The sequence below is a fragment of the uncultured Ruminococcus sp. genome (assembly GCF_934476685.1).
GTDB lineage: Bacteria > Bacillota > Clostridia > Oscillospirales > Ruminococcaceae > Hominimerdicola.
The window spans coordinates 1-44,759 of the sequence record NZ_CAKSNX010000012.1 but is presented as its reverse complement, the minus strand read 5'-3'; the positions used below and the strand labels follow the sequence as shown (position 1 = coordinate 44,759).

Sequence of the window (44,759 nt, the reverse complement as noted above, 5' to 3'; positions counted from 1 at the left end):
GTTTAGTCACTTACATTATACCATGAGTTTCTCTTTGAGTCTTCTTTTTTGTGTCATTTTATTTTACAACTTGCCGCCTTGATGTTTAAGTGTCTGTTATCAGTCAATACTTGATACGAGGTGAGCGACGATGTTTATAGTTTTTTTCAGAGCGGTGATACTTTATTTTATCATAATTTTTTCTGTCCGTCTTATGGGCAAGCGACAGATAGGGGAGCTGCAGCCGTCGGAGCTTGTGGTGACGATACTTATGTCGAATATTGCCACCCTGCCTGTGGAGGATATAAGCATACCTATGATAATGGGGGTAGTGCCGATCTTCACGCTGGTGTGTCTTGACGTTATCGTGTCGCACCTGTCGATGAAATACCGTCCGCTGAGAAAAGCCATAAGCGGTTCGCCTAAGATAGTCATTTCCGACGGCAGGATAGATCAGCAGGCGATGCGTGATCTGAGATTTTCCGCAGACGATCTTATGGAATCCCTACGCAGTGTGCAGATATTCGATATAAACGAAGTCCAGTTTGCTGTGGTCGAAACAACGGGCAAGATGTCCGTACTCCAGAAAAAGAGATTTCAGCCTCTTAACAGCGGTGATTTTGCCAACGGACTAGAGCCGCAGGACAAAAAACTTGACGGCTCGGATCCCCCTGTACTTGTAATAAATGACGGAAAGATCTCGCCTGCCGCAATAAAATTTCTTGGCTTTGACAAAGAATGGCTTGGAAAAATACTTTCAAAGGAAAAGCTTTCGGCGCAGGATATTTTCATAATGTCAGCCGACAGCAGCGGCAGCTATACTATAATCAAAAGTGATAAGACACAAAACAGCAAAAATGGCAAGAAAACCAAAGAGGGCAGCGTGAGATAAAATGAAAAATATGAAAAGACTATGGGTGTGTATTTTCCTTATAGCGGCAATAATATCTGCCTCCTGCGGCTCGCTGGCGGTGCTGAATGCACATAATGAAAAGCTTTTTGCTGCTGCTCAGAAAGTCGAGGACGCTTACAATAACGGCGGAGATACAATGGCTGAGGTGGAAAAGCTTTCAGCCTGCTGGGGAGAATATTATGTATCAGTATCCTATGTTGCAAATACTGACACGCTCAACAGCATATCATCGGGCGTTTTCAGATTAAGATATCTTCTCGAAAATGATTCGGACGAATTTCTGTCGGAACTTCATAGTATCTGCGGTCAGATAAGAATGCTCTACAACAGCCAGTTTCCGCATCTATATTCAGTATTATAATAAAAATCAGTCCTTTTCGGGGACTGATTTTTTTTATAACAAACTTGCGTAATATCGGCTCAGCTTTGCTGCACTCTGACGTATAACGTCCTCGGCACGCTGCTTTATGTCTTCGTTTTCAAACAGACCTTTTTCAGCAAGCTCCGCCGCCTTTTTTGCATACTCAACAGAACGCTGGCTGTCATTTATATTTTCTGATCCTGCGATCTTTGCGGCAAGCTCAAGGTAAGATTTCGCTTTCAGCGCACATATCTCATCATCAAATTCGGGGATATCCGTCTTTATGACTTCCTCATAGCTGCCGTCCGAATAAAGCTTTTTGAGCTGCTGATATTTTTCTGTGGGAGTGCTTTCGGAACTGCCCTGAAAATCCTGCGTTTCTATCTGAATATCAAGTACCTTACATAGATATTCCAGCGTCTTGACCGACGGCATAGCTGCGCCGCTTTCGATCTGACTTAGCATATTCCTTGTTATGTAATCGCCCACAACTTCGCTCTGGGTCATTTTTTTTGCCAGCCTTGCCTGCTTTATGATCTTACCCAGATTTTGTGTATCCATATCGTTCCCTCCTTCTGCTTTTCTTACGTTTTTACACTTGTAAATAATATTTACTTACATAGTAGCACATTTTTTCTCAAATTGCAATAGCATAAAGACAAGTTCAATGAAATTTAACATTTTGCTTTTCGGTCATTTTATTATTGTAAGATATCTTCACGAAAAGCGGAGAAAACCGCACTGAGAGCGTAAAAGCAGCAGTCTGCGGTACTTTTTGTGCATATTTTATGAAATAAAACAATAAAATATGATGAAAAAGCTATTGACAGAGTGAAAAATATAGTATATAATTAGGTAAATGATATTTACGGAGAGCAAAACGTAAACCTATCATACATAAATTTATATTCGGAGGTGTAGAATAATGATCGAAAGCTTTAATGCATGGTGGGAAGGACTTGACAGCCTGCTGAGAGTGCTTTACTGTATAGCGATACCGTCAACGCTGCTGCTGGTGATACAGACGCTGCTTTCTATGTTCGGTATGCATGACGGAGGTATGGGGCATGATTTCAGCGATACTTCCGGTCTTGACCTCGATGTAGATACTAATGTGGATATTGATATCCCCGATGGCGGAGATATGGATCTTCATCACAGCATTGACGGCGGCGACCCGTCGGACTTTGCGTCAATGCATCTGTTCACCCTGCAAACGGTGGTCACATTCCTTACTGTGTTCAGCTGGTCGTCTATCGCACTGCTGAGTGCAGAAGTCCCCACAGCTCTGGCAGTGGTTATAGGAGCAGCGCTTGGAGTTTGCACAATGGTGCTGGTGGCAAAGATAGTTCAGCTTTCAATGCGTCTTACTGAGAACGGAACGATGAATCTTAAAAACGCTATCGGTGAAACCGCAACTGTGTATATCCCTTGTCCGCCTAAAAATCAGGGAATGGGTAAGGTGACAGTTACTATTCAGGGACAGCTTATGGAGTTCGGCGCATTCAACAATGGCGATGAAATGCTTAAAACAGGAACACAGGTCACTGTGATCGACGTAAGGGGCGACGATCTTATTGTTGAAAAAGAATAAAGACAGCAGCAATAAAAATATAAAAGGAAAAGACAAAACGGCTAAATAATCAATATGTGTTACAGGGAAGTTATTGACAGATCAGATGCGATCTGTTAAAATATATACATAAAAATAAAGAAAAAAAGGAGAATCAGTATGAGCGGTTATGAAACAATTATTATCGTGTGTGTGATAATAGCAGTTCTTTTTGCGGCGATCATGGCTATCCTGTCAAGATACAGGAAGTGTCCGTCGGATAAGGTGCTTGTTATCTACGGTAAGGTAGGAACGGACAAGAATGGTCAGGCGAGAAGTGCAAGGTGTATCCACGGTGGTGCTGCATTTATCGTGCCTATCATTCAGTCATATGAGTATATGGATCTTACTCCTATCTCTATCAACGTTGACCTGAAGAATGCACTTTCAAAGCAGAACATCCGTATCGACGTACCTTCAAGATTTACAGTAGGTATCTCAACAGAGCCGGGTGTTATGCAGAATGCGGCTGAAAGACTTCTCGGTCTTAAGCTTATGGAGATACAGGAGCTTGCAAAGGATATTATTTTCGGTCAGCTCCGTCTTATCATCGCAACAATGGATATCGAAGAGATAAACTCCGACAGAGATAAATTTCTTCTTGCGGTATCAAACAACGTTGAGATCGAGCTGAAAAAGATCGGTCTTAAACTCATCAACGTAAATGTAACGGATATCACCGATGAGTCCGGATATCTGGAGGCTCTCGGTAAGGAAGCTGCTGCAAAGGCTATAAACGACGCTAAGAAATCGGTTGCCGAAAAGCACAGAGATGGTGAGATCGGTCAGGCTAACGCACAGAAGGATCAGCGTATTCAGGTCGCTGCCGCAAATGCGTCTGCTATCGACGGTGAAAACCAGGCTAAGATCGAAGTTGCACAGTCAGAAGCTCTCAGACGTGAGCGTGAGGCTGAGGCTCTCAGACAGGCTACTGCTGCCGAAGCAGTTCAGGCTGCAAAGGCTAAGCAGGAAGCTTACATAGCTCAGCAGTCTGCCGAGCATACAAGAGCCGAGCTGGAAAAGGCTACTCAGACAGCCGACGTTATCGTAAAGGCTCAGATCTCAAAGCAGCAGGCTGAGATCGAGGCTGAGGCACAGGCTGAAGTCGTAAGACGTAAGGCAAAGGGTGAGGCTGACGCTATCTACGCTAAAATGGAGGCTGAGGCTAAGGGTAATCAGGAGATACTCACAAAGCAGGCTGAAGGTATGAAACAGCTTGTTGCCGCAGCAGGCGGTGACGCAAACGCAGCCGTAAGACTTATCGTTGCGGATAAGCTTGAACAGCTGGTAGCAATTCAGGTCGAGGCTATAAAGAACATCAAGATAGACAAGATAACAGTATGGGATTCCGGCGCAAATTCAGAGGGAAAAGGCTCAACAGCAAACTTCCTCAGCGGATTGATGCAGTCAGTTCCTCCGCTGAACGATCTTTTCAATCAGGCTGGTATGACGCTGCCTGACTTCCTTGGAAAGGATATAGAGGACGCTCTCAAAAAGTCACAGGAAGAGGCAGTTAAAAGAGCAGCAGAAGATGCAGATAATGCAGATAATGCAGATAAAACAGAAACTGTTGATCCGTCAGATGTTGAGATAATCGAAAAGTAAAATCAACATATCAATAAAAACAACCGCACAATGGCTTTAAAGGTCATTGTGCGGTTTGTGTTATATGCGTTTTATTTGTTTTACAGATCGGTAAATTCAACGGCTTTCCCTGCTGCAAGGGAACTTTTCATATCAATGAACCGCTGATTTTTGCTGCCACGGAATTTCAGTTCAAGACTGCGCTGTTCCTCGATAAAACGTCCGTCAACAAGATAATCGACAACGTTCATAAGCTCTTTGCAGCCGTCTATTTTTTCGGCATTTTCAAGAAGATATTCAAAAGTATAGCCTGTATAGCTTATTATATTCAGCCTGCCGCTGTCGATAGCCTTTATCTTTCTGCCGAGATCAGCTAAAGGAACACACTGCGAGAAAGGCTCTCCGCCGCTGAATGTAACACCGTCAAGGAGCGGATCTTTTTTTATCTCTTCAAGAATATCATCTGTGTCGGCAGTAAAGCCGCCGCTGTAATCGTGGGTATGTGGATTGTGGCAGCCTTTGCAGCCGTGAGGACAGCCCTGTGTAAAAACAGTATATCTGAATCCGGGACCGTCAACGATAGATTCACCGACCGTTCCCGCAATACGGATCTTCATGGTCTGTTATTCTCCTGCCTTTTCGGTGCTTTCGCTATTTTGTGCAGCACTTTCTACCTTTATTCTCGGTATCCTTTCGTGGGCGGAAGCTTTGTGTTCAGCCTCTGTTCTGCCGCATTTCGGGCATCTGTCACCGATGATTCCTGTGTATCCGCATTCGGGATCTCTGTCAACAGGGTGGTTTATCGAGCCGTAGCCTATGCCGACTTCCTTCATATATCTGACTACCTTTTCAAAGGCGGAAAGATTGTTCAGCGGATCACCGTCAAGCTCAACATAGCTTATATGACCTGCGTTGGTGAGGGCATGATAAGGCGCTTCTATCTGGAGCTTTTCAAATGCACTGATAGGATAATATACAGGAACGTGGAATGAGTTCGTGTAGTAATCTCTGTCAGTAACTCCCGGAATATTTCCGTAGCGCTCTCTGTCCATTTTAACGAAACGTCCAGAAAGTCCCTCGGCAGGCGTTGCGAGCAGCGACCAGTTAAGTCCTGTTTTTTCGGTTTCATCGTCCATGCGCTTTCTCATATGGGAGATAATTTCAAGACCAAGCTTTCTCGATTCCTCAGATTCGCCGTGGTGCTTGCCTGTAAGTATCTTAAGGCACTCAGCAAGTCCGATAAAGCCGATAGAAAGAGTTCCGTGTTTAAGCACTTCGCCTACTGTGTCATCATATGACAGCTTTTCGGAGTCGAGCCATACTCCCTGTCCCATAAGGAAAGGATAGTTCTTGACCTTTTTGGCAGCCTGAATTTTAAATCTGTGCATAAGCTGAGCGATGCAAAGGTCGATCATAGAATCAAGCTGTCTGTAAAATTCATCAATGTCATAGTGCGATTTTATTCCCAGTCTTGGAAGATTTATAGTGGTAAAGCTGAGGTTTCCTCTGCCTGTAACTATCTCTCTTGTTGGGTCGTATGCATTGCCGATAACTCTTGTGCGGCAGCCCATATACGCTATCTCAGTATCAGGGTCGCCCTCTTTGTAATACTGGAGATTGTAAGGTGCGTCAATGAATGAGAAATTCGGGAAAAGACGCTTTGCTGAAACACGGCAGGCAAGCTTGAAAAGATCGTAGTTCGGATCTGACGGATTAAAGTTCACGCCCTCCTTGACCTTGAAAATGTGTATAGGGAAAATAGGTGTTTCGCCATTGCCAAGACCAGCCTCTTCCGCAAGGAGAATGTTCTTTATGACCATTCTGCCCTCGATAGAGGTGTCTGTTCCGTAGTTTATGGAGCTGAACGGCGTCTGTGCGCCCGCTCTTGAATTCATTGTGTTGAGGTTATGTATAAAAGCCTCCATTGCCTGATAGGTCGCCTTGTCGGTTTCTCTGACGGAGGTCTTGTATGCAAAGTTCTGTATCTTCTTTACTACCTTTGCGTCAGCGTATGAACTGAGCAGGGAAGCTTCCTCATCCTGATAGCCGTTGTCATTTGAAAGCGTAGGCACAAAACCTCTCTTTTCAAGGAAATCTGCACAGCGCTTAGCAATATCGGGGTTTTCAGGAACGTCTGCCAGCAGTGCAAGTCCTCTGCGGATATTGTCACGATATCTGTGACGGAAAGTTTTCTTTACGCCCTCAGCCATATCAAAATCAAACTTAGGTATAGACTGTCCGCCATGCTGATCGTTCTGATTGGACTGTATAGCTATGCAGGCAAGTGCAGCGTAGCTGATTATATCGTTAGGAGTTCTGAGATAGCCGTGACCTGTGGAAAATCCGTCCTTGAAAAGCTTTGTGAGGTCGATCTGTGTACAGGTGGTAGTAAGGGTATAAAAATCCATATCGTGGATATGTATATCACCGTTTTCATGTGCCTGTGCGTGTTCTGGTTCAAGAACATACATCTCGTAAAATTCCTTTGCGCCCACCGAGCCGTATTTGAGCATAGTACCCATGGCTGTGTCGCCGTCGATATTTGCATTTTCACGTTTCAGATCGCTGTCGCTTGCGGATTTAAAGGTAAGGTCCTCGTATACCTTCATAAGCCTTGTATCCATTTCTCTCGCCCTTGTTCTTTCCGAGCGGTAAAGGATATATGACTTTGCAGTAGCCGCATGACCCTCTTCGATAAGCACCTTTTCAACGCAGTCCTGTATCTGCTCAACAGTAGGTGTGGTAACGTTCTGCGCCATGAGCATATCAACGACCTTGCCCGAAAGCTCCAGAGCGGTCTCATAATCACTTCCGCCCACAGCTTCGGCAGCCTTATAAATTGCACTGGCTATCTTTTCTATATTGAAAGTAACCGTTCTGCCGTCTCTCTTTTTGATTTTTACGATCATATTCTGACAATCCTTTCTAAGCACAGCGTAAAGGCAATATCGCACGATCATTGCACGGTATTGCCCTTTCCCGAAACAGTCTTATAGTTTTTTATAAAAACATCTAAATTTAGTATATAATATAAACCAACTAAAGTCAAGGGAGTATCCGACGAAAAGCTATCCAATTATTTGTATAGCTTGCACAATAGACAAAAACCGCACATACAGCAGCCGTTAAAGCTGCCATATGTGCGGTAAAAACTCTATTTTGATATAAGTCAGGCTGGCTTTGAAAGCGCCTTTTTCATCATTATGTGCGGGCAGTATTCGTCCTTGTATTCATCACCGAATGCAGTATAACCAAGCTTTTCATAAAAGCCTTTTACTCTGCATTGTGCGGAGAGCATACATTCACCAAATCCATTTTCAGCGGCATATTTTTCAAGCTCACTGATTATTATGCTGCCTATGGACTTTCCTCTGTAAGCTTTCAGCACAGCTATCCTGCCGAGAAAAGCAGCGCCGTCTTTTTCATAAAGTCTGCCAGCTGCGATAGGATAACCGCCGTCATATACCACGCAGTGTACAGCGGCTGCGTCGATATCATCAAACTCATTTTCAAAGCCCTGCTCGTGGATAAATACATTCTCTCTTATGATCTTTGCATCGGAATTGTTTTCAAGTCCCTTTGCGATCTTTATTGTGTAATTGCCCATAAATTTTACCCCTTATGTCTGTATATTGAAGTGTGGTTAAAGCACCTTTGAAAGGAATTCTTTCAGTCTTGGATTTTTCGGTTCTGTAAAGAATTTATCAGGAGAGTTCTGCTCCATTACATAGCCGTCCGCCATGAACAGCACTCTCGAAGCTACCTCTCTTGCAAAACCCATTTCGTGCGTAACGACTACCATGGTCATTCCGTCGTTTGCAAGCTGTTTCATAAGTTCAAGGACTTCGCCTACCATTTCAGGGTCAAGGGCGGAAGTCGGTTCATCGAAGAGCATTACCTCAGGGTTCATAGCCAGCGCTCTGGCAATGGCGATCCTCTGCTTCTGACCGCCTGAAAGTCTTGACGGATATTCGTCCGCTTTGTCGGGGAGTCCAACTCTTTCAAGCAGCTCCATAGCCTTTGCGTCAGCCTGTTCCTTAGTCATAAGTCCAAGCTTTACAGGGGCAAGGGTTATGTTGTTCTTTATTGTAAGGTGTGGGAAAAGGTTGAAGTGCTGAAAAACCATTCCCATACGCTGTCTGAGATGATTTATCTCATGGTCGCTGCATTTGGTTATATCCATTCCCTCAAAGAAAATGCTGCCGTCAGTTGGAGTTTCCAGCAGGTTAAGGCATCTCAGAAAGGTGGATTTTCCAGAACCCGACGGTCCGATGATAACTACCTTTTCGCCTTTTTCGATATGTTCGTCTATACCTTTGAGTACCTCGACCTCGCCGAAGGATTTTGTCAGTCCCTTAACGTCTATCACTTTGCGACAGCCTCCTTTCAAGCTTTCCTACAAGATGGGTAAGTATCATTACCATTGCAAGGTAGATTATTGCAACGGAGATAAGCGGCATAAATGCAGAGAAAGTCTGCGAACGTATGATATCTCCGCCCTTTGTAAGATCCTGTATAGCGATATATCCCGCAACTGATGTTTCTTTCAGCAGGACGATACATTCATTTGCCAGCGCAGGGAGAATGTTTTTGAAAGCCTGCGGAAGAATAATATAGATCATGGTTTTTGAATAGTTGAAGCCAAGGCTTCTGCCTGCCTCAAACTGTCCGTTGTCGATAGACATTATACCCGATCTGACTATCTCGGCAACATATGCGCCGGAGTTTATACCGAAAGCTATGACAGCAACAAAGGTCTTGCTTATCGGTACGCTTGCAAAAATAACAAAGTAGATTATAAGCAGCTGTACTACAACAGGCGTTCCTCTTATGACCGTAAGGTATATCCTGCACAGCACGTTGAGAAATTTCAGCTTGCCTGTTTTATCGTGAGTCGATCTGACGATAGCAATGAGAAAGCCAAGCACCATTCCAAGCACAACTGCAAGCGCAGTTATCAGCAGAGTAGTGCCAAGACCGTCCACAAGATAGTGCCAGCGGTCGCTGTCTAAAAAGTTCTGCTTAAAGCTGTCCACAAATCCCAATTTAACACTTCCTAACATAATTAAAATTGATAACCGACAGCATTCTGACGGAAACAGTATGGTATAGCTGCCGATTATCAATCGTTTGGTTTTTATTTACTTCTTACAATGATGACCTGATGGCTTGTGGCATAAGAATCTGAGAAGAGAACGTTCTTCTTTCTGTCCTCAGTTGCAGTCATGCCGGCAACACCAACGTCAGCCTTGCCTGACTGTACAGCAGCGATGATAGAGTCGAAAGCCATATCGTCGATCTGGAGTTCATATCCGAGCTTGTCGCATACAGCGTTCATCATGTCAACGTCAAAGCCTACGATCTTGTCGTTCTCCTTGCTCTCATAAGGAGGGAACTCAGCGTTTGTTGCCATTACAAGCTTGCCCTTGCTTCTGTCAACATCTTCAGGAGATGTGTACTCGAACTTTGTATCGCCCTCGTAGTTGTTCTTTATCTTGTCGAGTGTGCCGTCATCTTTGAGTTCTTTAAGTGCGCCGTTGATCTCAGCCTGAAGATCTGTGTTGTCCAGCTTCATTGCGATAGCGTATTCCTCATCAGCGAAAGCCTCATCAAGGATCTCGATATCGTCATTCTTTTCAACAAAAGCCTTAGCAGGTTCTGAGTCGATTATAACAGCGTCGATCTTGCCCTGCTTGAGTGACTGGATAGCGTCTGCACCCTTTGTGTACTTTTCAACAGATGCGTCCTCGATATCACCTGCGAGAGTGTCGCCTGTTGTACCGAGCTGAACACCAATGGTCTTGCCCTTAAGGTCGTCAACAGAGTGAACAGTATTAGCGGGAACGCCGCAGCTTGTGAGCATAACTGCCGCCATAGCGAACGCAGCGATGCCTGACATGATTTTCTTCATAATATTTTCGTCCTTTCATTTTAACATTGAAAATCTTTAAATCTACATTTTACTACATATTATATCATAGTATTTATCAATAATCAACAGTTACTATAAAATTTAATATTTCAGAAAAGTAAAGGCTTTCTGAACAATGCAGAAGTCTTATGCTTCCTTTTTAAAATATACGTCATACCATACGAGGAAAGAGAAAACTGTCCATATCTTTCTGGAGTAATCATACTTTCCGGCTCTGTGATCGTCCAGCAGAGCAACAAGAGCGTCTGTGTTGAAATACTGCTGAGCCTCAGGAGAAGTGAACTTATCCTTGACGATATTATAATATTTATCCTCTTTGAGCCATACTCTTATCGGAACAGGGAATCCAAGCTTTTTCTTGTTTGCTGTCTGCGGAGGGCAGGCTTTAAGAGCGGCGATTCTCATTGCGTACTTTGTGCTGTCCGCTGTAACTCTGTGCTTTGCAGGTATCTTTTCAGCAAGCTCCATTACCTTCCTGTCAAGGAAAGGTACTCTCAGTTCGAGTGAGTGAGCCATTGACATCTTATCAGCTTTAAGCAGGATATCTCCCGTCATCCAGAGGTGGAGGTCGATGTACTGCATCTGAGTTACCTGATCCTGATCTCTTACCTTATCATAGAAAGGCTTTGTTATCTGCATAGCGTCAGGAGCGTTTGTCTTTATCTTAAGCAGCTGCTTTCTTTCCTTTTCGGAGAAGATATAAGCGTTTCCGATAAATCTCTCGTCCAGATCCTTTGAACCTCTGATGAGGTAGTTTATGCCGTGCTTGTGCGGCAGATGTTCGGCAACTGCGCCGACAGCCTTTCTTATAGGACGTGGTATCTTAAAATAGCTTGCCATATCGGCAGGATTGTGGTAGATGTTGTATCCGCCGAAGATCTCGTCTGCGCCCTCTCCCGAAAGAACAGCCTTTACCTGCTGTGAGGCAAGCTGGCATACGAAGAACAGAGCGATAGCGGCAGGGTCTGCAAGAGGTTCGTCCATGTGATACTGTATCTTTGAAAGGTTATCCCAGTATTCCTCGGGTGTAATGACCTTTGAGAAATTATCCTTGTGGATATACTTTGAAAATTCCTTTGCGTAGCCTATCTCGTTGTACTTTTCGTCCTCGCCGAAGCCTACTGTAAATGTCTTGTCAACATCAGCCACAGCGGCAACATAGCTTGAATCAACTCCGCTCGAAAGGAATGAGCCTACTTCAACGTCAGCGAACTTGTGTACTTCCACAGAGTTCTTGAACGTATCGGATATCCTGTTCACCCATTCTTCAAGCTCAGGACCGTTATCTGCGTTGAACTTTATCTCCCAGTATCTTCTTACGTCAAGCTTGCCGTTCTTGTAAGTAAAGCAGTGAGCGGCAGGAAGCTTGTAAACGCCCTTGAAGAATGTTTCAGCTGTCGGAGAATACTGGAAAGTAAGGTATGTTTCCAGCACGTCTGTGTTAAGCTCCTTCTTGAAGTGAGGGTGATCGAGAAAGCTCTTTATCTCAGAACCCCACATAAGTGTTTCACCCATCTGAGCGTAGTACAGCGGCTTGATGCCGAAGAAATCTCTTGCGCCGAAGATCTCGTTCTTGTTCTTGTCGAAAATGATGAACGCAAACATTCCTCTCAGCTTGTTGAGCATATCCTCGCCCCACTGCTCATAGCCGTGGATAAGCACCTCGGAGTCTGTCTGAGTGTAAAAGCTGTGACCTGCGGCAATAAGCTCTTCCCTCAGATCCTTGTAGTTATATATCTCACCGTTGAAAGTGAGAACCATAGATCTATCCTCATTGAAAATCGGCTGACTTCCCACATCGGAAAGGTCAATGATCGACAGTCTGCGGAAGCCCATAGCGATCTGCTCATCGACATATTTTCCGTCGGAGTCAGGACCTCTGTGCTTTATTCTGTCCATCATTTTGCCCAGCACGATGGAAGCGTCGTTGATTTTATTTGTAAAACCTACAAATCCACACATATCGTAACCTCGTTTCAAAAATATTATCAAAATTGTCATTAAAAAATTTTATACCTTTTAATTATACAACAATTTGATCTCCATTGCAATAGTAAAATCATAAAATTCTGCGAACAAAACAGTGCTTTTTTCAATAAAACCGAAAATAAGTTTAAAAAGCACTTGAAAAAGCTCAGCTTATAATGTATAATTATTATGATTTATGTTCGGAAAGGAATGGTCATGGTCAATGACTGAAAATATTGAAAAAATCACTGAAAATAAAGAGCGTGCGGAAAATACGCAGGCAAAAGGCTCAAAGAGCAGGAAAGGCAAAAACCGAAAAGAAAAGAAAAAGCGTTTCCGCCTTGATATCGCCCTTATCATAGCTTTTTTTATCCTGCTTGCGTCTTTCAGTGCCTATATGATAAACACAACTCTTGAAGATGTTCTGACGGAGGAATACGGCGCACCGATAGTCACTCATGATTATACATATGAAAGCAGCAACAGCTGATATTACAAAAGAGGTTTCTGTACCATTGTGCAGAAGCCTCTTTGCTTTTTATTTATTATTTGCTGAAAAGACCTGAAAGGAAACCTTTCTTTTTCTCCTTGGTGTATTCCTCCGAGTTTACGGAAAGCACCTTGTAACCTGTGTCGCCTATGATCTTTTCAAGCTTTTCCTTTGGGATATCGTCATCGCTTATGATGATCGTTTCGCCCTTTGAGTGGGACGATGTTACCTTTTTTACGTTGAACTCACGTCTTACAGCGTCATTTATATGGCTTTCACACATTGGACAAGCCATACCGTCGATACCTAGTGTGATCTTTTTCATTTTAATTCCTCCTGACAAGAAAACATACAGGTTAGCTTTTCCTAACCTGTGAACATTATACACCCGCTGAGAACGCTTGTCAATAGTTCAAGATGTATATTTCTATAACTTTTTGTATCGTATCTGCATATACTGTTAAAGCAGCACATCATAAATAAAGTACAAAGGCAGCACCTTATAAAAAGCACTGCCTGTAAGATCAGATCAAAGATCAACATGATTATACATTATTCCGCCGTCAGTCACATCTATCCATGCATAACAGGCGGGCTTTCCGTCACGGGGACATCCTGCGCTGCCGGGGTTGAGGATAAGTATGCCGTCACGGTATTCTGCATATCTGCAATGTGTATGACCGAACAGCGCTATCTTGCAGCCTCGGTCTGCTGCCTCAAAAAACAATCTGTCAACGGAAAATTTAACGTGCCATTTATGACCATGAGTGTAAAATATCCTGTTCCCGTCGGGGAGAGTGCATACGTCGCTTTCGGGAGCTTGTGAACACATATCGCAGTTTCCTGCAACGCTGAGTATCCTGCTGTCGATATACTGTTTTTTCAGCGCTTTAAGCTCGCTTTCGCCGTCGCCGAGAAAAATGAACAGGTCGGCGTCGCCGTTTCGCTTGAATATTTTATGCATTGCGGAATAGTTTCCGTGTGTGTCTGAAAAAACTACGATACGCATGATAGTGACCTCCCGAATAAAGAGCCGTTGAACAGTTTGACCATTTGCTAACAGAATAATTATGCAGAATAATTATTCTTAGTATAACATAATTATTTAGTGATTACAATTACAAAAAACGAAGAAAAGGAGAATTTTTTATGAGCAGAATCAATAATATGAATAATAATGGCGGTAATTTTGGTAAAAATAATCCGAATAAATTAAGTGATCTTCCCGAACAGAACCTCCAGCCATTGCTGAACGTTGCCGCAAAAAAGCTTGGCACATCTCCGGAAGAACTGCGTTCACAGCTGCAGAACGGCACTTTTGACAAGGCGCTGTCATCTATGCCGAAAAATGAGGCGGCAATGCTTACGCAGGCGCTTTCAAACAAGCAGACCTGTGAAAAGATACTGTCCTCTCCGCAGGCGCAGGCTATATACCGCAAGCTTACGGGCAAATAGACAAATAAAGTAGTAAGAAAAAGAATTTGCAAGGAGGATAAAAATGGACGATCTGATGAATAAGCTGCAGGACGTTCTGAATGATGAGGAGAGTATGAAGCAGATAAAAGAGCTTGCGGATATGATAGTCTCGCAAGCTCCCTCGGCGGAGGAAAATTCCCCTGTTTCCGTTCCTGCACAGACAGGGGGTATAGGCGGTGTTCCGCAGAATACAGGCGGTATGCCCGATATTTCCGCTCTGCTGCGTGGCCTTGGTATGGGCGGCGGTGCAGCACCCTCAGCAGCCGCACCTGCTCAGCAGCCAGCCCCTAACATCGACATTTCAAAAATAATGCAGATAGGGCAGGTCATAAGTCAGGCAAACAAGTCGGATAAAAACGTTGATCTACTCCTTGCTCTGCGCCCTTTGCTGAAAGAAGAAAATCAGAATAAGATAGATAAGCTTATAAAAATATTCAGACTGCTCGCCGTTTATCCTGTTCTGAAAGAAAGCGGTCTGCTGGGAGGTGACTTGTTTGGCTTACTCGGATAATCAGTTCAGCGTAATGCAGGAGGAGGCTGTCCGCCGTGTTCGTGAAATGCAGAAAAGGTCACGCTCTATGGTAGGGGAGTCGGAGGAAACTTTAAATCCTGAACAGACCGCTGAGGAAAAAGCTGTCCAAAATACCGCCGCAGCACTGAATAATTCAGGCATAGGAAAGGGTGGAGCAGGCGGCATACTCAGCAGTTTGCTCGGCACGACAGGGGCAAAGAACGGCGAACTTTTCAATATAGGTTCGGTAAAGATCGACGAGGAAAAAGCACTTATCGGTCTGCTTATATACATATTATACAAGCAGGGGGCAGATGTAAAGCTGCTGCTGGGACTTGGATATCTTCTTATTTAGCTTGTAAAGTCTATTCAGCCTGTGCATTATTCTGCACGGCAAGGTTGAGCGTCACGCATAGATCGGCAAGAGGACATTCACCGCAGCGTTCTCCTCTCGCTTTGCAGTATTCTCTTCCGAACAGCACGAGCCTGTGACAGAAGTCAGAGGATCTTTCCGGCGGAAGTATTTTAAGCAGGTCTTTTTCAACCTTTGCAGGCTCTTTATTTTTTGTCAGACCAAGCCGTCCGCATATGCGTATGCAGTGGGTATCGGTCACAACGGCAGGCTTATGGAAAACGTCGCCCATAATAAGGTTCGCTGTTTTTCTGCCTATTCCCGAAAGCTTTGTAAGCTCTTCAATGCTGTCGGGTATGATACCATTATAACTGTCCCTTATCTGTCGGCACATTGTGACGATGGAGAGGGCTTTTGTTTTGTAAAGACCGCATGGCTTTATTATTCTTTCTACATCACTCACGTCCGCATCGGCAAAATCATCTATTGAGCGGTATTTTTCAAAAAGCTCTTTTGTGACGATATTGACCCTTGCGTCTGTACACTGCGCAGACAGCCTGCCTGCTATCATAAGCTCGTGAGACTGAGAATATTCCAATGAGCATACCGCATCTGGATAGACCTGCTCCAGCCTTTCAATGATAAGCATTGCCTGTTCTTTCAAAGTCATTGAGTAAAATTCCTTTCTTTTATTTCTTATCGTAAGTTTGACTGTTGTATACATTGTACACTTTTTTGCAGGATTAGTCAATCGAAATTTCATTTTCAATATTTACCGTGCAGTATATTGCAACATAATTCGGCAAAATCAGCGGCTTAAAGTGTGACGCTGAATGTAAAATCGTTGCAAATAAAATCCTGAATGTGTAAAATTTTTGATTTTAAATGGTGCAGTAATTGAATTTATTTTCAAATTTAGTGGCAGATTTCAAAAAAACTATGTGATTTTTATATAATTTCAATAAAATTTTGAAATTTTCGCAACTGGGACTTGCAAAATCGTGAATAGTATGCTATAATGTATCTCGTAAACGTAAGCGGGTGTTCAAATACCGCTGATACGGTTGTCTATAATTTTAATTTAGATGGGAGTTTTTACAATGACTTTGAAAAATGAATACCTTCAGAAGGTATACGAGCAGGTTGAGAAGAGAAATCCCGGCGAAAAGGAATTCCTCCAGGCAGTATATGAGGTTCTCGAGAGCCTTATCCCTGTTGTAGAGAAGAGACCTGACATCGTTGAAGCAGGAATCATCGACAGGATCGTTGAGCCTGAAAGACAGATCATTTTCCGTGTTCCTTGGGTTGATGACAAGGGCAACGTACAGGTAAATAGAGGCTTCAGAGTACAGTTCAACTCTGCTATCGGACCATACAAGGGCGGTCTTAGACTTCACCCATCAGTATGCGCTTCAGTAATCAAGTTCCTCGGTTTTGAGCAGATCTTCAAGAACAGCCTTACAGGTCTTCCTATCGGCGGCGGTAAGGGTGGTTCAGACTTCGATCCTAAGGGCAAGTCTGACGCTGAAGTTATGAGATTCTGCCAGAGCTTTATGACAGAGCTTTGCAAGCACATCGGTGCTGACACAGACGTTCCTGCCGGCGATATCGGTACAGGCGCAAGAGAGATCGGCTATATGTACGGTCAGTATAAGAGGATCAGAAACGAGTTCACAGGTGTTCTTACAGGTAAGGGACTTTCTTACGGCGGATCACTTGCAAGAACAGAAGCAACAGGCTATGGTCTTTGCTACTATACAGCTGAGATGATCAAGTGCATGAAGAATGAAACATTTGAAGGCAAGACAGTTGTTATCTCAGGTTCAGGAAACGTTGCTATCTACGCTACTCAGAAGGCTACTGAGCTCGGCGGTAAGGTAGTAGCTCTCTCAGATTCAAACGGATATGTTTACGATCCTAAGGGAATCAACCTTGACGTTGTTAAGCAGATCAAGGAAGTTGAGAGAGGAAGAATCAAGGAGTACGTTGACAGAGTTGAGGGTGCAGAGTATCACGAGGGCTGCTCAGGTATCTGGACAATCAAGTGCGATATCGCTCTTCCTTGCGCTACACAGAATGAGATCAACGAAGAGTCAGCTAAGGCACTCGTTGCTAACGGCGTATTCGCAGTAGCTGAGGGCGCTAATATGCCTTCAACACCTGAGGCAATCGCAGTATTCCAGAACGCAGGCGTTCTCTTTGGACCTGCAAAGGCAGCAAATGCCGGCGGTGTTGCTACATCAGCTCTTGAAATGTCACAGAACAGCGAAAGACTTTCATGGACATTCGAGGAAGTTGACGGCAAGCTGAAGAACATCATGGTAAACATCTTCCACAACTCATACAATGCAGCTAAGGAGTATGGTCTTGAAGGCAACCTCGTAGCAGGTGCTAACATCGCAGGCTTCCTTAAGGTAGCAGACGCTATGAAGTGGCAGGGCGTTGCATACTAATCAAAAGTCATATGTAAAATTTTTAGCGGCAGCTGGTTTCGTACAGCTGCCGCTTTTTGTGTGCTGTTATTGCTTATATACTTGACATTACATTTTAAATATAGTATAATCTGCATAGTATATATATTTAGTTACATAATCAGCAAGGAGTGGTAAAATGAATCTGACGCATTTAAGATATATGGTAGAAGTCGAAAGGCTTGGATCAATAACAAAAGCCGCCGCCGCACTTTATATGGGACAGCCTAATCTTTCCAAAGCTATAAAGGAAATGGAGCGTGAGGTCGGTGTGCCTATATTCAAGCGTTCCGCAAAGGGCGTTGTCCCGACGGAAAAGGGTACTGCGTTTTTGCAGTACGCAAAGGCTATCCTTGTGCAGATGGATAAAATGGAAAGCCTTTATAAGGACAATACGGAAAGCGAGATAAGCTTTTCACTCCTGCTGCCCAGAGCAAGCTATATCACCCATGCGTTCACAGAATTTCTTAACAGGATAGAACGCACATCTCTTATGGATATAAAGATAAAGGAAACAAACTCTATGGACGCAATAAATTCCATAGTCGAGTGCGAATATGATCTTGGTATAATCCGATATCCGATAGCGTATGAAAGCTTTTTTATGCCGCTTATGGAGGAGAAAAATCTTCAGATACATAATGTCTGGGAGTATGACTATGTGCTTATAACCAGCGAGAAAGGTCCGCTTGCTAACGAGCCTGTTATAAATGAAAATGTGCTTGATAAGTATATAGAGGTCATGCACAGTGACAACATAGTTCCGAACATCTCTGCGGCATATCAGAAGAAAAATGCAGAAATAACGGGTCATAAAAAGCATATCTATGTTTATGAAAGAGGAAGTCAGTTCGATATACTTTCTTCATGTCCCGACTCATTTATGTGGGTTTCACCTATCCCGAAAACACTGCTCAAGCGTTACGGACTTGTTCAGCGCAAAGTCCCTGAGCTTAAAAAGACCAACAAGGACGTTCTTGTCTGTCCCAACAATTACAGGCTCAGCAGTATAGATCAGATATTTATAAATGAACTTGAAAAGGTCAGACGTGACCTTACGGTATAACCAAATAAAAATAACAAAACAAAAAATATCCGTCAGATCAATTACGATCTGACGGATATTTGCATATCAAACTTTATTTCTTAGCGTCTTTAACGTTCTTCTTGTCAACAAAAGTACCTGTGCTTACGTCAAAAGCCTTGCTTGACTTCTTGTTCATTATCACAACGATAACAATTACTGCAACCGCAATGCCTGCCACAGCAGCACCGATGATGATGAGCGGATTTGTCTTGCTTTCTGCTTTCTTTTCAGTCTCGATGTATGTCTTTGTCTTGCAGTTCGTTACTGTGATGCCTGTGCAGGTGATCTTTGCTCTGTCGGTAGAACCTACGATAACGTTGTATACCTGACTGAAATCATTTGTGCCGTAAGCCTCAGCAATGGAGTTGTAATCGTAGGTAGCTGATGTATCATCAAACTCCACAGGAGCAACCTTTGCCCATACAGCACCTTCCTGAGCCTTAGGGGAAGTTGTGTTGTCCCAGCTCTGGAAAACAAGTTCAGCATTGTATTTGTTGCCTGCTTTTTCGTTTATGTCTTCGCTTGTGTATGTAACGATGATCTTTGAATCCTCTGTCATCTTTGTTGCGTCAAAAGTTGACTGCTCGATAGTAATGGACTGTCCCCAATTTTCGCTTGGCTGTGCGGAAGAACAATCTATCTTGATATCCTCTGTCTGAGCCTCTTCCTCTGCGTATGCTGTAAAAGCACCTGTTATAACTGTTGAACAGGCGATAAAAGCTGATAAAACTGCCGATAAAAGTTTTTTCATTCTAAAATCCCTCTCTTTTAGATCTTATGCACAAAAAAATGTTCATAATTTGTGCATTTCAACTTATAATATAAGCATTATAACATAATTAAAAATAAAAATCAATAACAATAATGCACAAAATAGCGTAAAGCCTTAATTGGTTTTTAACCGCTTTACATTATTTGTGAATAAAATAAAAAATCACAGAAGAGGAAAATCTCTTCTGTGAAATGTTCATATTTTAATGATTATGTTCTTTTTGTTGCGTTACTTCTTTACGTTCTTCTTGTCAACAAAAGTACCTGTGCTTACATCGAAAGCCTTGCTTGACTTCTTGTTCATTATCACAACGATGATGATGACTGCGATAGCGATACCGGCGATTATGCCCACAATAAGTGCAATAGGACTTGAACTTGCGGAAGTTGTGGTCGATGCCGCAGACTCAGCAGGTGCCGCAGCCTGTGTTGTGGTCGTTACAGCCTCGGTAGGTGTTTCCTCTTCAGCCTGAGATACCTCGGCTGCTGCTGTTGTGGTGGTAGTTTCAGGTGCTTTGTCGTTGCAGTCTGTGATAGTAAGACCTGTACATTTGATAGTTATTTCAGAAGGAGCGATAACGTGCAGATAATCTACCTTGCTGAAATCCTTTGATGTGTATGCCTTGACGATGTCCTGATAATAGAAGATAGCGCTGTTCTGATCGTATGACGTAGGCGTTACCTCTGCCCATACACCGCCCTTATCGTCCGCAAGAGCGTTGTCAGGATCGGAATAACTCTGGAGTGCAAGACCAACAGGGGATTTTGTGACGTTCTCTGCGTCCTTGCTGTCCTTGTACTCAAAGGTTACAATAAACTGAGTTTTCTCTGTTATTCTGCTGATATCGAAATCTTCTTTCGGGATAGAAAGGCTCTGTCCCCATGAATATGTTTCCTTTGCTTTCTTGCAGTCGATCTTTACATCAGATGTCTTGTCGGAAGCAGATGCCTGAATAGCTCCCGAAACAGCAACTGCTGCGCAAAGAAAAAGTGAAGCAAATAATTTTTCGATTCTTTTTAGTCTTTTCGTGCTTTTCATTCTTTCACAACTCCTAATACGATTTGCTTTTCTTAATTTACTATTTATAACAATTATTTTATCAACAAGGAAAATTATATCATATACATATGATTTTTTCAATTAATATTCTGTAAAGCTATTTTCAACATTAATCATTATTAAGCCTATAAAGTTCAGAATTTCGGGGGTATGCAAAGATTTGAATTTGACTTGAATGGGATATTATGATATAATGATACAGATGATTTTTCGTATACTATATTAAAGGAGGATATGTTCAGTAAAATGAGGATAATGTCAGTGGATTATGGTGACGCAAGAACGGGCATAGCAGTTTCGGATAATTCTGAGTTCCTTGCAACGCCTGTGGGTACGATAAAGGAATACAATGCGCAGAAGCTTGCGGAAAAGATAAGGGATATTGCTGTCGAGCGCAGAGCGGATGAGATAATCGTCGGTCTGCCTGTGAATATGAATGGCACAGAGGGCGTAAGAGCGGAAAAATGCAGAGAGTTTGCCGTTATGATAGAGGAACTTGTGGATTGCCCGGTAAGAATGTGGGACGAACGTTCAACGACAGTTACAGCACATCAGATACTTAATGAGGTAAATGTAAGAGGAAAAAACAGAAAAGCAGTAGTCGATACAGTTGCGGCGACTGTTATCCTTGAAAGCTATCTCGATTACAGAAGAAAGCACAAGTCGGATAAGGATAAAGATAAATAAAAAACAAAGCACACAGCAGATCTGTGTGCTTTTTATATGTCCGTCTTATCAGTTTTCAATATCGGTGTAAACTACCCAGCTTATGCTGTCGGGCTGAACGTCAGAGAGATATTCTCCCGGAACTGTGCAGGTGAACTGCCATTTTGCAACGGTGGAATTTCTTTCAGCAGGAACATTCTTTTTAAGGTAAATACACAGCTTTCCGTTGTTCTGCACTGCGTCTATGAATTCATAGCTTATATCCTCCGAACCTGCCATATCCGCATAGAGGAATATAACGTGGGTGTTGAAACCGCCGTCGCTGTCATATTCGGAGAGCGTTTTCTTTATGCTGTCTAAACCAAGCTGCTGATCGTATTTATCATAGTAGCTTTCAAAATCACTGTATGAAGAAAAAGTTTTCTGATAGGGAAGTGTAATGTTTGCGTCTGACTTTATGCTGTATATATCAAACTCGGCAGGCGTGGAAACATATTCGCCGCTTTCCTTTACAGGTCGGCGGTAAATAAGGTAGTCACATATATAATAGTTCAGCGTATCATCGCTTTCGCTGCACCATATCTGAACAGGTGAGATCGTGCGTGATTTTTCGGAAACAACTCCGTCCGAACAGCTCTTTATTTCAAAAACAGCCTTATATTCTCCGCCCTCGCAGGCGGCAGTTATTTTCGTAACGCTGTCAGCACTGCATACTGTAAGCTCAGTTTTTTCGCTCTGACTTATGTGGTATGAAAAGCTGTCAAAACGCTGCTCATTATATGCTCTTGTGTCGCCGATAAAAAGTCCGCCGTTTGCATATGCATATTCCTGCGTTATCTCTTCTCCCGTCCAGATATCAAAAAGGTCTGAACCGCCGTCCTCAGCGTCCGCAACTATCTGTGCGGGTTCGGGAACGTCGTTCTGGGTGTTGCTGTCAGAAGAATATGAATCACATGATGTCAGCAGGATAAATGCTGCGCAGACTGCTGATACAGTATATTTCGCCGCTTTGATACACATTCACCCCCACTATTTTAACATACAGATTATTATAACATATTTATGAGGATTTGTTAATATGTAATTTATTCAAATATATAGTTCCCGATTTGTTTATTAATGCTAAAAACACCCCTGCTATGGGGAGAAATACCGCTTGACAGTCACTCTTAAATGAATTATAATATATATTAAACAGCAGTATTACAGCGGATAAGGAAGAATGATGCTGTACTGCGTCAATAAAACGAAACGGAGGAAAGCCTGTTTTGCAGGGAAAATATCCTGCATACAGACACTTTAATGAATAATATGGAAGATCAAACTCCAAGAAAAAGACCGAGGATAGACCTTTCGGGAGCGGCGGCTATAATCGTTGTGGGGATATTTGTTGTGTGCATAATATTCCTTTTTGCCACAAAGCTTTTTTCAGCCAACTCTGCAAAAGCTCCTGCGGGGCTTGATACGGCTACCATAAATACGGATATAACACAGCCGAAAGCTGACGATTCGCAGACTCCTGCGGTGACAACTGTTCCCGACAGCGGCACAGACAGCATTTCTGACAGCTCATCTAAGACGGATACAACGACTTCAGAAGCTGATGAAGCGCTTGGTACAATGTATATCACCGAATATGCTTATCTGCATACCGCTCCGTCAAATGATGCAGAGAACATAGTTTGTATGTCACCGGGAATAGAGGTAACTGTGCTTAACTATGAGGATAACGGCTATGTAAAGATAACTTTCCAGAACATAGACGGCCCTCTCACAGGATATATTTATAAGGATTACCTTTCCGAAACACAGACTGTTGTGCCTGCATGGCAGCAGTAATATATAACGGGAGCTGGTTTCTTTGCCTAAATACAGTACATATATAATAACAAAAAGCGGAGAACGGCTCGATTTTATCCTCGACTGTGCTCAGCGGAAAAAATATGCCCTTGCTATCAGCGAGGGTAAGCTTACTGTGAGAGCGCCAAAGAATTATTCCACCGCTCAGATAATGGATTTTCTTGATGAGAATATCCAGTGGATAAAAGCGAACCTTGCAAGATCGGCTGAAAAAAGCGGACTGCCGCAGACTTTCAGCGACGGCGAAAAGATACGGCTGCTGGGGGAAGAACTTGTTATAACCTATGTGCGCTCCGACAGATTTTTCCCTGCAAGGAAAGATGACGGCAGGCTGCTGGTGGCAGTATGTGAGAACAGCGATAATAACTATGTCAGAAAGCAGGTCATGGACTATATCATAGAGCTTGCCCAGAATGAGGTAAGGGAGAGCATGGACAGGCTTACTGCGGAAATGCAGCTTTACCCTAAAAAAGTTACTCTGAAAGATCTAAAAGCAAGCTGGGGGCGGTGCAGCTCTGACGGCAGGATATCTATAAATTATAAGGTCATAACCTTTCCGAAAGCCTATGTTGACTATGTTTGCATACACGAGCTTTCGCATCTTGTGCATATGGATCACAGCAGCCAGTTCTGGACGCTTGTGGGAAGGTACTGTCCCGATTGGAAAAATATTCGCCAGAATATGAAATAGGTACTTGACATGGAGTGTACTCCATAGTTTATAATGTGAACGTAAGATGATCTGAAAGGAGGGCGAAAAGCTATGACCATATCTGAGGCGGCAAATAAGTACGGTCTGTCACCGGACACTCTGAGGTACTATGAAAGGATAGGACTTATCCCTCCTGTACCGAGAACTGCCAGCGGACTGAGAAATTATGATGAAGAATCCTGTGGTTGGATAAACTTTATCAAGTGCATGAGGGGAGCAGGTCTTCAGATCGAGGCTCTTATTGAGTATGTTGAGCTTTATCAGCAGGGCGACAGCACTATTGAGGCGAGAAAAAATATTCTTACCGAGCAGAGAAAGATCCTGCTGGAGAAACGTGCTGAGATAGACAAGACCATAGAGCGTCTTAACTATAAGATAGAGCATTACGGTGCGATCGGCTGTAAGGTGGGCGTGAAAAAAGAGTCTGAAAAGTCAGACGAAGAAAATCAATAGGATCAATAGCAAAAGGCGGTCACAATGTTGCTGTGACCGCCTTTATTTTATATGTATATATGTATATATTAGTATTTTACCTGTTCTACTGTGTAACCGTCCTTTTCAAGAAGGTCGATTATTCCGCCCTCGCCCACATAGTGTGCTGCGCCGACAACGTAGAATACGTTCTTTCCGTCGCTGAGAAGTTCCTTTACGGCATTCTCCATTGTAACGTTTCTGTCTGTTATCATTGTCTTGTAGTATTCATCGGAAAGCTTCTGATCCTTTTCAGAAAGTTCCTCTGTGTCCTCTTCGTCAGTGTTGAGTTCAACTATCTTGTCCACATCACCCGTTCTCCATGCCTCGTGGAGTTCGTCAAGTGACTTTACCTGAGTATCCTTTGTTTCACCCTTGAGTAAACGGAAGGTAAGGTCATATATATCCTCTGAATAATTCATAAGCAGATCCATCTGGAAGTCAACGGATTCTACTTCATATATTTCCTTGTTATTATCATGTGCAAGTTCAAGGAAGTGTGCGTCTATGCCCAAATCAGCTTTGAGATCTGAGAAAAGGATAGGGAGCGAATCTGTAACGTTTGCCACTGCCCAAGGCTTGTATGTGTCATACATAGCCACGTTCATACCGTAAGTTTGAAGATAATCTGAAAGTGCATTGTATCCCTCTTCCGAGATGTGATCTTTGAGGGTATCACCGTTGTCAAAGGTCATTTCTTTAAGAAGAGCCGCCTGAAACGTAAGGTTGTTTGTTGTGGTGGTGTCGCACTCAACAGCAAGGATATCTGCGCTGTCGAAAGCGTCTGTTATCTTTGCAGGAAGAGGATAGTCGCTGTCGCTGAGGGCGTGCATTGAGCCGAGCATTGTTATCTGTGCGCCGTTGTCAGCGGTAACTATCCACATTGCAGGGGTTATGTCTGATGGTTCTGTGTTCTGATCTGCCGCAGAAGAGTCTGACGTGCTGTCAGAGCTTTCAGTCTGTGCCGCAGAACTTTCGGCTGCGCTTTCCTCAGCTGCGGAGGAAGAACTCTGCACCTCAGAAGTTACAGCAGTATCTGATGACGAGTCGGCGGAGTCTGTGCAGCCTGTCATCATAACAGCGCATACTGCTGCGGCGCATACGGCACTTAAAAATTTTGTGCTTGTTGTCTTTTTCATTTGTTTCTTTCCTTTCATATGTACATAACGGCAGTGCAAAACGCAAATAGCTGCGGTGTACTGCCTTAAAAGTATATCATATCCCATTGTCATTTTCAAGTGTTTGGTGACTTGTGCATTATTTTTTGTATAAATTACATAAATGCAACTTAATTAAAACATATATATAATTTCAACTTTTCCTCCTGCGCAAGCGGCTTGCTGCGTGGGTGAAAATATGTCAAATGCCACAAAAAACGGTGGGCGGAATTATAGATACTGTTAGTTTTAGCGTTGAAATATTGAAAATGTGAAATAAATATGTTATAATATTTTTTATTGAAAGTTTTTCCGAAAAAAGCATTTTTGGAGGTATTAGAATGAAAAAAATTATAGCGGGGATATTGGCTGTCGTGCTGACCTGTTCGGCTGCGGCCATCCCAATGGGAAACGGTGAGTCACCAGCAAAGGGGATCACAGCGTCTGCTGACGCATACTATAATGCAGTTACGCTGACGCAGGATATGACTATAAACGGAGATGCAGTCTTTGAATCGGATCTTAATCTTAACGGTCATACCCTTACAGTAACAGGCGATATGTTCATCACCGGCAGCACATTCAAGCTCAACGGCGGTACGCTCAACGTAAAGGGAAGTCTGTATTTTCAGAAGGTCCTTACTTCACAGCTTACAGATCTTTCTGTAACTACTGTTGTAACAATGACCAATGCCGCAGATCGGATCAACGTTGACGGAGATTTTATGTGGGACGTTGAAAAGACTACCGCATATAACAGCAGCTCAAAGTTTACCGCAGGCGTTATCACAGTAAAGGGCAACTTTACCGATGAGGCAAATTCCAGCGTTTCGTGTATCAGAGCGTCAGGAACACATAAAGTCGTTTTCGCAGGAAACGGCAGACAGGAGCTTAACCTTACGGGCTGGAGCTATCTGAATATAATCGACACACAGAATAATCAGGGACAGTATATCGCAGCAACAGGCAACTTCCATTTCAAGGGACTTGCCAGAGATATGACTATAAATTCAGAGGACGCTACCATAAAGGGCGTTTACTGCACAGGCAAGAATCTCACTATAAACGGTGATGTAAAGCAGGAAGGCTTTATCGAGCTTGCAGGCGGAAAGCTCACTATAAATGGTACGCTCAAAAGTTATAACGGCAAGATAAATCCTGCCGGCGGAACATTGGAGGTAAAGAACGATCTTTATCTCAGATATGATTACGTTTCAAACGGCATAACAAAGTACACAGATTCGTCAACATGGTTCTCCATGACAAATGCAAACGATAAAGTTATCGTAGGCGGAAACTATCTCCACAGAGGTTCAAGCTCCTTTGTAAGCAAGCTTACGTCGGGTACATTCAGCGTGGGCGGCAATTTTACGGATATATCTTCTACCTCAGGCGGAAGCTTTGTTTCATCATCGGCTTTCAAGCTGCTCCTCAACGGATCGGGTTCACAGAAGATAACCACAAATGCCTATACAACGATAAGTCAGCTTGAGATCCAGAACCCTTACAGCAGGGAGATAGGATTCAAGGGCGGAATGAAGGTAACAAAGCTTGCAAGCGACGCAGTATTTGCCCCTGAAAGCCTTACAATAAATCAGCTGGCTGTAAACGGACATGATGTGACATTCAACGGCGACGTAAAACAGGCTGTAAATATCGACCTTGCAGGAAAGAGCATGACAGTAAAGGGTGATCTTGTTGCGTCAAAGGGAACGATGACGCTTAACGGCGGTAAGCTTTCTGTCAGCGGTGATTACAGACTTCAGAACGAGAGCAGTACAACTGCATCTACCGCAAGCTCTGCCATAGCTATGAAAAATTCTGCTGATGTGCTTAATATCGGCGGAGATCTGCTGCTGAACACTTCAGCTTCAAGCACTATGACAGCAGGTACGCTTTATCTCGCAGGCAATATGACAGATATGAGTACAAATGGAGTTTTCAAGGCTTCATCATCACATAAAACCGTGCTTAACGGCAGCGGCGCTCAGAGCATAGATCTGCCAAAGGGTACGTTTGCAACTCTCCAGCTTACAAAGGCAAGATCAAATTATACTTTTACAAAAGATCCTTGCTGGGTAACTCTCATTACAGTTGAACCTGTTGTAAAATCTATCTCTCAGTGTACAGTATCGCTTTCGCAGACCTCATATACATATGACGGAGCGGCAAAGCAGCCGACTATTACAGTTAAGGACGGCAGCACTACCCTTACAGCAGGCAAGGATTATACTGTATCTTACAGTTCAAACGTTAATGCAGGTACAGCGACAGTGACCATAAACGGCACAGGAAACTATAACGGCAGCGTAAGCAAAACGTTCACCATTTCACAGAAGAATATTTCTCTCTGCACAGCAGAGCTTTCACAGACCTCATATACATATGACGGAACAGCAAAGCAGCCTACCGTTACAGTAAAGAACGGCAGCACAGTTCTTAAAGCAGGCACAGATTATACTGTATCTTACAGCTCAAATGTGAACGCAGGAACAGCTGTGGTAACTATAACAGGTAAGGGCAATTTCAGCGGCAGCGTTCAGAGAAACTTCACCGTTGCACCGCAGGATATGTCTAAATGCACAGTTGTGGTATCAACACCGAGCAACTATTTCAGAGGCACAAGAATAAAGCCGCTTGTTACGGTCAAGATAGGTAATACAGTGGTAGATCCTTCAAACTACACTCTCAGCTATACAGATAACCTTATGGTAGGAACTGCAAAGGTGACTGTAAAGGGAAGAAACAACTATACAGGCTCAACAGTACAGACTTATGAGATAGTACAGCGTTCTATCGGCAACTGCGATATAACTCTTTCTCCGTCAAGCGCAGACTTCACAGGCGAGAGAATAAAGCCGGAAGTATCGGTAGTATGCAACGGCGCAGTGCTTTATAACGGAAACTATACAGTTTCATATTCAAACAACCTTTCCGCAGGTACGGCTACCGTTACCCTTACAGGAAAGAAGAATCTCAAAGGCACAGTGACAAAAACATTCAAGATAAATCAGCGTTCTGTAAATAACTGCCACATCGTTCTGACGGCTGATCCGTCTAATGCAAATAAGCCGACAGTTGCAGTAATGGCAGGCGACAACGCAGTTTATAAGGGAAACTATACAGTAAAGTATACCGTAGTTTCAAATAACCTTGTGAACGTTACAGTTACAGGCACAGGAAATCTTAAGGACAGCTGTACAGTAGCTTACTATCATTAAAGCTTTGCAATGTATGAAAAATAAAGGAAATAGACTGCTGCAAAACGCTGCGGCAGCCTGTTTTTTTATGTTCTGAGGATAACCATAAAAAAACACTTGCAGTATAGGGCAAATCATGTTATAATATAAAAATATATATCAAATAAAAATTTTCGGAGGTAAAAATATGGAGAATAAAAGCGGATTTTCCAGCAGGCTCGGTTTTGTGCTTGCCGCCGCAGGCTCAGCAGTAGGATTGGGCAACCTGTGGAGGTTCCCTTATCTTGCGGCAAAATACGGCGGAGGTATTTTCCTGCTTGTGTATCTTATACTGGCGGTAACGTTCGGCTTTACTCTTATGCTGACAGAAATAACTATTGGCAGAAAAACAGGAAAAAGCTGCGTTGACGCTTTCGGTATGCTCAACAAGAAGTTTTCGTTTATAGGCTATCTCGCTGCGCTTGTGCCTATAATCATTTTCCCTTACTACTGTGTTATCGGCGGCTGGGTAACAAAATTCCTTACCCTTTTCGCAACAGGCGGAGGAAAAAGCGCCGCTGCCGATGAATACTTCGGCGGCTTTATCGGACAGACAGGTCAGCCGCTGGTCTTTCTGGGAATATTTATGGCTGTAACTACCGTCATCATTCTTGCGGGAGTTCAGAACGGGATCGAAAAGGTCAGCAAGGTGCTTATGCCTATGCTGGCGGTAATGACCGTGGGCATAGCAGTTTATGCGCTGACTATCCCAGGAGCAATGGACGGATTTGTTTATTACCTTAAACCGAATTTCAGTATGTTTTCTATAAAAACTGTTGTAGCGGCTATGGGACAGCTTTTCTATTCCATGTCACTTGCAATGGGTATCATGATAACATACGGCTCATATATGAGCAAGGAAAACGACCTTGAAGGCTCTGTAAGACAGATAGAGATATTCGATACCTGTATCGCATTTATGGCAGGCATTATGATTATCCCGCCGATATTTGCTTTCTCAAACGGCGATACATCAATGCTCCAGCAGGGTCCGACGCTTATGTTCGTTATCCTTCCTAAGGTCTTTGCGTCAATGCCGGGCGGACAGATAGTAGGCGCAGTGTTCTTTGTACTTGTGTTCCTTGCAGCTCTGACATCTTCCGTTTCGCTTATGGAAACTGTACTTTCTGTAATTCAGGATAAGTTCCATATAAAGCGTACCATAGGCTGCATACTCATTCTTATAATATCGTTCCTTATCGCAATACCGTCTGCACTCGGTTATGGCGAACTCAGCAGCGTTCAGATACTGGGCAGAAGCTTCCTTGATTTCTTTGACTTTATAAGCAACAATATCCTTATGCCGATAGTGGGACTTTTCACCTGCATATTTGTTGGATATATCGTAAAGCCTGCCTGCATCGAGGAGGAGATAAATATCTCAGGAAAGTTCAAGAGCAAAAAGCTCTACACCGTTATGATGAAGTATGTTGCACCTGTATTTATGGTCATCATTCTTGTTTCTTCACTTGTGGGATACGTTTAATATTTCGGAAAATAACAAATAATAAAACATCGGAAGGTTCAGTTCTGACCTTCCGATGTTTTTGTCTGTCTGAGTTTATTTTCTTTTATTATCCTGTGCGCTTCCAAAAGCATGACCGCAGCAAGAATAATGAATGCTCCGAGAGTGCCGCCGCACAGGTCTATTATCACGTCTGAGAATTTTCCTGTCCTGTCGCTGATAAAAGTCTGATGAAACTCGTCTGTGCAGGCGTAGAGAAAAACAAAGCTTATCGAAAAAAGAAAACGCAGTGACTTGTATCTGACGGGGAAAAATGCCGCAAAGGCAAGCGCCCCAAGCAGAGTGTATATTGAAAAATGTGCAGCTTTCCGCACAAGCACAGTAAGCATATCCTGTATCGCCATTGCTCTGGCAGGTTCAAGCAGGTCTATGTCTGGGAAAAATATCCTGCATATAAGGTCTACTATCCTGCTGCTCTGATAGGTCGAATCCTCACCGTTGTTTGATGAAAACCAGAATATCACAGCGCATACCGCCGCAAGCAGGGTATATCGTATGATTATCTTTCCTGCGCTTAATTTTTTCATTTTGTGTTCTCCTTAATGTAGTCTAGTATCTCTTTCTTTTCGTTTGATATTATCTCTTCTGTCACACCGCTGAGGGCGAGGTCAAGCGCTTCGCCGACAGCCTTTCCGCTGTATCCCTCTTCTATAAGATCTTTGCCGCTTATGGCAAGGTCTTTTATCTTTAAACAGCAGTTTTCCGCCATTATCTCATCGGCAACTTCTTTAAGCCTGTCAAGCTCGGCAAGCTTTTCTTTACGCATATAATCTGACTGAGCAAGGGTGTCCGCACGTCTGACCTTGAGCCAGTCGCAGAAAAAATCATAGCTGTATTTTGAAAGCATTCTGCGGACAGGTCTGCGTTCGGCTGGTATGCGGTTATCATGTTCCCATATAAGATCAAAAACACGCTTTTTTGTGGCTGTGGAGCTTTTCAGCCTTGTGAGTATATCTCTTGCAGCATATGCGCTGGCAAACTGGTGCTTTTTGAAATGATCTGTGCCGTTCTCGTCTGTACGCTTCATCTGAGGCTTTGCGATATCGTGCAGCAGCATAACAAGCCTTAGCTCTTCATCTGGCTCGATGTTTGAAACGCTGTGGCAAATGTGACCATAAACGTCATATATGTGGTGAGGGCAATGCTGCTCGCAGCCGAAATCGGGTATAAATTCAGGAATGATAACTGCAATAAGATCCTTGTATTCAAGAAGTATCTCTGTTGCATTTACTCCGCAGATAAGCTTTTTAAGTTCGACAAAAATGCGTTCTGCCGATATCTTTTCAAGCAGAAAAGCTTTTTTGCGCATTGCCTCAGCCGTCTTAGAGTCAATGTCAAAACCAAGAACAGAGGCAAATCTCAACCCTCTGATTATGCGCAGAGCGTCCTCTTCAAATCTTTTTTCAGCGTCCCCGACGCATCTTATTATCTTGTTTTCAAGATCTTCTCTGCCGCCGAAAAGGTCGGTCAGTCCCTCACTCTGATTATAGCACATTGCATTGACCGTAAAATCTCTGCGCTTCAGATCTTCCGAAAGTTCTCTTTCAAACTTAACGCTGACAGGTCGGCGGTGGTCGGAATATTCTCCGTCGCTGCGGAAAGTCGTTATCTCGACAGGCTCGCCCTCAGACATTACAGTGAGCGTTCCGTGCTTTAGACCTGTTTCTATGGTGTGATGATCTGAAAAGATCTCCTGCATTTTTTGCGGCAGACAGTCTGTGCAAACGTCAAAATCGTGGGGCGTTTTGCCGAGCAGGCTGTCTCTTACGCAGCCGCCGACTATGTAAGCCTTGTAACCATTCTCTTCAAGACGGCTTATGACCGCTGCGGCGTAGGAGGGGATATCTATTGTGATATTTTTTTTGCTTTTTTCGTTCATTTGTTATGTCAGTTCCTTCTTTTCAGCTGCAAATTTTCTGTATCGTTAATAAATATGCTGCGGACGGATAAAATAAGCGTATGAAAAAATTATCGAATGTTTTATCCATTAATAACTGTTGTAAATATGCAGTATGGCTGCTCATATTATCGGGTGTTTTCTGCGGACTTATTCAAGGACTGTGGAATATGCCCTTTGCCGCCCTTTTTGCATACTCGCCTTTGGTGTGTATGCTTGCCGTCAGCAGCGGAAAGCGTGAATTTGTCAAAAGAGCCTTTACATTTTTTCTGCCGTACTATGCAGTACAACTCTGCTTTCTCGTTACGGTTTACAATATTTCACCACTTAACACTGTGCTGAGCATTATCCTGCTTGTTTTAGCTGTGATATGCCTTATGCTGTGGGAAACCGCCCTTATGATTTTCCCACTTTGCTTCTTTTGGTGGGTGAAAAGCGGCAAGGTATGGGATATCATTATCATTTCTCTGCTCATATCGGGCGGCGAGTGGCTGCAGGAGCATATTTTTGTCCTTGCTTTCCCTTGGTCGGGGGTATGGCTCTCCGTTACGGATTCTCCGCTGCTTATGCAGAGCGCAAACCTCTTTGGAGCGAGATTTACAAGCTTTCTTATCCTTGCATTGAACGGCTCTCTGCTGTGGACTTTGTTTAAAGATGACCGCATAAGATCTGCCGCCGTACTTTCCTGCATAGCCATATTTATTTTCGGCTACGGATATTACTCCATAGGATATTCAAAAAAGCTTTCGGCAGATGGCAAAGAGATCAATGCCGTATGCGCACAGGACAACTGCGAGGGGGCATATAAGACCTCGCTTTCACCGAAAGACGCTGCCGCCGCATACGAAAAGATACTTGAAAAAGCGGAAATATCTGAGGCAGGCATAATACTCCTGCCCGAAACCGCCGTTCCTGATGATTACAGCGGTACGGCAGACACTTTTGAATATCTGCTGAAACTTTCCGAAAACAAAGACCTCACCATTGTTACAGGGGCATTTCTTATGTCGGAAAATAATGAATATAATGCCGCCGTTGCACTAAGAGGAGGAAAAGCTCTCTCCGCCTACTGCAAACAGGTGCTTGTGCCTTTCGGTGAAAGAGATCCCTTTGCTTTCCTCACAGATGAACCTACCCTCTGCCCATGCAGGGACGAAAGGCTGACTTCACCTTTGAACGCTGACGGAATGAAAATAGGCTGTGCGATATGCATAGAATCAATATTCCCAGCTATTTTAAAAGAGCAGACCGACAGCGGAGCAGAGATACTCTGCGTATCTACAAATGACAGCTGGTTCGGACGTTCTTTCGCAAGGGAACAGCATTACCGCCACAGCATAATGAGAGCCGTGGAAAACCGCAGGTGGCTGCTGAGAGCAGGAAACTGCGGTATCTCAGCCATTATCTCCCCATGGGGAGAACAGACCAACGTCCTCAGAGAAAATACCAAAGGTACAGTTTCGGGCAAAGCAATGCTCATAGAAAAGACTTCACTCTATTCAAAAACAGGTGATATTTTCGTTACCATGCCCGCCGCTGTGATATTAGCTGCCATAATAAGAAGATTCGGTGTCAGAACTCCAGCATAAAAAGTCTTGCAGTGTACTGCTTTTTCAGCTTTACTGTAACTGCTCCTGCCTCTTTGCTGTAACTGAAACTGTCCTCGCTGAATGACGGGTAAATGCAGGATATCTTTGCGTCCTTTCCCTTTAAAAATTCAACAGGCAGCACGCAGGTATCCTTTGAGCTTTCTCTTCTCCATACCGCAAGATAAGCCTTGTTTTGGCATTTCAGACCGAGGGATACCCATTCGTCCGAGAATTTTGAAAGTCCAAGACTCCAGAACGGCAGAGCAGTTTTTATATCATTCCTTATCTTCTTGTAAACTGAGATAGCCTCTTTTACAAGCGCCTTGCGTTCGGGTTCGATATAGCCGAGATGTCCGCTCTGATGTATTCTCAACAGCATTGCATTGACCATGTTGAAAACTACTTCTTCCTTGTCGCCCGATGTCATAGGATAAGACCATATAGCCGACTGTTCAGGGCAGAGGGCAGACGGGGAGTTTGCCGCAATGGTGCAGTATTTTCTGTAATCGTCCTGATCCGAGGTGGACTGGATAGAATATCTTGAAAGCATCGCATAGTCCATTCTTAGTCCGCCGCTGGAGCAGTTTTCTATGATAAGTTCGGGGTGCCTTGCAAAAACTCCGTCGAGCCATGCGATATATGCTCTCTCGTGACCGAGCAGGCCGTCGCCGAAGCTGTCGGCATTATGCTCTGTGCCGATACCGGGTTCAATATTGTAATCCATTTTTATATAACCCACGCCGTAGTCATTCACAAGCCTGTCTATGACCTTGTCGCAATGCTCCCTTACGGCAGGGTTTCTGAAATCAAGCTGATATCTGCTTCTGTCGAAAACTCTCTTGCCGTGGCGGGTAAAGAACCAGTCGTCAGGCAGCTTGTCTGCAATAGGGCATTTTATACCCATTACTTCGATCTCAAGCCATACTCCTGGGATAAGACCTTTTTTGCGTATGTAGTCTGTGACCTCACGCAGACCGTTCGGAAAACGCTTGCGGCTTTCCTCCCATTCGCCTACCCAGTCCCACCAGAAACCGTCAGCATACCAGCCTGCGTCTATGCAGAAATACTCACAGCCAGCCTCTGCGGCAGCGTCGATAAGCGGAAATTCCTTTTCAGCAGTAGGATCGCCCCAAAGGCAGTTCATATAATCGTTGAATATTACCGCAAGTCTTTTGTTGTCATGATTTTTTCTGCGGATAAGTCGTCTGTACTTTGTAAGTTCTCCTGCGGCTTCGTCAAATCCGCCCTTTACAGCGCATACTGCACATGGAACAGATGTAAAGCTTTCGCTCGGTTTAAGCTCCTTGCTCCAATGTGATTCTATCTCTGACGGACCAGACAGCTGGAGATAGAGATGTCCCTCCTGATCGGAGATCTCCCAATGCCATGAACCGTTGTTTTCGATCTGCCACATAAGTGCAGAGCGTGTTTCGGTATTTTCAAGATAACCCATAGGGATATATTCCTTTGCCGACCAGTTTCCTACGTTTGTTACGCCGAGGACCTTTGAGGAATGCTGATAATCGAGAGGCTGAGCAAGTCCAAGTCCAACCTGTTCAAGGCTGTAAAACTGCCATTGCAGTTCTCTCTGCCATGAGTTGTGGCAGATACCTATTTTAAGCTTTTCGTCCTGCGAGAGAAGTCCTTCTTTTTCTATTCCTGTCAGAGCGAAAGAGGATACATATTCCACAGTATAGCTTTCGCTGCCGTTATTTATTACCTCTGTCCAGCAGCGCACAGCGGAAGTTCCCGTATAGAACTGTAAATGTGAAACAGTTTCAAGTCCTGTCGGTTCGTCTATGCAGTATATCTCTATCTTTCGTCCGAGAGAGTTGTTCAGATCCTTTATGTCCTTGAACTTCATTCTGTAACCCGGAGCAGTAACGATATACTTGTTGCCGTGTCTTTCGCCTGCCCTGTCTATGCCGCTGACCTGTAATTCAACAAGCTTGAAACCTGTTGTGCCTGTTCTTGAATAAAGTGTTTTTTCATCAAAAGGCAGGGAAGAGAAGTGCAGAAGCCTTGGCTCATTGTTATCGTTTATTTCCAGTACAAGATATATCCCGTTTTCATATATATTTATTCTTTTCATTTGTCAGTTTCCTTTCTGCATAGCCGAGAGTGCGTCAAGTATTCTGTGGGCAGCCTCTTCCTTAGACATAAGCGGAAGTTCCTCTGCGCCGCCCTCTGTGATAAGCGTTATGACATTTGTATCAGTGCCAAAGCCTGCGCCAGCCGTTCTGAGAGAATTTGCACATATCATATCGCAGTTTTTGTTCGACAGCTTTTTCTCCGAATTTTTGATAACGTCATCAGTTTCCATAGAAAATCCGCAGATAAGCTGTCCCTCTTTCTTGTTTGCTCCGAGAGTGCCTAAAATGTCCTTTGTGCGTTTCAAAGGGATAGACATATCGCCTTCGGATTTTTTTATCTTGTGGTCTGCCGTCTGTGCAGGGGTGTAATCCGCTACGGCGGCAGCCTTTATTATCATATCCTGCTCACCGCTGAGAGAAGTTACCGCATTGAACATATCCTCTGCGGTAGTTACAGGAACATATCTTACAAAAGGCGGAAGAGTACATTCACAGTGACCTGCAACTAAAGTTACCTCAGCGCCTCTTAGCATTGCGGCCTTTGCAACAGCGCAGCCCATTTTTCCGCTTGAATGGTTAGTGATAAATCGTACAGGGTCGATAGGCTCGCAGGTAGCTCCTGCCGTAACAAGCACCTTTTTGCCCGAAAGATCCTTTTCGTATGCTATCTCCTTTAAGATATATTCAAAAAGCATCTCAGGCTCAGGCATTCTTCCGTCGCCGCTGTCGCCGTTGGCAAGCATACCCTTGTCGGGTTCGATCATCTCATAGCCGAATCTTTTCAGTTTTTCGATGTTGTCCTGAACGATAGGGTTGTGATACATATTGTGGTTCATTGCAGGGGAGATAAGCTTTTTGCATGGGCAAGCCATGATCGTTGTGGTGAGCATATCGTCCGCTATGCCGTTTGCTATTTTGCCGATCACGTTTGCAGATGCAGGGGCGATAAGAACAACGTCAGCCCTTTTGGCAAGCGCAACGTGTTCAACGCTGTACTGAAAATTTCTGTCGAAAGTATCTATAAGGCACTTTGTAGAAGTGAGAGTTTCAAAGGTAATAGGGTTAATGAACTGTGTGGCATTTTCAGTCATAAGCACCTGCACATCACAGCCGAGCTTTTTCAGCATACGGGCGAGGTTAGGCATTTTATAAGCTGCTATACTGCCTGTAACAGCCAGAACAACGGTTTTTCCGCTGAGAAGATTCTGCATATTTATCTGTCCTTTCATATTGAAGTCTGAATATACTATTAAATTTATTATACCACATTTTTTAGTATAATGCAACGCAGAAAAGGTCGCAGAGAATAAAAAAGCTGCCGCAGAAATTTACCTGCGGCAGCCAAAATAATGTGTTTATCCGTATATCTCGTCCCTGAGCAGCTGGCGGTAGCGGTCAAAGTCCACATCAAGAGTAGACTGTTCGTTGTGCGTGCCGTAGGTGTATGAATCATCATCCGGTATTCTCAGTGATTTCATTTCATATCCGAGAGAGAATATTCCCTTGTATGTCATTTTCAGCATCTCTGCCTTTGACATATTAGTAGTAAGATCGGAGCAGGCAGATCTCATAAACTTGTCGATAGTAAGCGGGTCTGAGGTCTTTACCTTGTCGATTATCTTTGTTATTACCTCACGCTGTCTTTCAGTTCTTTCAAAGTCTGAATTGCCCACATAGCGGAGTCTTGAATATGCAAGAGCCTGATTTCCGTTCATAAGTATCTTTCCGCCGCCTGAAAGGTAGTCTGTACCCTTTTCGTTGCCGAGTATCTTGTTCTGCTCGCCAATAGGCGCTCTCATTCCCTCAGCCTCTTCGTCGGTTACCTCTATCTCTATTCCGCCTATGGCGTCAACTATGTCAACGAATGAATAGAAATCAACATATACATAATTGTCCACCTGTATATCAAAGTTATACTCGATGGTGTCCATAAGCAGTTCAGCACCGCCGTAAACATATGCAGCGTTCATTTTGTCCCAGAAATCAACGCTTTCGCCGCTTGAATTCTTTCCGACTATCTCCACATACATATCTCTCATAAATGAAGTCATAGTTATCTCTTTTGTGGTTCTGTTCACCGACAGCATTATCATTGAATCCGTTCTGCCGTTGACATTTTCTTCTCTTGTATCAGAGCCGATAAGCAGGATATTTGTAACATTGCTGTCGTTCATAGAAGCGTTTGTGACAGTTCTTTCTCCGCTCTCTTTTATGTTCACCATTCCTATGTATCTGAGCAGAAGAAGGTTCAGCAGCAGGAAAAGCACTATTATAAGCACAAAAAGCACCTTGAAAAATGTTCTTATTGGGTGCGGATTGCGTGATTTTTTTTCGGAGTTTTTCACCTTTTTCGGTTTCTCCTTTGCTTTTGTATTTTTTGATCTGTTTGTGTTTTTAGAACTGCCCGACTTGTCCGAGCTGTTCTTTTTCGGTGTGTTCGAGCCGAATTTCAGGTTTTCGGGACGGTATTTTTCAGATGTTCCCGATGTTCTGCTGCGGCTCTGACCGCTCTGCCCCGAACGTCTTGTCTGCCCTGAGGACGAAGCCTGACGCTGAGGGTGAACATATTCTCTTTTTCCCAAATACTGACTTTCTGTATTTTCATTCATACTGTGGAACTGAAGATCAATATCATTGTCAGTCCCTCCCATAAGCCTGTTGTATTCCTCCAGCTGCCGCTGGTATTCCTGCTCATACTGATCTGCATATCCTCCAGAGTCGGATTGCATCGGGCGGTGAAGTACACCGTTCTCATCATAGTAAGGCTGCCCAGGGTATTCCTGCCTTGGGTTTGCGCCGTAATTTTTTTTATTCATTGTGACAGCCGTACAGTATTATTGCGTACAGCTTTGCCTCCATTTCGTACTTTAGTTGTATGATACCATACATCTTTTGATCAACTTCACCAACATTATATAACAGTTTTCGTGCCTTGTCAAATATAAGTCTGCCTTTTCGTTTATTTGTCACAAATATTTCAGCCTTTTAACAAATTGGCATCAAACGGATTTAGAACAAATCTTTAACAGAGTTGAAATAATGGTAAAAATGATGGGGAATCTATTGAAATTTGAGAACGGCCGTGTTATAATGTTTATTAATAATATGAAATTAAATGGCTTATTTGTGCATTTTGCTATAAAACGGCAGCCGCTGCGCAGGATATAAGTATCTTGTGATCTGGCTCTTGGGGAGGAATACATTTGGAAAAGCAAAGACCATTGATCGGTTTATTGATAAATGAAGCTGACAGAAATTATCTTAGCCGTGCCCTTTACTATATTCAGAAAGAGTTTTTTGCTGTTGATATGGACGTAGCTGTTTTCTCCACTCAGCTGACCAGAGGCGACGGTGATTATCTCGATCTTGAAAACGAGATATTCGAGCTGATAAATCCTGAATATCTTGACGGTGCTATCGTATTTTTGCAGTCGCTCAACAGCGAAAATATAAAAAGAAAAATAGTGGATAAGCTCAAGGGTTTCGATAAGCCTGTTGTTATCGCAGAGGTGGAAGAGGAAGGCTTTGACAGCGTTGTTTTTGACGACAGCGAGTGTACAAAGGTGATAACGGAGCATCTTGTAAAATGTCATGATGTAAAGAATATCATTTATGTGAGCGGTCCGAAAATGTCAGATTTCCATAACAGGATACTTGACGGCTTCAGAAGATCTTTTGCCGAGTATGACATAGTAATAGATGAAAATAATACATATCACAGAAAAGACTGGGAAGATGATTACGGCTCTGTTGCAGATGATATTATAAAAAAAGGTCTGCCCGATGCTGTTGTATGCTGCAGCGACTTTACTGCCAGCGCAGTTGTGGGCGAACTCTCCAAGAGGGGAGTGAGAGTGCCTGAAGATGTTATCGTTTCCGGTTATAGCAAGAACGAACCATATGTGGCTAATTACATTAATATCACGACTACCGAGAGAAGTCCTGAAAAAATGGCAAAAATAGTCGCACATAAGATAATAGCGGCTGTAAAAGGTGAAGAATATGAACCTGTCGGAGATATACCATCATGTAAACTGTGTACAGGTATGACTTGCGGCTGTGGTGAGATAAACTATCCTGCCCTTGCAAGATCAGCCATTGATAGTATGATACAGAACAGATGTGACGGCTTTGACTCATACTATAACTTTATGTCGGAAGAGCTTATTGCCGCTCAGGATTTTGAGGACTATCTATGGAAACTTGACTGGTATACATTCTATATCCCTCATCTCGAAAGATTTTGGATGTGTCTTAACGACCATATAATGCACAGCGAGGACAGTCCTGTACATTATACTGATAAAATGGATATGCCTTTTTGCAGAGCGAACGGAGTTGGCAATGTTGATTTCAACAGGAGCTTTGATAAAAAGCTTATGCTGCCCGAACTTTTTGAAAAGCGTGAAAAGCCATGTGCATTCGTTTTCATACCGCTGCATTTTTCTCACGTTAATTTCGGCTATACCGTGCTTTCTTTCGGCGACAGCGGAGCTATGTATGATATAACCCTTGCTAAGTGGCTCAGATATGTTACATGCGCTCTGGAAAAGCACCGCAGATATATGATCTACAATGACGCAGTTGTGGACGCTCAGATAAGAGATTCGCTGACAGGTCTGCTCAATATGAGAGGCTTTAAGCAGATAATGTCAAAACGCTGCGGAAAGTTCGACCGTGATGATAAGCTGCTGCGTATCATTTCCGTTGACGTGGAAAACCTTGGCGGAATAAACAACGCATACGGTTACAGCGAGGGCGACAGACTTCTTCAGAAACTTGCGGTCATTCTCAATAACTGCGCAGGTGATGAGGATATCTGCGTAAGAGTAAGCGGAGATGAGTTCATTATTGCAGGCATTATAGACGCTGCTGTGCCTGTGGACGAAGTTCCGCATAACCTTGAAAGAAATCTTAATGCGTATAATTCGGGAAATGACAGTGAGTATGGCATACATATATTCACATCAAGAGTTACTGCGCCTATAAATAATCCTGAGATACTCGACACCCTGCCTTATGAGGCGAACTATCAGCGTACCCTGACAAAGGATAATCATAATAAGTCGAGAAAGGTAGCCGCTGATGTCAAGGAAGAAGAGTTTGATCCTGAGGAAAGAAAGAATGTTTCAAAGCTGCTTAATGATAATCTACTCAAATATTGTTTCCAGCCTATCGTAGACGCAAGAACAGGTGAGATAGTGGCTTATGAGGCTCTTATGCGTTCCGCAGGGGAGATAAAGCTTTCGCCTGTGGCTATACTCAATCACGCAAGCGCTTTGGGCAGACTTATGGACGTGGAAAGGCTCACAATGAGCAATCTCCTTTCCTTCCTTAATGAAAATTCAGAGCATTTTGAGGATAAAAAGCTGTTCATCAACAGTATTCCGTCATGCACTCTGCCTGACAAGGATTTTGATGTCCTTTATTCAAAATACAGAGCCATTATGGATAAGGTAGTGGTAGAGTTCACAGAGCAGACTGAGGCTAACCATAATCAGCTTGAAAAGATACTTGAACGCAGCAAGAAAATGGGCTTTAAGATAGCCATAGACGATTATGGCACAGGCTATTCAAACATAAGCAATCTGCTGACCTTTATGCCTAACTGCGTCAAGATAGACAGAAGTCTTATAAATAATATCCATGAGGATAAGCGTAAACAGCATTTCACAAAGAATATCATAGAGTATGCGCATGACAATAACTTCTCTGTTCTTGCCGAGGGCGTTGAACGTTCTGAGGAACTGAAAACCGTTATTGATATGGGCATAGACCTTATTCAGGGCTACTTCACAGCCAAGCCGTCGGAGAAGCTTATAAAGAATATAGGCAGTGATGTTCTTACCGAGATAAAGGACTACAACAAGCTTGTTGAGAACCGTGTTGCAAGAAAGACCTATTTCACAGGAAACGAAACGCAGGCTTCACTTATGTCATTGGGATTTGACAATTACACCGATATATTTGTTGGCAGCAGCGAGTTCACCCTTGTTGGCAGCAGCGACTATATCTCCGATATCCTTATCCGTATCAAGGACGGAATAAACTGTAAGCTTAACCTTGTTGATGTTTCCATGAAGAACGAACACGGCGAATCTTGTATCCATATAGGAAACAACACAAAGCTGACTTTGAATATCAGCGGAAATGTTTCCATATCGGGCGCAATAACAGTTCCCGAAACTTCGTCTATCGACATTGTGGGTGACGGAACATTTACTATGTCATCATCACTTAACAATCAGAGCTACGGCATAGGCTGCGGAGTTGATGATTCATACGGAAATATCGGCATACATCTGAAAAACAGAATGTTTATCCATATCGACAGCGACCACTGCACAGCTATCGGCGGAGGATACAATAATTCAGGTTCAAAGATAATCATTGACACTCTGGATCTGGAGATAGAGCAGAGCGGTGTTGAGGTAATTGCGCTAGGCAGCTTTTATTCAAGTCCTATTGTAAGAATAAACAATACAAAGCTAAACATAAAGCAGCAATGTTCACAGGGCATTGGCATAGGAAGTATGAACAAGAGCCTTGACGTTGTTATGGAGGACAGCGAGCTGCACATTGACAACTCAGGCAATAAGCTTGGCGGAATTTGTGCGTACACCTCAAAATGCAGCAGCGTAAATATCGACCGCACAGTAGTTGATATAATGCTGAGAGGAAAAGACCTCCATGGAATAGGAACAGATGACGGAGAATTTGCTATAACGATGCACGAATGTGATATGAATATCGCCTGTAACGGTGCGGACGTAGTTGCAATGGGCAGTGATTCTGAAAACAGCACTATTGAGCTGTACAACTGCAACGGTGCTATCTCAGTCAAGTCTGATAACGGAAAGGATATTCTGGTCACAAAACCCGAAAATCTTATCCTTGATGAATGTGATATCACAATGGAAAATAACCCATAATAAAAAACAGGCTTTGATGCTTTTGCACCGAAGCCTGTTTTATTTGTAAATGTTTAATCGAGCGTTCTGATAATGTCGATAGTTCTTGTAAGTCCCTTTTTCATATCGTATGCAGCTGACCAGCCAAGTGAACCCAGCTTTGAGCTGTTAAGAGTAGCTTTTGTTGCCTTTGAATATCCTGCTTTTTCGGTTTCGTCAGGAAGATCGAAAACGACCTTTGTGCCTGCATAATCCGCCACGATAACCGCAAGATCTCTCAGCGAGATGTCTGAACCGTCATCTGCAATGTTGTAAGCCTCACCGCACTTTCCGCTGAAAAGACAGGTGAGTATTCCTGTTACAGCATCCGCAACATAGCTGTATGAATAGAACTGAGTACCCTCAGATTTAAGCACGATATCTTCTTCTGCACAGCCTTTCTTAATGAACTGTGAGATAGCCTTTGTGTCTGACATAAGCATTGTCGGACCATATGTCCTCGAAAGTCTTGGGATAACGATGTCAAGTCCTTTCTGACGTATATAAGCTTGACAAAGCGCCTCGCCTGCACGTTTGCCCTCCGGATAACCTGCTCTAAGAGTATTGCAGTCGATATAACCGCAGTAGTCCTCGCTGAACTTATCCGTATCACCTCTGTTTTCGCCGTACACTTCAACAGATGATGCGAAAACAAAACGCTCTGTGCCATGCTGTGCGGCAAATTCAAGAAGATTGTATGTGCCGAGAATATTTGTAGTTATAGTTCCGATAGGATCGCTTGCGTATGCAACAGGGTGAGTGTTGCTGGCAGCGTGGAAAATAAAATCGACTTTATCAGCAGCTATATCGATAGGCTTGTTTATGTCAGCTGATATGAATTTGAAAAGTCCGCTGTTTTCATATTCACCGAAACGCTTGTGAGCCTTTTCAGCATTTCTGCCCACTGCATAAATTGTGCAGTTAAGCTCAGGCTTGCTCATGATAACGTCGATAAGAAAGCTGCCGATCATTCCCGATGCGCCTGTGATAAGGAAAGATTTATTTTTAAGCTTTTCCCATTCAAAAGGCAGAGCAGCCGCAGCAGCTACATCTGATCTGTAAAGCTCGTTTTCAAGAAGATGCATTTTTCGTCACACTCCTTACTTGAGCCAGTTGTCCGTATCGGACTTGAGGTAAGCCTTGAACATTTCAAGATCGTCCTTTGTGGTGAGCTTGATGTTCTTGTCAGAACCTGCGGCAAAATACAGTCTTTCGCCAAGCTCTACCATCATTGTGTTTGTGTATGAAGAACCGTAAATACCGATCTCCTTTTCAAAAGCCTCGTGGTAAGCGCTGTCAAGCTTGCCGAACTTGTAAGCCTGCGGAGTGGAAACACGTCTGAGTGTTTCTCTCGGTATATATTTTACTGTTGAGATATCATCGTCAACTACAAAGATCTGCTCGTTGTATGGCATTGAAGTTACTGCGTTTCCGTACTTCTGACACTTTACGATAACGTCGGAAAGAACAGTTTCATCGACCAGCGGTCTGATACCATCGTGAATGATGATCGTATCGTCAGGGGAGCATTTGTCCTCAAGGTTGTAAACACCGTTTCTGATAGATTCCTGACCTGTTTCGCCGCCTGAGATGACCCATTTGAGTTTTGTTATATTGAACTGCTTTGCATATGCCCAGAGTATATCGTGCCAGCCGTCTATGCAGACAACTTCGATAGCGTCTATCTGAGGGTGTTTCTGAAAGCCTTCGAGAGTGTAGATAAGCACAGGCTTGTCATAAACGTTGATAAACTGCTTAGGGATATCCTGCCCCATTCTGTGACCTGAACCGCCTGCTATGATTACTGCAACATTCATTTTTTTATTCTCCTTTGGAAATTTTAAATATCAATATAGTTATACCTTTTCAAATATTATAACCGAAACATATAAAAACATTATAGCACACTTTACTTTGTTCGTCAACATTTTTGCATAAAACAGGGGGTATTGCAATAAATGTGAAAATTGCAATATAAAATGTCACCAAAGTTCAGAAGGGAGATTTAGTAAAAGTGACGCTTCAAAAGGTGA

The 44,759-nt window shown here is 43.4% G+C and carries 40 protein-coding genes; 18 read left to right on the top strand and 22 right to left on the bottom strand.

The genetic code is table 11. The features are described 5' to 3' along the window. Window positions 1-130 precede the first annotated feature (130 nt). Entirely contained in the window at window positions 131-871 is a 741-nt protein-coding gene (locus Q0E19_RS10175; RefSeq protein ID WP_294409376.1) for a DUF421 domain-containing protein, read from the top strand. 1 nt (window position 872) lies between these two features. Next, the gene (locus Q0E19_RS10170; protein WP_294409375.1) at window positions 873-1,253 is read left to right on the top strand and encodes a DUF4363 family protein; all 381 of its coding nucleotides are present in this window, start codon (window positions 873-875) and stop codon (window positions 1,251-1,253) included. 33 nt (window positions 1,254-1,286) lie between these two features. Here the strand turns inward: Q0E19_RS10170 and Q0E19_RS10165 are convergent, their stop codons facing one another. Then, a complete protein-coding gene (locus Q0E19_RS10165) occupies window positions 1,287-1,814 on the bottom strand; it encodes a helix-turn-helix transcriptional regulator (RefSeq protein WP_294409374.1) in 528 nt (175 codons plus the stop codon). A gap of 364 nt (window positions 1,815-2,178) precedes the next feature. On the opposite strand from Q0E19_RS10165, the gene Q0E19_RS10160 reads away from it, so the two are divergent. Both Q0E19_RS10160 and Q0E19_RS10155 read left to right on the top strand, forming a co-directional pair. Continuing rightward, window positions 2,179-2,847, top strand: coding sequence for a hypothetical protein (locus Q0E19_RS10160; RefSeq protein WP_294409373.1), 669 nt, complete (start codon window positions 2,179-2,181; stop codon window positions 2,845-2,847). Between the two features lie 138 nt (window positions 2,848-2,985). Continuing rightward, the gene (locus Q0E19_RS10155; protein ID WP_294409371.1) at window positions 2,986-4,470 is read left to right on the top strand and encodes a flotillin family protein; all 1,485 of its coding nucleotides are present in this window, start codon (window positions 2,986-2,988) and stop codon (window positions 4,468-4,470) included. 80 nt (window positions 4,471-4,550) lie between these two features. Here Q0E19_RS10155 and nrdG read toward each other — a convergent pair whose 3' ends face one another. The 7 genes from nrdG to asnB form a co-directional block, all read right to left on the bottom strand. Continuing rightward, window positions 4,551-5,066 carry an anaerobic ribonucleoside-triphosphate reductase activating protein gene (gene nrdG / locus Q0E19_RS10150; protein ID WP_294409370.1) on the bottom strand — a complete coding sequence of 172 codons (516 nt, stop codon included), beginning with the start codon at window positions 5,064-5,066 and terminating at the stop codon, window positions 4,551-4,553. A gap of 6 nt (window positions 5,067-5,072) precedes the next feature. Further along, window positions 5,073-7,358 carry an anaerobic ribonucleoside triphosphate reductase gene (locus Q0E19_RS10145; RefSeq protein ID WP_294409378.1) on the bottom strand — a complete coding sequence of 762 codons (2,286 nt, stop codon included), beginning with the start codon at window positions 7,356-7,358 and terminating at the stop codon, window positions 5,073-5,075. 260 nt (window positions 7,359-7,618) lie between these two features. Continuing rightward, complete coding sequence (locus tag Q0E19_RS10140; protein WP_294409369.1) at window positions 7,619-8,056, bottom strand: GNAT family N-acetyltransferase; 438 nt, start codon at window positions 8,054-8,056, stop codon at window positions 7,619-7,621. 36 nt (window positions 8,057-8,092) lie between these two features. Continuing rightward, entirely contained in the window at window positions 8,093-8,818 is a 726-nt protein-coding gene (locus tag Q0E19_RS10135) for an amino acid ABC transporter ATP-binding protein (protein ID WP_294409368.1), read from the bottom strand. Continuing rightward, the gene (locus Q0E19_RS10130; RefSeq protein ID WP_294409367.1) at window positions 8,805-9,512 is read right to left on the bottom strand and encodes an amino acid ABC transporter permease; all 708 of its coding nucleotides are present in this window, start codon (window positions 9,510-9,512) and stop codon (window positions 8,805-8,807) included. The genes Q0E19_RS10135 and Q0E19_RS10130 overlap by 14 nt, the downstream gene beginning before the upstream one ends. 74 nt (window positions 9,513-9,586) lie before the next feature. Then, entirely contained in the window at window positions 9,587-10,360 is a 774-nt protein-coding gene (locus tag Q0E19_RS10125; RefSeq protein ID WP_294409366.1) for a transporter substrate-binding domain-containing protein, read from the bottom strand. Between the two features lie 147 nt (window positions 10,361-10,507). Next, window positions 10,508-12,343, bottom strand: coding sequence for an asparagine synthase (glutamine-hydrolyzing) (gene asnB / locus Q0E19_RS10120; protein WP_294409365.1), 1,836 nt, complete (start codon window positions 12,341-12,343; stop codon window positions 10,508-10,510). 229 nt (window positions 12,344-12,572) lie between these two features. On the opposite strand from asnB, the gene Q0E19_RS10115 reads away from it, so the two are divergent. Beyond that, window positions 12,573-12,839 (top strand): hypothetical protein, encoded by a 267-nt coding sequence (locus tag Q0E19_RS10115; RefSeq protein WP_294409363.1) that lies wholly within the window; start codon window positions 12,573-12,575, stop codon window positions 12,837-12,839. A gap of 55 nt (window positions 12,840-12,894) precedes the next feature. On the opposite strand, the gene Q0E19_RS10110 is transcribed toward Q0E19_RS10115, so the two are convergent. Further along, window positions 12,895-13,164 carry a heavy metal-associated domain-containing protein gene (locus Q0E19_RS10110; protein ID WP_294409362.1) on the bottom strand — a complete coding sequence of 90 codons (270 nt, stop codon included), beginning with the start codon at window positions 13,162-13,164 and terminating at the stop codon, window positions 12,895-12,897. A 204-nt stretch (window positions 13,165-13,368) separates the two neighbouring features. Continuing rightward, on the bottom strand, window positions 13,369-13,848 hold the full coding sequence (locus Q0E19_RS10105) for a metallophosphoesterase (protein ID WP_294409360.1): 480 nt from the start codon (window positions 13,846-13,848) through the stop codon (window positions 13,369-13,371). A gap of 140 nt (window positions 13,849-13,988) precedes the next feature. Between Q0E19_RS10105 and Q0E19_RS10100 the strand changes: the two genes are divergently transcribed. Genes Q0E19_RS10100 through Q0E19_RS10090 form a run of 3 tightly spaced genes read left to right on the top strand, consistent with a single transcriptional unit; the run spans window position 13,989 to window position 15,181 of the window. Further along, window positions 13,989-14,294 carry a hypothetical protein gene (locus Q0E19_RS10100; RefSeq protein WP_294409358.1) on the top strand — a complete coding sequence of 102 codons (306 nt, stop codon included), beginning with the start codon at window positions 13,989-13,991 and terminating at the stop codon, window positions 14,292-14,294. 43 nt (window positions 14,295-14,337) lie between these two features. Next, window positions 14,338-14,826 carry a hypothetical protein gene (locus tag Q0E19_RS10095; protein ID WP_294409356.1) on the top strand — a complete coding sequence of 163 codons (489 nt, stop codon included), beginning with the start codon at window positions 14,338-14,340 and terminating at the stop codon, window positions 14,824-14,826. Further along, window positions 14,810-15,181: a hypothetical protein gene (locus Q0E19_RS10090; RefSeq protein WP_294409355.1), complete on the top strand. Its 372-nt coding sequence runs from the start codon at window positions 14,810-14,812 to the stop codon at window positions 15,179-15,181. The genes Q0E19_RS10095 and Q0E19_RS10090 overlap by 17 nt, the downstream gene beginning before the upstream one ends. A 10-nt stretch (window positions 15,182-15,191) precedes the next feature. On the opposite strand, the gene nth is transcribed toward Q0E19_RS10090, so the two are convergent. After that, window positions 15,192-15,848 (bottom strand): endonuclease III, encoded by a 657-nt coding sequence (gene nth, locus Q0E19_RS10085; RefSeq protein WP_294409354.1) that lies wholly within the window; start codon window positions 15,846-15,848, stop codon window positions 15,192-15,194. A 430-nt stretch (window positions 15,849-16,278) separates the two neighbouring features. On the opposite strand from nth, the gene gdhA reads away from it, so the two are divergent. Next, on the top strand, window positions 16,279-17,631 hold the full coding sequence (gene gdhA, locus Q0E19_RS10080) for an NADP-specific glutamate dehydrogenase (protein WP_294409352.1): 1,353 nt from the start codon (window positions 16,279-16,281) through the stop codon (window positions 17,629-17,631). Window positions 17,632-17,788: 157 nt separating this feature from the next. Next, window positions 17,789-18,715: a LysR family transcriptional regulator gene (locus Q0E19_RS10075; RefSeq protein WP_294409351.1), complete on the top strand. Its 927-nt coding sequence runs from the start codon at window positions 17,789-17,791 to the stop codon at window positions 18,713-18,715. A gap of 73 nt (window positions 18,716-18,788) precedes the next feature. Here Q0E19_RS10075 and Q0E19_RS10070 read toward each other — a convergent pair whose 3' ends face one another. Both Q0E19_RS10070 and Q0E19_RS10065 read right to left on the bottom strand, forming a co-directional pair. Further along, window positions 18,789-19,487 carry a hypothetical protein gene (locus Q0E19_RS10070; RefSeq protein ID WP_294409350.1) on the bottom strand — a complete coding sequence of 233 codons (699 nt, stop codon included), beginning with the start codon at window positions 19,485-19,487 and terminating at the stop codon, window positions 18,789-18,791. A 249-nt stretch (window positions 19,488-19,736) separates the two neighbouring features. Further along, entirely contained in the window at window positions 19,737-20,546 is an 810-nt protein-coding gene (locus Q0E19_RS10065; protein ID WP_294409349.1) for a hypothetical protein, read from the bottom strand. A 267-nt stretch (window positions 20,547-20,813) separates the two neighbouring features. Between Q0E19_RS10065 and ruvX the strand changes: the two genes are divergently transcribed. Next, window positions 20,814-21,254 carry a Holliday junction resolvase RuvX gene (gene ruvX, locus Q0E19_RS10060; protein ID WP_294409377.1) on the top strand — a complete coding sequence of 147 codons (441 nt, stop codon included), beginning with the start codon at window positions 20,814-20,816 and terminating at the stop codon, window positions 21,252-21,254. Window positions 21,255-21,302: 48 nt separating this feature from the next. On the opposite strand, the gene Q0E19_RS10055 is transcribed toward ruvX, so the two are convergent. Continuing rightward, a complete protein-coding gene (locus Q0E19_RS10055; protein ID WP_294409348.1) occupies window positions 21,303-22,253 on the bottom strand; it encodes a hypothetical protein in 951 nt (316 codons plus the stop codon). A gap of 282 nt (window positions 22,254-22,535) precedes the next feature. Here Q0E19_RS10055 and Q0E19_RS10050 point away from each other — a divergent pair, with 282 nt between their 5' ends. From Q0E19_RS10050 to Q0E19_RS10040, 3 genes are all read left to right on the top strand, one after another. Further along, entirely contained in the window at window positions 22,536-23,072 is a 537-nt protein-coding gene (locus Q0E19_RS10050) for an SH3 domain-containing protein (protein WP_294409346.1), read from the top strand. A gap of 22 nt (window positions 23,073-23,094) precedes the next feature. Further along, window positions 23,095-23,784, top strand: coding sequence for a SprT family zinc-dependent metalloprotease (locus Q0E19_RS10045; protein ID WP_294409345.1), 690 nt, complete (start codon window positions 23,095-23,097; stop codon window positions 23,782-23,784). A gap of 72 nt (window positions 23,785-23,856) precedes the next feature. Continuing rightward, on the top strand, window positions 23,857-24,258 hold the full coding sequence (locus Q0E19_RS10040; protein WP_294409344.1) for a MerR family transcriptional regulator: 402 nt from the start codon (window positions 23,857-23,859) through the stop codon (window positions 24,256-24,258). Window positions 24,259-24,326: 68 nt separating this feature from the next. Here the strand turns inward: Q0E19_RS10040 and Q0E19_RS10035 are convergent, their stop codons facing one another. Further along, window positions 24,327-25,415 (bottom strand): TraB/GumN family protein, encoded by a 1,089-nt coding sequence (locus Q0E19_RS10035; protein ID WP_294409343.1) that lies wholly within the window; start codon window positions 25,413-25,415, stop codon window positions 24,327-24,329. A gap of 359 nt (window positions 25,416-25,774) precedes the next feature. Between Q0E19_RS10035 and Q0E19_RS10030 the strand changes: the two genes are divergently transcribed. Both Q0E19_RS10030 and Q0E19_RS10025 read left to right on the top strand, forming a co-directional pair. Then, window positions 25,775-28,654 carry a hypothetical protein gene (locus Q0E19_RS10030; protein WP_294409342.1) on the top strand — a complete coding sequence of 960 codons (2,880 nt, stop codon included), beginning with the start codon at window positions 25,775-25,777 and terminating at the stop codon, window positions 28,652-28,654. Between the two features lie 166 nt (window positions 28,655-28,820). Then, window positions 28,821-30,158 carry a sodium-dependent transporter gene (locus Q0E19_RS10025; RefSeq protein ID WP_294409341.1) on the top strand — a complete coding sequence of 446 codons (1,338 nt, stop codon included), beginning with the start codon at window positions 28,821-28,823 and terminating at the stop codon, window positions 30,156-30,158. 38 nt (window positions 30,159-30,196) lie between these two features. Here the strand turns inward: Q0E19_RS10025 and Q0E19_RS10020 are convergent, their stop codons facing one another. Together Q0E19_RS10020 and Q0E19_RS10015 are read right to left on the bottom strand one after the other, a co-directional pair. Continuing rightward, complete coding sequence (locus Q0E19_RS10020; RefSeq protein WP_294409340.1) at window positions 30,197-30,724, bottom strand: VanZ family protein; 528 nt, start codon at window positions 30,722-30,724, stop codon at window positions 30,197-30,199. After that, window positions 30,721-32,076: a CCA tRNA nucleotidyltransferase gene (locus tag Q0E19_RS10015; RefSeq protein ID WP_294409339.1), complete on the bottom strand. Its 1,356-nt coding sequence runs from the start codon at window positions 32,074-32,076 to the stop codon at window positions 30,721-30,723. The genes Q0E19_RS10020 and Q0E19_RS10015 overlap by 4 nt, the downstream gene beginning before the upstream one ends. 80 nt (window positions 32,077-32,156) lie before the next feature. On the opposite strand from Q0E19_RS10015, the gene lnt reads away from it, so the two are divergent. Beyond that, a complete protein-coding gene (gene lnt, locus Q0E19_RS10010) occupies window positions 32,157-33,683 on the top strand; it encodes an apolipoprotein N-acyltransferase (protein WP_294409338.1) in 1,527 nt (508 codons plus the stop codon). Here the strand turns inward: lnt and Q0E19_RS10005 are convergent. From Q0E19_RS10005 to Q0E19_RS09995, 3 genes are all read right to left on the bottom strand, one after another. Beyond that, entirely contained in the window at window positions 33,667-35,775 is a 2,109-nt protein-coding gene (locus Q0E19_RS10005) for a glycoside hydrolase family 36 protein (RefSeq protein WP_294409337.1), read from the bottom strand. The genes lnt and Q0E19_RS10005 overlap by 17 nt on opposite strands. A gap of 3 nt (window positions 35,776-35,778) precedes the next feature. Further along, a complete protein-coding gene (gene coaBC / locus Q0E19_RS10000; protein ID WP_294409336.1) occupies window positions 35,779-36,987 on the bottom strand; it encodes a bifunctional phosphopantothenoylcysteine decarboxylase/phosphopantothenate--cysteine ligase CoaBC in 1,209 nt (402 codons plus the stop codon). A gap of 144 nt (window positions 36,988-37,131) precedes the next feature. Further along, window positions 37,132-38,592: an LCP family protein gene (locus tag Q0E19_RS09995; protein WP_294409335.1), complete on the bottom strand. Its 1,461-nt coding sequence runs from the start codon at window positions 38,590-38,592 to the stop codon at window positions 37,132-37,134. A gap of 387 nt (window positions 38,593-38,979) precedes the next feature. On the opposite strand from Q0E19_RS09995, the gene Q0E19_RS09990 reads away from it, so the two are divergent. Beyond that, window positions 38,980-42,708, top strand: a complete 3,729-nt coding sequence (locus Q0E19_RS09990; protein ID WP_294409334.1) for an EAL domain-containing protein — start codon at window positions 38,980-38,982, stop codon at window positions 42,706-42,708. Between the two features lie 53 nt (window positions 42,709-42,761). Here the strand turns inward: Q0E19_RS09990 and Q0E19_RS09985 are convergent, their stop codons facing one another. Together Q0E19_RS09985 and Q0E19_RS09980 are read right to left on the bottom strand one after the other, a co-directional pair. Then, a complete protein-coding gene (locus Q0E19_RS09985) occupies window positions 42,762-43,811 on the bottom strand; it encodes an NAD-dependent epimerase/dehydratase family protein (protein WP_294409333.1) in 1,050 nt (349 codons plus the stop codon). Window positions 43,812-43,826: 15 nt separating this feature from the next. Further along, on the bottom strand, window positions 43,827-44,543 hold the full coding sequence (locus Q0E19_RS09980; RefSeq protein WP_294409332.1) for an IspD/TarI family cytidylyltransferase: 717 nt from the start codon (window positions 44,541-44,543) through the stop codon (window positions 43,827-43,829). Between the last annotated feature and the right edge of the window lie 216 nt (window positions 44,544-44,759).

Bases quoted from the DNA above. Each gene is read 5' to 3' on its own strand.
- Q0E19_RS10175 (WP_294409376.1), top strand. From the start codon at position 131: ATGTTTATAGTTTTTTTCAGAGCGGTGATACTTTATTTTATCATAATT.
- Q0E19_RS10170 (WP_294409375.1), top strand. From the start codon at position 873: ATGAAAAATATGAAAAGACTATGGGTGTGTATTTTCCTTATAGCGGCA.
- Q0E19_RS10165 (WP_294409374.1), bottom strand. From the start codon at position 1,814: ATGGATACACAAAATCTGGGTAAGATCATAAAGCAGGCAAGGCTGGCA.
- Q0E19_RS10160 (WP_294409373.1), top strand. From the start codon at position 2,179: ATGATCGAAAGCTTTAATGCATGGTGGGAAGGACTTGACAGCCTGCTG.
- Q0E19_RS10155 (WP_294409371.1), top strand. From the start codon at position 2,986: ATGAGCGGTTATGAAACAATTATTATCGTGTGTGTGATAATAGCAGTT.
- nrdG (WP_294409370.1), bottom strand. From the start codon at position 5,066: ATGAAGATCCGTATTGCGGGAACGGTCGGTGAATCTATCGTTGACGGT.
- Q0E19_RS10145 (WP_294409378.1), bottom strand. From the start codon at position 7,358: ATGATCGTAAAAATCAAAAAGAGAGACGGCAGAACGGTTACTTTCAAT.
- Q0E19_RS10140 (WP_294409369.1), bottom strand. From the start codon at position 8,056: ATGGGCAATTACACAATAAAGATCGCAAAGGGACTTGAAAACAATTCC.
- Q0E19_RS10130 (WP_294409367.1), bottom strand. From the start codon at position 9,512: ATGTTAGGAAGTGTTAAATTGGGATTTGTGGACAGCTTTAAGCAGAAC.
- Q0E19_RS10125 (WP_294409366.1), bottom strand. From the start codon at position 10,360: ATGAAGAAAATCATGTCAGGCATCGCTGCGTTCGCTATGGCGGCAGTT.
- asnB (WP_294409365.1), bottom strand. From the start codon at position 12,343: ATGTGTGGATTTGTAGGTTTTACAAATAAAATCAACGACGCTTCCATC.
- Q0E19_RS10115 (WP_294409363.1), top strand. From the start codon at position 12,573: ATGACTGAAAATATTGAAAAAATCACTGAAAATAAAGAGCGTGCGGAA.
- Q0E19_RS10110 (WP_294409362.1), bottom strand. From the start codon at position 13,164: ATGAAAAAGATCACACTAGGTATCGACGGTATGGCTTGTCCAATGTGT.
- Q0E19_RS10105 (WP_294409360.1), bottom strand. From the start codon at position 13,848: ATGCGTATCGTAGTTTTTTCAGACACACACGGAAACTATTCCGCAATG.
- Q0E19_RS10100 (WP_294409358.1), top strand. From the start codon at position 13,989: ATGAGCAGAATCAATAATATGAATAATAATGGCGGTAATTTTGGTAAA.
- Q0E19_RS10095 (WP_294409356.1), top strand. From the start codon at position 14,338: ATGGACGATCTGATGAATAAGCTGCAGGACGTTCTGAATGATGAGGAG.
- nth (WP_294409354.1), bottom strand. From the start codon at position 15,848: ATGACTTTGAAAGAACAGGCAATGCTTATCATTGAAAGGCTGGAGCAG.
- gdhA (WP_294409352.1), top strand. From the start codon at position 16,279: ATGACTTTGAAAAATGAATACCTTCAGAAGGTATACGAGCAGGTTGAG.
- Q0E19_RS10075 (WP_294409351.1), top strand. From the start codon at position 17,789: ATGAATCTGACGCATTTAAGATATATGGTAGAAGTCGAAAGGCTTGGA.
- Q0E19_RS10070 (WP_294409350.1), bottom strand. From the start codon at position 19,487: ATGAAAAAACTTTTATCGGCAGTTTTATCAGCTTTTATCGCCTGTTCA.
- Q0E19_RS10065 (WP_294409349.1), bottom strand. From the start codon at position 20,546: ATGAAAAGCACGAAAAGACTAAAAAGAATCGAAAAATTATTTGCTTCA.
- ruvX (WP_294409377.1), top strand. From the start codon at position 20,814: ATGAGGATAATGTCAGTGGATTATGGTGACGCAAGAACGGGCATAGCA.
- Q0E19_RS10055 (WP_294409348.1), bottom strand. From the start codon at position 22,253: ATGTGTATCAAAGCGGCGAAATATACTGTATCAGCAGTCTGCGCAGCA.
- Q0E19_RS10050 (WP_294409346.1), top strand. From the start codon at position 22,536: ATGAATAATATGGAAGATCAAACTCCAAGAAAAAGACCGAGGATAGAC.
- Q0E19_RS10040 (WP_294409344.1), top strand. From the start codon at position 23,857: ATGACCATATCTGAGGCGGCAAATAAGTACGGTCTGTCACCGGACACT.
- Q0E19_RS10035 (WP_294409343.1), bottom strand. From the start codon at position 25,415: ATGAAAAAGACAACAAGCACAAAATTTTTAAGTGCCGTATGCGCCGCA.
- Q0E19_RS10030 (WP_294409342.1), top strand. From the start codon at position 25,775: ATGAAAAAAATTATAGCGGGGATATTGGCTGTCGTGCTGACCTGTTCG.
- Q0E19_RS10025 (WP_294409341.1), top strand. From the start codon at position 28,821: ATGGAGAATAAAAGCGGATTTTCCAGCAGGCTCGGTTTTGTGCTTGCC.
- Q0E19_RS10020 (WP_294409340.1), bottom strand. From the start codon at position 30,724: ATGAAAAAATTAAGCGCAGGAAAGATAATCATACGATATACCCTGCTT.
- Q0E19_RS10015 (WP_294409339.1), bottom strand. From the start codon at position 32,076: ATGAACGAAAAAAGCAAAAAAAATATCACAATAGATATCCCCTCCTAC.
- lnt (WP_294409338.1), top strand. From the start codon at position 32,157: ATGAAAAAATTATCGAATGTTTTATCCATTAATAACTGTTGTAAATAT.
- Q0E19_RS10005 (WP_294409337.1), bottom strand. From the start codon at position 35,775: ATGAAAAGAATAAATATATATGAAAACGGGATATATCTTGTACTGGAA.
- coaBC (WP_294409336.1), bottom strand. From the start codon at position 36,987: ATGCAGAATCTTCTCAGCGGAAAAACCGTTGTTCTGGCTGTTACAGGC.
- Q0E19_RS09995 (WP_294409335.1), bottom strand. From the start codon at position 38,592: ATGAATAAAAAAAATTACGGCGCAAACCCAAGGCAGGAATACCCTGGG.
- Q0E19_RS09985 (WP_294409333.1), bottom strand. From the start codon at position 43,811: ATGCATCTTCTTGAAAACGAGCTTTACAGATCAGATGTAGCTGCTGCG.
- Q0E19_RS09980 (WP_294409332.1), bottom strand. From the start codon at position 44,543: ATGAATGTTGCAGTAATCATAGCAGGCGGTTCAGGTCACAGAATGGGG.